Origin of the sequence: Ruminococcus sp. J1101004sp1_RTP21198st1_B9_RTP21198_201120, from assembly GCF_040924245.1 — a bacterium.
Taxonomy (GTDB): Bacteria; Bacillota; Clostridia; order Lachnospirales; family Lachnospiraceae; genus Blautia_A; species Blautia_A faecis.
In genome coordinates this window covers 1-44,487 of the sequence record NZ_JBCOMI010000031.1, presented here as the reverse complement: position 1 = coordinate 44,487, position 44,487 = coordinate 1, and the positions used below count along the sequence as shown (strand labels likewise).

Sequence of the window (44,487 nt, the reverse complement as noted above, 5' to 3'; positions counted from 1 at the left end):
AAACGAAAGGGCAGTTAATGAAAAGTCTCCATACTGCTTTTTCGTTTGCACCACCTTCGATTCTTTCCTTAACGATTTACCTTCACTTTATTTTACCATAGTGCTTTCTAAAGTGCTATTCTAATATATACAAAAGTGTAAAAGAACGATCTCACACATATACCATGTTTTTCAATATAATCTCTTCTGCACTGGCTTTTATATTATTCATTAACCTAACCCACTTCATCTGATCCTGTGCCTTTAATTCTTCAGTTACACCCTGTTTTTCTGTCATCTGTTCCATAAGCGTTTCCACCTGTTCTCTGACTTCCTGATCGATCTGATTCAGATGTTCATTCAATTTTCCGGTCAATAACATGTATTGATATCTTGCTGATCTGTGTTCTTTTAAGAACTGCTTTCGTAACATTCCATATTTTCCATATGTAGGTTCTTCTTCTCTTAAAACCAGATCCGGCAAATAGTAATCTCCATGCAACGTATAGCTCATTCCATTTTTCTCATCATAAATCTGTTTTTTCATAGTCTAAATCTCCAATCCTTTGTATTTTGTTTTATTTTTCTTACGTTGTTGGTTTTCAATCTGGCTCTTTTGAGTTGCCCATTCCAACTGTTTCAGAACGCTTCCCTTTGGCATTTGCTCCATTCGCCGTTTTTCTTCCAGTGCCCTTTGTTCTTTAATGTCCTGCTGCACCACATCCTCTACAGTTTCCATTCCCAGAATACGCACCACTCTGTCATATCTGTCCGAAATCTCTTGTAAACGTTGATTATCATTTGATAATTTTCCATTTTCTTTACGCACATCATCTAACTGCGTTTGGATATCATCACATTTCTCCGTAGATTTTTGATATTTGTTTTTCCAGCTTTCTATCGTTTTGTTAAGTTCTACAACCTTTCCAGCTAATGCAGCAATCTGATTCTTCATCTTGATAAACAATGGCTTGATTTTATTTTCTCTGTAAGGTACTGCACGTTCAAATGTTCCTGCCTCCGGTAAAAACGTCTTAATCATTCCATATTCTTTTATTTCTTTACTGGCATTATCCATAATCGGCTGCAGCACATCTCGACGCTCTTCCAGACTTTTTACTTCTTTTTCTGCGTCCTCTGCCCTTTGTTCTGCTTCTTGTTTCTCCCTGCTTGCCTGTTCCTTATCGTCTTTTAAAATCTGGATATCTGCTCTGAATTCCGCAATTTGTGCTGTCAGTTCTTCGTTTTCTGCAGTTAGATACTCTTTCTCCTGCTCCAGCTCCTGTACTTCCTTTTTTCGCTCTTTCTTCTTGAAGTTATAAACATCCAAATGTTCCTCATGAGTACCTTTCTGTTCCCATTCAATGCCATGCTGTTTTGCAATCTCTGCCAGGACCTTTTTTTCATGGTTCATCCACTGGTTCAACTCTGTATCATGCTTATTTCCACCTTGAAATCCAAGACTTTTTAATGCCTGTTTCAACGAAACTCTGGTGTCCATTCCTTTTCCTTTCCAATCATTCACATAAGGAATAAAATCAATATGTAAATGTGGAGTAGACTCATCCTGATGTAGATAACACCCAAATACCCGTAACGTTGCATTCCGCTTCTGGAAGTCCTTTACATATTCATCCAGTATTTTTACAGCCAGATCTCCTTCTGCTGTTCCGACAGCCATATCTTCTCGATTTCCAATTTGAAAAATTACTTCGTGGAACAACTTCTCTTGTTTTCCCTGCCGGATTTTTTCATAGTAATTTGTAATCTGTCTATCTTTTCTTTTCCCGATATTATATCGTTCTACAGCTTCATCAAACAGTTCTTTATAAACTTCTTTTAAATTCTCATTCTGATAGCAAATATTTAGTTGCACTCTGTCTGAATCAACATTTTCTGCTATAAATTCCCTTCTGTTATGAGCCAGAGAACCTGTCCCGATCATACCACTAATTGTTCGTTTCAGCGTCATGTTCGTCACCCCACTTTCTAAAACCAGTGCCAGACATGGCACATAAATTTGTATCTTTACCAGCTATAGTATAAAAAGAAATCTTCGCCGGATACGGCGGTTTTGTTACTTTTGTCAAAAGTAACGCAAAAGCACTTTCGACAGCCGTTCCGTCCATCAAAAGTACCCTTGCGCCCTGCCGGGGGCTATTTTATCTCTTTCGTTACTCTCTCGACTAAATTATTCCGGTATTCTTGCCTGCACATATTCCAGATCTCCACAGTATGGCATTCCAACCAGATACCATTCTCTTGCTGGATTCATCTCCATTCTTGTCCTTACCCACTTATCATCGACCAGCACCTCAAGACCTTCTCCACAGTGAAATCCCGTATCAATCCATAAGTCCGAGGCTAATAACCCATATTTGTCATTGCTACTGTTATATCCTAATCTTCCCTGCTTCATCGAATCGTTCTCCCTTCTTCACAACTATCAAATTTACAGCAACCTCACCGTCCAGCCTCAGCTTTCCGTATGCGCCTTACCAACTTTCTTCTTGTTTACTTCTCACAGGGGCGTGACACGCTCCTGTAAAAAGGTAATCAACACGAACTGTTACCATCGAAAGCTCTCTTGCATTCCTTTTCTGTCCAGATACTCCTGCCGGAACTTTTCCCGTTCTTCTTCTGTTGGCGCAGTTTTGAATTTACTGTATGCCTCACGATTTACCATTGCATCCAGCTTTTTTTCCAGACCTTTTCTTATATCATCTGCTTCCTGTTCCTGATCCAGTAAATGATATTTTATAATCTTTCCAAATAACTCCTCTGGAATCATAACGTTTTTCAAGTTCTCACCTTCTTACAATTTATGTAAGGACGCAACACTGCAATGTCTTTACAGATTGCAACCTTGCATTTTAATTCCGCATTTTCTATATACTCTGCAATGTTGCACCCTTAATTTATTCCGGCTTAACTTTATTTAAATCCCAATACCAGGAATTACCGATTCGTCTTGCCTTAATTCCAAGTTCCTTTTTTGCATTTTCCAGTGTTCTTTTAGAAATATTCAAATCTTCTGCCATATCAAAGATTTCACTGCTTTGCACAGAAGTTGATGTTTCTGCCAGTTCCCTCAGCATCTTTTTTGCCTGTTCCAGTTTATTTACCTTTGGAGCAATTCCACCAAGCACCTCATCTGCTGTGATTTCATAGTCACCTATCCACTCAAATCCGGTTTCTGTCAGGCGAAATGCTTTGGAATGTCCAAATGCAGCCAGATTATTTTTAATCTGAACCACTGCTCTTAAGTCCGGTTCTCCCTCTATTCTTCCTACCAGTAATACGCTTCTGGCTACTGCAAAAAAGTCAATCGAACCCATTCCTCTATATGCAGCTTTATTTCCACCAGCTTTATTCATATGTCCGATTAATAAAATTGCACATTTATACTTTTCTGCCAGCAAGCTCAATCTTTTTGTCATATCCCTTGCTTCATTTGCCCGGTTCATATCCATTGTTCCTCCAAGGTATGCCTGAATCGGATCTAAAATAAGCACTCTCGCACCAGTCCGTTTGATAGCAGTTTCCAGTCTCTCATCTATCATGGAAAGTGATTTTTCTGTTTCATCTATAACCATGATTCTTTCACAGACCGCTTCTGCCAGCTCCAGTCTGGGTTTTACCGTATCTGCCAGCCCATCTTCCGCTGTCTGATAAATAATCTTTACTGGTTCTGTTACTTTCATATCGTTATCCAGACCTTCTCCTTTAGACAATCTCGCTGCAATATTTAATATCAGCGTAGTTTTTCCATCGCCCGGATCACCCTGAATGATCGTTAATTTCCCATAAGGGATAAATGGATACCAGAGCCAGTCCACTGTCTGGGACTGGACATCTGACATCTTTATCATTTTCAATTCTGTTTTATTCTCATTTCTCTGTTCCATAAATTCCTCCATTTTTCAAACTATTCTCGCCAATTATCTGTTGTTCTCTGGAAGAATCCCTGATATAATCAACTTGTCTAGGGTTGACATTTGTGGATTCGTCCCCATTTGTCACATTGCTCCGGTTGTTCGTACTTCCGGAGCTTTTTATATTTTCATCATCCAGCATATCTGCCACCACTTTCTGCTGATCTGGATATAAGTGCCCATAAGTATTCAATGTAATGCGAATGTCCGTATGTCCAAACCTTTCTTTAATCATCAATGGTTGCACTCCCTTATTGATCAGAAATGCCGCATGACTGTGACGAATGTCGTGTACTCTTATCTTTTTTACTCCGGTCTTTTGAACCACCTGTTTTAACTTATGCTGTACCGCTTCATGAACCATTGGAAAAATCCGTTCATCTTCGGGCAACTCATACAGTCTGCTAATATAGTCCTGAATCTCTTTTTTCAGAAATTCCGGTATGGAAATCGTACGGTTCGATTCTTCTGTTTTGGGAGATGTAATCACGTCCTCTCCATGCATACGGTAGTAAGTTTTATTGATATGAAGTAGATTCTTTTCAAAATCAATGTCAGCAGGTGTAATGCTGAGTGCTTCGCCTTCTCTCGCTCCTGTCCAGAATAATAATTCAAACAGCACATAATATTTGCTTCCCGGTTCTATTCCGGTCATAAACTGCCGATATTCTTCAATTGTCCAAAACTTCATTTTCTTTTTTGAAGTCTTTCCCATACGTTTTACTTTGTCACAAGGATTATCTGCCAGATTGTAGATATTCTTCGCATGATTAAACAATGCCGTCATCTGATTCTGTATTGTTTTCAGATAATCATCTGAATATCCTTTTTCAATAATCGTATTCTGCCACTGGATAATCTCTGCTGGTGTGATACTGTTCATCGGTCTGTCCTTAAAATACGGTAACAGTTGAGCATTCATCGTATCTCTTTTGTTCTTGATACTCCTGTCCTTCAATGACTGAGACTTGTCTCGGAAGTAGACTTCTACAAACTCTCCCATTGTCATATCCATGTCTGCTTTCGCTGTTCTTTTATACTCCGCTTCAAAATTTAATGCTTCTTTCTTAGTACGGAATCCTCTTTTTACTTTTCGCTTTTTGGCTCCTGTCCAGTCCTCATAATAAAATGAAACATACCAGGTTCCTCTTTCTTCATCTTTGTATGCTGCCATACTTTCTCACCCCCTTACATTGCAATCTGGGAATATCCATAAAATTTCTTTTCCCAGAATGCCCTCGGTATCTTGCCCGCAACGGTTACATATCCCTGATCTGCAAGCTCTTTGTTCAGTTTGCGAAGCAGCTTGTAAGCATATCCAAGTGAAATCCCCATGCTCTCTGCAACTTCTTCCGCTGTAATCATATAGTTCTGTCTCTGCATATCATTTCCTCCTTGTCTATAATTATCATTTTCACTGATACTATATCATTTTAAATAATCATTGTCAATAATTTTTATCATCATGAATGATATTTTTCTATATTGTTGATTTTTATCATTTGTGATATACTAATCATAGCTTTTAAGGAGGTGGATAATATGCAGGAATCATCTATTTCAGAAAAAATAAAAGAGCTGCGAACTGATCTGAAGATGAATCAAAAAAACTTTTCCGCAGCTATTGGTATACGTCAGTCAACTTTATCCAGTTATGAAAATGGTGTGGTTACTCCCTCCAATGATGTGTTATTGACTATTGCTCAGAAATTTCATGTCTCACTGGACTGGTTATTTGGATTATCTGAAAATAAAGTACAGATTTCTACTCTCAGCGATATTCTTTGGGTTTTACTGCAGATGAATGAATCCAATGAACTCCGGTATGAACTGGATATAAATAATAAACTTCCCGGTGATATAGAAACAGAAACACAGAAATGGTATGCCGGACTTCGCTTTTATGGAAATGATCCTGAACATTCTTTAAACGCAGATATGTGTAATTTTCTTGCTGATCTGCAGGAGAACAGAGAAAGCCTGGAATCTTATTTCACAGGCAAAGATATGTTTGATATGTGGAAAAAGCAGACGTTGGAATACTACACTTCCAAACCTGTCACCCATAAAGAAATTGAAGAACTGGATTTTGAGACACGAATCCGTAAACGAGATGAACTTTTAACACAGAAATTTTCCAATAACGAACAGAAATAGTATCATAACAGTATCACAGGCAGATATGCGAAGATTTTCATTTTCTTCCCATACCTGCCTGTTTTCAATTTATTCGCTATTCTTTACAGCCTTATTTTAAACTTTTTACTCAACAGAAAAACCCCGGAAACCTTACGGTTCCGGGGTATCTTACGTTTGGACACATGTACCTTGCGGTACTCAATATATATTAGTCAGTGATTACTCGATGATTGTAGCAACACGTCCTGATCCTACAGTACGTCCACCTTCACGATACTTTAATCCCGTTTTATCTCATATTTTTTATGGTTTTCTCTCCAAAATACAGTGAAAAACAGCTGAATTGCACCACCTATTTTGATTTGCCTGATTTCTTGGCACCGTTTTGGCACCGGAGAATACTCAAACCGATTCTCTTCTGTAGATACTAGATACTTCTCTACCAACTTTATATTGCACCGGTAATTTTTAACTGTTATAATCGAAACATGGGTGCTACCATAACGGTAGGCGGTTAGTCCTTCTCCAGAGGGACTGTGACCCTCTGATTACATAGAAACCTGTAAAGGAATCCAGTGGAAAGGAGGGCTAAGCCAATGAGTATTGTGGACTTCATAGCAGTAGTGAGCTTCGGCTTAACCTGCTTTAGTATCGGATATACATTAGGCAAAGATAATCATAAACCACAAAAATAACCGCCCCAGCCTGCAAACTGAACGGTTATTTTTGTAATCAATAAGTATGTGGACTAACCGTCTATCGGTAGCACTCTTTTTCTATAATCATATTAGCACGCATCTGTGGAAATGTCAAAAATTTTCTTCTTTCTCAACTACATCTATTTCCATACATTTTTACAACCTATTTCAAGTGTTCCTCAAAAATTGATTCGAGTTCCTTATTCCCCCTCAAGAATTCATACTCTTTCTTATTTTCAATTTCCGAATACAATTCACGAACAAAATTTTTTCCAAGTCCCGAAAAAGCTTTTCCCTGTGCAGTATCTTCATACCTGTAATACAAAGGGGATTGTGTCATATTCCAAGGCTTCTGTGATTCACTTAATAATCGCTTAATTAACTGGATACATTTTTCTACATCTTTTCGATATCCAGCAATCAGCAGATATGGAACTGTGTTGCCATAATTCCATAGTCCAAACAATGATATCATGTGATCTGTAATCTCAGCAATTTTCTCTGCTTTATCATGATTTCCTGTCTCTTCTTCCATTTCTATTAACTTATACAAGTAGCTTTGGATATTGATAACTGCCTGTAGCAATTTCCCTTCTAAGAATAATGCAGCAGTATCTGTTCCTTCCTGATGTGCTAATACACTTGTTTTCATAATCGTTGCATCAATTACAGTATCAGGAATTTTTTTCAAAAGGGCATTTGCTTCTTCATATTTCTCCATTTGGACATATTTTGTTGCAAGTATAAAAACGCTTGAATTTCTCACTCTTTCATCCTGACTATCTGCTGTTCGTTCCAGCCACTCAATAATAGCTGTATTATATTCCATTCGTTCTTCGTCATTAAGATCTGACAAAGTCAAAGATCCGTTCAGAACGGTTGCGATCGTATATATTAATAAGTCGCAATGAGGATACTCCTGTATTTTACGAGATGCCATCTCGAAAGCCTCTGTAAAGCTGTCCAATGAAACTTCCGAAAGTTCATTCACAAATTGTCCAATCTCTTTTTCTGTCAATTCTTCATGAAACGAAAACAATTCATTCATATCAATTTTCAATAGTCGTGCCAAAGCTGGAAGTAATGAGATACGGATATATGGTAACGCTGTATCAGCTCAAAGAATATCTGTAAACTTGGGTGCTGCCCCTTGTTCTCAATGTTCGCAAGGTAGCGCGGCGAGATAAACATTTCGTCGCCTACTTTCTTGCGGCTTTCCTTGCGTCCTTCACGCGCTGCCTTTATCGCTGCCCCAAAAGCCTTGAAGTCGTATTTTGGTACTGGTCTTTTTGCCATAGTTATTCACCCTCTTACATTTTACTGTTCCCCTTTCTTCTTGGATATGTCTACATAGTTCTATCAGTTAGCCAAAATAATTCATATATATATATGTTGACAACAAGCTGCTTTTGTATATAATATTATATAAAAGGGGGGGAATGTTTATGTTACATAGCATGCGTATTCGATAAGCATTGAAATCAAAAAAGATTTTTCCCATTTTCAATATGGGCTTTTTTGTCATGCTTATTTTGCGTATGCTATACAACAAAACTAACGACGTATAGACATAGTATAAAAACTATGCCTTAATTTTGTTGTAGTATTATATGTATAAATGCAGGTCAATGCTCATGTTGAGAATTGACCTGCATTTTTTTGCGCAAAAGGAGAAATATTATGCTTGAAAAATATTGGATAAAATGTCCAATTTGTAACGGAAAGACGAGGGTTCAAGTATTTTATAATACGGTATTAAGAAATTTTCCTCTTTTCTGCCCTAAATGTAAATTAACGCATATCGTTGATGTTGAAAAACTAGAAATCATAATCAAAAACTCTGAAAAACAAACTTTTTAATTTTGAAAAGGAAGGATATTTAAATGAAACACTTACCTAAAAGTACACCTACGGAAATATTGAATGACCCATACGGATTTACTTACAAAGAAATGTCGGAAGTAATTGGAGAGGATAAAGCAAGAGCCTTATATACGGAATTGTATAAACAGCCATTTCACAAAGAAAATCTATCAATATCAACAAAAAAAGTCTATAAAAGTAGCGATACTGAAAAGTATGTTTATGAATTGAAAGATAACAGGTATATTGAAACGGTTTTTATTAAACGGCGAGATGGTGGGACTGTTTGCGTAAGTACGCAAGTTGGTTGTTCTGTTGGCTGTATTTTTTGTGAGTCCGGACGCAATGGTTTTGTTCGTAATCTAACACCGTCTGAAATTGTGCAGCAGGTTGTATTGATACGTCAAAAAGTAAATCGTATCGTTTTTATGGGAATGGGAGAACCTTTATTCAATTACGACAACTTGATTGCAGCAATCCATATTCTTCGAGATAGAAATGGACTTAACTTTCCAACCGACGGCATTACCGTATCAACAGTTGGTCCAGTTAATCAATTAAAAAAATTGCGCGAAGAACATCTAAAAATTCAGTTGACAATATCTTTACATGCAGCAACACAGGCTGCGAGAAACTGTATCATTCCTCATATGCACATGTACGCTATTGAAGATGTTGTTAAGCAAGCATTGTCCTATTCTCAAAGGCATAATCGAAAAGTGGTATTTGCGTATTTGCTTTTACCAGGTATAAATGACCGTTCCTCAGATATAAGGCAACTTGCAAAATGGTTTAAGGGCAAAAATGTTATGATTAACGTGCTGCAATACAACCCGACGAGTAATTCAAAAATTAGAACACCACAAAAACAAGAAATGGTTGCGTTCAAACATCAATTAGAGCAAACAGGACTTGAAGTTACCATGAGAGTTTCTCATGGTAGAGAGATTAAAGCAGCTTGTGGACAGTTAGCTAATACATATAATAAAGCCAAAAAACAACAGAAATAATTTAATTAAAAGAGCCAGACGCACAGACGCAGAGCCGATAATATGCAGTTTGAAATACTGCTGTTATCGGCTCTTTTTTGATTTTAATTTGTGCCCCTAATAACCATATTGGAGCAAAATCAGAACTGTTGCTTGTCGTTCTTTGATTTCCGCAGCAGCTTTGAAAAATCAAAGCCGCCGTTTCTTTTTATCTTCTAATGAAATGACGCGGTATCACTGTTAAAAGCGGCGGCTAAAGGAGGTAGCCGCCATGAAGCACATACCCTATCGACAAAATCCGACGGTCATTGACATATCAAAAAAAGCCCGACCACCGCCGGGAACCTCTCTACCCTTGACTATGAACTGTCTAATCATCTAAATACTGCTTACAATACCTATACGCCTGTCCGGGCTTTTCGGACAGGCGTATTTTGCTGCTCAAAAAATTTTTTGAAAAAATTTCAAAAAATCTTCGGCGTTTTTCAAAAACGCCGTATTGCCCCGCGAAAAGGGGGAAGCACCACCAACTTTCCAACGAGAAAGGAGGTGAGAATGTGGAACCTAATAGCAGGGAGTTTTACAAACAATGTGCTTTTCAGAAGTTTCAACACCATTTCTTCTGCACTAGCTTTTATATTATTCATCAGTCTAACCCACTTCGTCCGATTCTGTACCTTTAATTCTTCAGTTACGCCCTGTTTTTCTGCCATCTGTTCCATAAGCATTTCCACCTGCTCTCTGCTCTCCTGATCAATTTGATTCAGGTGTTCCGTCAGCTTTCCAGTCAACAACAAATATTGATATTTTGCTAATCTGTGTTCCTTCAGAAACTGTTTCCTCAGCATTCCATATTTCCCATATATCGGTTCTTCTTCATTCAATACCAAATCCGGCAAATAATAATCTCCATGCAAAGTATAGCTTAATCCGTTCTTTTCATCATAAATGTGTGTTTCCATAATCTTATCTCTCCATTTCTCTGTTTTTTGATTTAGTTTTCTTACGCTGCTGATTCTCCATCTCGCTTTTTTTCATTCCCCATGCCAATCTTTCATGAATATTTCCCTTCGGCATTTGTTCCATCCGTCGCTTTTCTTCCAGGACTTTCTCGTTTTGAATATCCTGCTGTACTGCTGTATCTACAGTTTCTATTCCAAGAACACGCACAACACGATCATACCTATCAGAAACACCTTGTAATATATCTTTTTCTTCTGACAATTTCTGATTATCTTTACGTATATCATCCAGTTCTCTCTGAATAGCATTATATTTTTGTTTCACCTTTTGATATTTTCTCTTCCAACCTTCCACCTCTTTCGTAAGTTCTTTAACCTGAGCCGCCATTACAGCAACCTTATTCTTTATTTGAAGAAACAGTGGTTTAATTTTTTTATCTCGATAGGTTACTGCCCGTTCTAGCGTGCCCGCCTCCGGCAGTAACATTTTAACCGTTCCATATTCTTTGATTTCTTTGCTCACACTATCCATAATCGGTTGTAGCTGTTCTCTGCGATCTTCCAGGCTTTTTAGTTCTTTTTCTGCGCTCCCTGCCTTTTGTTCTGCTTCTTGCTTCGCCTTGATTGCCTGTTCCTTATCGTCTTTTAAATTCTGGATATCTGCTCTGGATTCTGCAATTTGTGCTGTTAATTCTTCTTTTTCAGCAGTTAGATGCTCTTTCTCCTGCTCCAATTCCTGTACTTCCTTTTTCCGTTCTTTTTTCTTGAAGTTATAGACATCCAGATGTTCCTCATGAGTACCTTTCTGTTCCCATTCAATTCCATACTGCTTTGCAGTCTCTGCCAGAACTTCTTTTTCATGATTTATCCACTGATTCAGTTCCGTATCATGCTTATTTCCACCTTGAAATCCAAGACTTTTTAATGCCTGTTTCAGTGAAACTCTGGTATCCATTCCTTTTCCTTTCCAGTCCGTCACATAAGGAATAAAATCAATATGGAGATGTGGAGTAGCCTCATCCTGATGCAGATAGCAACTAAATACCCGAAGTGTCGGATTCCGTTTCTGGAAATCTTTTACATACTCATCCAGTACGTTTACAGCCAGATCTCCTGCTTCTGTTCCAACAGCCATATCTTCTCGGTTTCCAATCTGGAAAATCACTTCATGGAACAACTTTTCCTGTTTTCCTTGGCGAATCTTTTCATAATAATTTGTAATCTGCCGATCTTTTCTTTTCCCGACATTATACCGTTCTACAGCTTCATCAAACAGCTCTTTATAGACTTCTTTCAGATTCTCATTCCGGTAACAAATATTTAATTGCACTCTGTCTGGATCAACATTTTCTGCTATAAAATCTCGTCTGTTATGAGCCAGAGACCCTGTCCCGATCATACCACTGATTGTTCGTTTCATCGTCATATTCCTCACCCCGCTTTCTAAAACCAGTGCCAGACATGGCACATAAATTTGTATCTTTGCCAGCTATAGTATAAAAAGAAATATTCGCCGGATACGGCGGTTTTGTTACTTTTGTCAAAAGTAACGCAAAAGCACTTTCGACAGCCGTACCGTCCATCAAAAGTACCCTTGCGCCCTCCGGGGGTACAGAGACCTTTACTCCGGTATCCTTGCCCGAATATATTCCAAATCACCACAATACGGTGTCCCTACAAGATACCATTCTCTTGCAGGATTCATTTCCATTCTGGTCTGAACCCATTCATCATCAAGCAACACTTCCAGGCATTCTCCACAGTGAAATCCTGTATCAATCCATAGATCTGATGATAATAATCCATATCTTTTGTTATAACTGTTATATCCTAATCTTCCTTCTCTCATTGTGCCAATCTCCTTTCATCTACCGTTTCCGCAGGGGCGCCCTGAATCAGGGCTCCCTTTTGAAAATTCTCTTCTACGCCAGTCAACTCCCGACTACACCTTACCAACATTCTCCTTGTCTGCTATCTACAGGTGCGTGACACGCTCCTGTAATAAAGTGTTCAGAAAGAACCTTTACCATCGAAAGTTCTCCGGTATTCCCCGTCTGTCCAGATATTCCTTCCGGAACTTTTCTCTTTCTTCTTCCGTTGGTGCTGTTTTGGATTTGCTGTATACTTCACGATTCACCATTGCATCCAGTTTTTTCTCCAATCCCAACCGTATTATTTCTTCACCATCGTAGTTATCCATCAAAAAATATTGCAAGAGCTGAAAGAATAACTCGTATGGAATCTGTACACTTTTATTTTGCATCTATTCTCCTTTCAAGGTAGCAAGATCCCCTCTTCTTAAGAAATGGTAATCTTGCCATCTTCCATTTTTATTCTGGCAACATCCAATACCATTGCTTTCCACGTTTTACGGAATCAATTTCAAGTTCCCGTTTGGCGTTCCATAGCGTTTTACTTTTGATTCCTCTGGCTTCTGCTTCTTCTGCAATTTTCTTCTGAGTCATTCCTCCATTTGCCAGTATCTCAAGGAGAAATTCTTTTGCTTTCCGACTTTTCTGTCCTCTTCCGTCTCCATTAAGAAGTTCATCGGCACTGATATCATATTCTCCAATCCATTCAAACCCATTATTCTTATCCAGTCTGAATGCAATGGACGTTCCTTCCGGTGCAAGAGAACTCTTCGTATGACATACCACTCTTACTTCCGGTTCATCTTTCACTCGCCCGACAATCAGAACACTTCTTGCAGCAGCCTGAAAATCAATGGAGCCAAGTCCTCGATAAGAAGATTTGCCGTTGCTGTTTTTGTTCATATGACCGATTAAAATAACTGCACAGTGATATTTTTCTGACAGCACTGCGATACGCTTCATCAGTGGTCTGATCTCATTTGCCCTGTGCATATCTACGTCCGCTCCCAGAAAGCCCTGTATCGGATCAAGAACAACCATTTTTGCTTTTGTCTGCACGATTGCTTCTTCCAATCTGACATCTGCCATTGTCAGTGGCTGGTCACTGTCATCAATCACCAGCACCTTTGAACAATCTGCACCTGCAGCAAGTAATCTGGGTTTGATAGTATCTCCAAGTCCATCTTCTGCTGTCTGATAGATTACATTTACAGGTGACACAGAAGACTGTTCCTGCATATTATCTTCAGCATCTAAATCTTCATTCTCACTATCGACTTCATCACTTCGTTTTTCTTTTGTTTTCGTTTTATCAGTAACAGGAAGAATCGGCTCTCCTCTGGTCAGTTTTGCAATAATCTGAAGTACCATCGTTGTCTTGCCTTCTCCTGGATCTCCCTGTATAATGGTCACTTTTCCATAAGGAATAAACGGATAAAGCAGCCATTCTACCTGTTCCACCTCTACTGAATCCATATTGATCAGTTTCAGTTTTGGTTCTATTCTACAATTCTCAATTTTATTTTTTTCATTCATATTCATTCCATCATCTCCTCCTGCCCTTCCGGGCAAGTCTCTGATGAACAGATATTCGGGAATTGTCGTATTTCCCGATTCGTGATATACTGAATCTGCCAAGATGGTATATCAGTGAATCTGATTATCAGAGAACTTGCTCAGATTATTTATCTGGGCTTTTTCTTTTGCCTTTTCAACATTCATCTCTTTCTTCTCCCAATCCGGTAACAGCATTTCCATTTTCATTATCCAGAAGATTTGCAATCTTTCTCTGCTGATTTGGATAAAGATGTCCATAAGTGTTCAATGTGATACGAATATCTTTATGACCTAATCTGTCCCGAATCAATAACGGTTCCACACCTTTCTCAATAAGATAAGCCACATGGCTGTGCCTGATATCATGCACTCGAATTTTCTTCACTCCTGCCAGCTCAATCTGCCGTTTCATCTTATGCTGTACCGCTTCCTGAACAACCGGAAATAATCTTTCTGTATCCGGCATTCCGTAATGACCATCTACAAATTCCTTAATTTCCTCTTTCAGAAATTCCGGAATTTCGATTGTCCGAAAGGACTGTTTTGTTTTCGGTTCTGTGATAATATCCTGCATTCCTGTCCGGTAATAAGTCTTATTGATACTAAGCTGATTCTTTTCAAAATTGATATCAGCTTTTGTAATCGCAAGCAGCTCCCCGATCCTGCATCCAGTCCAGAACAGCATCTCAAACATAAGATAATATCTTGTTCCCGGCTCCATTGTCTGTATAAACTGTTTGTACTCGTCCAGTGTCCAGAAGTTCAAACTTCTTGAATCTGAATTTCCCATTCGTTTCACTTTCTTGCATGGATTAACCGGCAAGTCATAGATTTTAGCTGCATGTGTAAACAGACTGGTCAACTGATTCTGAATCATTCTCAGATAAGAATCTGAATAGCCTTTTTTCTGAATTTCATTCTGCCACTGAATAATCTGTGAAGCCTTGATTTCACTCATCATCTGATTTCCGAAGTATGGAACGATATGCTGTTGCATCATATATCTTTTATTTTTGATTGTTCGATCTTTCAGATCATTTTGTTTGTCTGAAAAATAAATCTCAATAAAATCGCTCAGCTTCATATCCATACTTCGCTCATTGCTCAACTTTTTGCTTCGTTCAAACTCCAATGCTTCTCGCTTTGTTTCAAATCCACGCTTTCTGCGTTTTTTCTTCTCACCCATGACATTTGTCTCAAACCACTGGGCTGTCCATTTTTTTGTGTCTTTTTCTCTGTAAGCCATATTGATCCTCCCTAATTTTCTGCTATTTCATAGCCATACATCTTTTTTGCCCAAAACGCCTTTGGTATTCTTCCAGCCATCGTAATATATCCCTGTGCAGATAATTCTTTATTCATAGCTTTCACCAGTTTATAGGCATGAGATTTTGAGCAGTTTAATTCCTGTGCCACTTCATCAGCACTCATCATATAATTGTAACTTGCCATATTGCCTCCTCCTTTCCTCTCCAGATATAGAATACGTTTACTGTATTTCTATATCTGTACGATTTTCGTAAATTGATAATATCATGTATTTCTATCGTTGTCAATATTTCGTAAACACATTTTTACGAACTTCGTACACTATTTTTTCTTTATTTTATTCCACGTCTGTGTTATGATATTTTATAGATTTATGTTTTTCGTAATTTTCTAATATATGAAAAAGGAGGATTCTATGGGTGACGGTAAAAATTTAAAGAAATATCTTGATGAAAAAGGCACAAATGTCCGCAAAATTGCAAAGGCAACCGGAATCAGTGCTACAACCTTATATTCAATTATTCAAAAAGATTCCAATATTCGATTTGATTTTGCATTAAGACTTGCGAATGAATTGCAAATTGATGTGAATGAGATATGTTCTGCCAGTCCATTTTCTGGCACAATTAAGGAAGAAGAGATTTATCCTACACTTCCAGACGGTTTGAACGGAGCATTAGACGCAAGTCGTGTAAAGACTTACTTAAAAAATTCTATGTATCCGCTGATGTACCTTTTCGGTAAGAACAGTATGCCTGATGTAGATAATCTGCTTACATCGTTCTATCAGCTTGATGATGAATCCAGACAGGAAGTTGTGGAAACTATCCGTCTGAAATTACAATATCATCGTGATCCAGAACGTGCTGAACAAATCAAACAGATCAAAGGCTGGTAAAAAAATACTCCTGTGAATAGCAAACATTCGCAGGAGTTTCTTTTTGGCACCGTTTTGGCACCGCTGGTCTTATTTTTTAATTATAAATTTATCTGTATTTCATCTTGCTGATAAATGTTTCACTATTACTAACCTGATAAATTTACGAATAATTCTTTTCTTAGAGTACAGAAAAACCCCGGAAACCTTACGGTTCCGGGGTATCTTACGTTTGGACACAATGTACCTTGCGGTACTCAATATATATTAGTCAGTGATTACTCGATGATTGTAGCAACACGTCCTGATCCTACAGTACGTCCACCTTCACGGATAGCGAAAGTAAGACCCTGGCTCATAGCGATTGGGTGGATCAGTTCGATTGTCATCTCGATGTTATCTCCAGGCATGCACATCTCTGTTCCTTCTGGAAGGTTGATAACACCTGTAACGTCTGTTGTTCTGAAGTAGAACTGTGGACGATAGTTGTTGAAGAATGGTGTATGACGGCCACCCTCGTCTTTAGTCAGAACGTAAACCTGAGCTGTGAATTTTGTATGGCATGTGATTGTTCCTGGTTTAGCAAGAACCTGTCCACGCTCGATCTCGTTTCTCTGAACACCACGAAGAAGTGCACCGATGTTATCACCAGCCTGAGCCTCATCAAGAAGTTTACGGAACATCTCGATACCAGTTACAACAACTTTACGAGTCTCTTCTTTGATACCAACGATCTCAACCTCATCAGATACGTGAAGAACACCAGCCTCTACTCTACCAGTAGCAACTGTTCCACGTCCTGTGATGGAGAATACGTCCTCTACAGGCATAACGAATGGTTTATCTGTGTCACGCTGTGGGTCTGGAATGTAGCTATCTACTGCATCCATAAGCTCCATGATCTTATCGCCCCACTCGCTGCTCGGATCCTCAAGAGCTTTAAGAGCAGATCCTCTGATTACCGGGATATCATCTCCTGGGAAGTCATACTCGGAAAGAAGCTCACGGATCTCCATCTCAACCAGCTCAAGAAGCTCGTCATCGTCAACCATATCACATTTGTTCATGAATACAACGATGTAAGGAACACCTACCTGACGGGAAAGAAGGATGTGCTCTTTTGTCTGAGCCATAACACCATCTGTAGCAGCAACAACAAGGATAGCACCATCCATCTGAGCTGCACCAGTGATCATGTTCTTAACGTAGTCAGCATGGCCTGGGCAGTCAACATGTGCATAGTGTCTATGCTCTGTCTCATACTCAACGTGTGCTGTAGAGATTGTGATACCACGCTCTCTTTCCTCTGGAGCTTTATCAATGTTAGCGAAATCTGTAGCTACGTTACCAGCAACTCTCTCAGAAAGTACTTTTGTGATAGCTGCAGTTAAAGTTGTTTTACCATGGTCAACGTGTCCGATGGTACCAATGTTACAATGCGGTTTTGTTCTCTCAAACTTAGCCTTTGCCATTTTAAAATGTCCTCCTTGAATAGTTGGCTCATTCTCTATTAAAATAGAGCGCCATATCGATTTTAAACTTGCTATCCTTGATTATATTGCAAACCAAGGATATTTGCAAGCTTTTTATTGTTTTATATGAAATCCTGATTCAGCCTGTAGTTAAATCAGTCTTTCTTTGCCAGAACTTTCTCCTGAACACTCTTTGGAACTGGCTCATATTTCTCAAAGAACATGGAGTAGTTACCACGTCCCTGAGTTCTGGAACGAAGATCTGTTGCATATCCGAACATTTCGGAAAGCGGAACAAATCCACGGATCATCTTACCGCCGCCGATATCATCCATACCTTCGATACGACCACGACGGGAGTTGATATCACCGATAACATCACCCATGTAATCTTCTGGTGTGGTTACCTCAACCTTCATGATAGGCTCCAGAAGAATTGGGGAAGCCTTCTGCATAGCATCCTTGAATGCAAGGGAACCTGCGATGTGGAATGCCATCTCAGAAGAATCGACTTCATGATAAGATCCATCGTATACATTTGCATGTACACCAACAACCGGATATCCACCAAGGATACCAGCCTTCATAGCCTCTTCGATACCTTCTCCTACAGCCGGGATATATTCCTTCGGAATAGCACCGCCGACAACAGTAGACTCGAACTTGTACAGTTCTTCGCCGTTGGCATCCATAGGCTCGAATTTAACTTTACAGTGACCATACTGTCCACGACCACCGGACTGTTTAGCATACTTGCTGTCTACATCAACAGCCTTGGTGATTGTCTCTTTGTAAGCAACCTGAGGAGCACCTACGTTAGCCTCTACGTGGAACTCACGAAGAAGACGGTCAACGATGATCTCAAGGTGAAGCTCACCCATACCAGCGATAATGGTCTGTCCTGTTTCCTGATCTGTATGTGCACGGAAGGTCGGATCCTCTTCTGCAAGTTTTGCAAGAGCCTCACCAAGTTTGCCCTGTCCTGCTTTTGTCTTAGGCTCGATAGCCAGCTCGATAACTGGTTCCGGGAACTCCATGGACTCGAGGATTACTGGATGCTGCTCATCACAGATTGTATCACCAGTTGTGGTGAATTTGAATCCGATAGCTGCAGCAATATCACCGGAGTAAACCTTATCAAGCTCCATACGCTTGTTAGCATGCATCTGAAGGATACGGCCAACACGCTCTTTTTTGCCCTTTGTAGAGTTATATACATAGGATCCGGAATTCATTGTTCCTGAATATACACGGAAATATGCAAGTTTTCCAACGAATGGGTCTGTCATGATCTTGAATGCCAGAGCGGAGAACGGCTCTTCATCAGAAGAATGTCTCACGGTCGGGTTTCCATCCATGTCAACACCATCAATTGGTGGAATATCTGTTGGAGCAGGCATGTACTCCAGGATAGCGTCCAGAAGTTTCTGAACACCTTTGTTTCTATATGCAGAACCGCAGCATACCGGAACAGCTGTACACTCGCATGTACCTTTTCTCAGAGCTGCTTTCAGTCTGTCTGTGCTTGGCTCTTCGCCCTCAAGATATTCCATCATGAGATCGTCATCCAGCTCACAGATCTTCTCGATCAGTTCTGTATGATAAAGCTCAGCATCCTCTTTCATGTCTTCCGGGATATCGGTGATAGTAATATCATCGCCCTTCTCGTCATTGTAGATGTAAGCTTTCATTTCGAATAAGTCAATGATTCCCTTGAAGTCATCTTCTTTTCCGATTGGCAGCTGCAGGCAGATTGCATTTTTACCAAGACGAGTCTTGATCTGCTCTACTGCGCCGTAGAAGTTTGCACCAAGGATGTCCATCTTATTGATGAATGCCATACGTGGTACATTGTAGGTATCAGCCTGACGCCAAACGTTCTCAGACTGTGGCTCAACACCACCCTTTGCACAGAATACGCCGACAGCGCCATCCAGTACACGAAGGGAACGCTCAACCTCAACAGTAAAGTCTACGTGACCTGGGGTATCAATGATGTTGATACGATGCTCCAAAGCGCCTGGCTTCGGTTTACAGTTCTCTTCCAGTGTCCAGTGACATGTTGTTGCAGCGGATGTGATTGTGATACCACGCTCCTGCTCCTGCTCCATCCAGTCCATGGTAGCAGTACCTTCATGAGTATCACCAATCTTGTAGTTGACACCTGTATAGTACAGAATTCGTTCTGTAAGAGTTGTCTTACCTGCATCGATATGAGCCATAATACCAATGTTTCTGGTTCTCTCGAGCGGATATTCTCTACCTTCTTTTCCAGCCAATGGATTTTCCTCCTTGATTAGAAGCGATAGTGAGCAAATGCTTTATTTGCTTCAGCCATCTTGTGCATGTCTTCTTTCCTCTTTACAGATGCTCCGGTGTTATTGGCTGCATCCATAAGCTCGTTAGCCAGTTTCTCTTCCATGGTCTTCTCGCCTCTCTTACGGGAGAACATGGTGATCCAGCGAAGAGCCAGAGCCTGACGTCTGTCAGCTCTTACCTCGATCGGAACCTGATAAGTAGCTCCACCGATACGTCTTGCTTTAACTTCAAGCTGAGGCATTACGTTGTTCATTGCCTCTTCAAATACTTCAATTGCTGGCTTGCCAGATTTTTCTTCCATTCTGGCGAATGCTCCGTAAACAATTTTCTGTGCAACACCTTTCTTACCGTCTAACATGATGTTATTGATAAGCTTTGTAACAACTTTATTGTTGTACATCGGGTCTGCCAGAACGTCTCTTTTCTGAGTATGTCCTTTACGTGGCACGTTACTTCCCTCCTTAATCATCCTGATTATCTCATCGGTACTCACGCAGTAAACTATTGCATGTTCGCACTGGTAATGGTCCTATATTTAACCCGCAACCGACAGGGTATATGGAATACCGTACAAATCTCTATAGTCTCCGCAGCAATACGGATGGATTATTTTTTAACTTTCGGTCTCTTAGCGCCGTATTTGGAACGGGCCTGTTTTCTGTTAGCAACACCTGCGGTATCAAGAGTACCTCTGATGATGTGGTATCTTGTACCAGGTAAGTCCTTAACCCTTCCTCCACGGATCAGAACAACGCTATGCTCCTGAAGGTTGTGACCTTCTCCTGGGATGTAGCTTGTTACTTCGATTCCGTTGGAAAGACGAACTCTGGCGATTTTTCTAAGAGCTGAGTTAGGCTTCTTAGGAGTAGCTGTTTTAACAGCTGTGCAAACGCCACGTTTCTGTGGTGCAGACTGCTCAACTGCTTTCTTTCTTAAAGAGTTATAAGTTCTCTGCAGAGCCGGAGCTGTAGATTTCTTAACAGCTGTCTGGCGTCCTTTTCTTACTAACTGGTTGAATGTTGGCATTCCATTTCACCTCCCGATTTATTTCTCCATAGATTGTTCTATGGGGTTTCCTTGCGGTTGCTATTATCTTAGTAAGCGCGGAAAAAAATGCCTTATTTCGCACGCTTTTTGATTATATCCTGTCTGCATATCTCTGTCAAGGTGTTTTTCATCAATTTTTCCTTATTTTTCAAGGTTTTTACAATTTATCACGGTGAATTATAAATAGGTTTCTTCTTATTATAATGTATTTTTTACTGCTGTTCTGGAGCGTGTAAAAAAATCATTCCCGTGATCTGCATCACAATTTGTGGGAGATTTCGCTCGGATGAGGGCGCCTTAGCGGGCTACGGTAACCGAATTCGGGTAAAATATACCGCAAATTGTGACGCACATCTTGCAGAAAGCCTTTTTCAAACACGCTCTAGGAAAACTTAACTTTACATTGCATTCACAGCTTCACATTATTATAATAAGAAACAAGAACTTTTCAGCACCTCTACAGTACCTGCTTTTCGAAATACAATCTGCTGAATAGTCGAAAAAAAAATTAACATGAACAGGAGTATACATATGTGTTTCAAAAAAGCAGTGGCTAAATCCAGTAGATTCTCCCGGATTTTTGCATTTGGCCTCATGATTTTTTCCGGAGCAGGACTTATAAATCTGTGCACTGTCTGTGCTGAGACCACTGACGATCTTCAGGGACCGCCTGTAGCCCAGTCACATATAATCGGTATTGATCCCGGTCATCAGGGTCCAAATGTGGATATGAGTGACCTTGAACCTCTTGGTCCAGGTTCCACAGAAATGAAAGCCAAAGCCTCAACAGGAACCCAGGGAACTTTTTCAGGTCTGCCTGAATACCAGCTAAATCTGGATGTTTCTTTAAAGCTGCAGCAGATTCTGGAAGACCGTGGCTATCAGACAGTTCTCACCAGAACGGATAATGATACTGCCATCAGCAATAAAGAGCGAGCTGAATATGTAGCCGGTCAGGGGGCTGATATTTGCGTGCGCATCCACGCCAATGGTGCTGAGTCTTCCTCTGCTGCCGGTGCACTTACCATTTCCCCCTCCTCTTCCAATCCTTATGTATCCCAGCTCTATGATGATTCCAACATCCTTTCCCAGTTCATTCTGGATGCCTATTGTGACGCAACCGGATTTGAAAACCGCGGCGTAACATATGCCGACAATATGACTGGAATTAATTGGAGCACCATTCCGGTAACTATTGTGGAAATGGGATTTATGACCAATGAATCTGACGATCTGAAAATGAGCGATCCGGATTTTCAGGACACAATGGCATCCGGAATCGCAGATGGGATTGATGCATATTTTGCGGAAAAATAAATCTGGATTTATTGCCATAAAATAATGTCTCTTCCAGATATTTCATTGATTCGAAAGGAGAACTTATGAAAAATAATAGAAAGAAACAAACCTCTTCTTATCTGCTGATTTTTCTTGGCATTGTCGCTGCTTTACTGATTCTTATCATTCTTTACCTTACTTTCTTCAGAAAGGACAGCCAGAGCAGTATTAATCTGGCAAAAAATGATTCAGCAACAGATCAGACTGAAGATTTCACTGACAGTGAAACTTTCAGTTTTACCTCTGGTGATGAGACTTCTGATGACGCCGACCAGAGCGGCTTTGTTTCTGATGATGGAAGTTCCGACAGCGAAGCTTCTACTGATGCTTCTTCTGTCCAGGGACCTTCCCGGAAAGAAAGTGCAGGTCCTGTGCAGTCTTCTCCAGCTCCGGAGGAAGTAACTGTTCCTTATCAGACTCCTGCTGCCAATGCAGAACCAGTAGGTCCTTCCCAGTCATCCGGTTCCGACTCCGCGCAAACAACAGATGGCACTTCCCAGGAAAAAGAAGATTCTTCCATGACTGCTATTACCCCCGAACTTTCTGACGATGACGGCACCATCTCTCCCTCTCACGGAAGTTCTGCTTTTGACAACAAATCCGATGAAAAGATGGATACTCTGGTCACTCAGATCCAATCCCAGCTTCCTGGGGCAAACGGTTCCTGGAGTGTTTATATTTGTGACCTTGCAGGCGGCTCAGAGGCTACGATCAATGATTCTCCAATGCAGGCAGCCAGCCTGATCAAGCTTTTCATTATGGGTGCAGTATATGAGAATTATGATTCTTTGTCCCAGCAGTATGGTTCTGCCACCCTGGATTCCTATCTGACACCAATGATCACCGTCAGTGACAATGACGCGGCAAACAGTCTGGTTTCCTGCCTGGGAGGTGGCGACAGCACTGCAGGTATGCAGAAAGTAAACAGTTTCTGTCAGTCTCACGGCTACACAAATACTTCCATGGGACGACTGCTTCTTGCCAGCAACGAATTCGGAGATAATTACACTTCTGCCTATGACTGTGGAAAATTCCTAAAAGAAATTTACCAGATCTGCTCTGGTACTACTCAGACGCCAAGCCTTTTACATGCAGAAGAAATGTATTCCCTTCTGAAACAGCAGCAACGTACCAACAAGATTCCTGCTGCCCTGCCAGAGGGCGTCAGCGTTGCCAACAAAACCGGCGAGCTTTCCGATGTAGAAAATGATGCCGGAATCCTGTACAACGCACAGGGCGGAAATGATCTGGTCATCGTCTTCCTTTCCCAGAACCTCTCCAGCCCGGGAGAAGCCCAGAATACAATTGCACAGCTTAGCCGCAGTATTTATCTCTACTATAATGATTAACCTTAATTGCTATTAAAAATGCGCAGTGCCTCCAAACAACACTGCGCATTTCTATATTAAGAAACTGCTTACTCCTCGTCCCCATTCTCTTCATATGACATTTCCCATATCTCCGAAAAAACAGCCAGCGGACAATCCGTCAAAAGACACATCAGCAGGAAACATTCGTATGGGTTCACAATATAAATCTCGCTCATTCCACACTTCTTCAGAATTCTCTGCGCTTCCTCTATGAAATGATGGTATCTGTCATAGGGATCATCATCCTCCATCTCCTGAGACACAATAAAGAACTCCAGCGTAAGAAGATCAAACCGCTCTACCGGGAACTTGTGATTCAGAATATTGGTAATTCTCTGTCTGCTGAACCTCTTCTGGCTGAAATGTTTCGCCAGGATAGAGGCTGACATTTTTTTCAGATTTCCCATTTTATTGATAGGAATACCATTGCAGATTACCTTCTCCAGATCAGAAGGAGTAATATTCTCCGGTTTCCAGACCTTAGCCCGGCCTTTCTCCTCCTCATCCTTCTGATACATGGCCGCAATGATCTGCTTCGCATGTTCCAGAAGGCGCAGGAACTCCTGAAATGCCTGGCTCTTCTCATTCATTGGATCATCCCAGCCAGCTTTCAGGCATGCCAGATATTTCAGCAATTTTTCCTCTGTATCTATGGTAAAATCGCCGCTGATTACTTCCGCCACTTTGCCTTTATCTGCTGCAGGTTCCGTGGATTTGTAATTCTCTTTATATTCCTCTGCCTTGCTGTAAGGAAGCTGCTTACTATAACAATACCAGTAGATCACTTCCTCTGGATTATGGAAATCAAAATCCTGCTCCTTCAGCACCCTTGTCAGAAAGTCTGAAACATCCTCCGCGCTCATGCGAAGCCCGAAGCCCAGCAGAAATACAGTCTCGCGTTTTACTGAGGCCTGTGTAAGCCAGTTGTTCACCAACGCAGGAAGCTTAGTTGAAGTAGGATTCATAGACTTGGGTGTATAGGTTTCCCGGAAAGAATCAACTGCAATATCTCTGTATACCTCCTGAGGCACTTCCCCAAACGGTTCCTCAATCCCGGCTCTTTCATAGATATATCTCTTCAAATGATCTCCGAACGAAACCAGCTCCATCTCTTTATATAAATAATGAAAAATAACGTCCGCATCTTCATCCTCAAATCCGTCCAGACTGACTACCTGACGAAATCTCTGGGCGGCCCTTCTGGTAAATTCAAAATCCTTTACGGAATCAAATGCCACTGTCTGTTCAAAATCAAGATCCTGCATACGATTTTTCATCATAAATCACCTTCATTTTCCTATAATCAACTACTTAAATTGTGAAAAATTTTGCCCTCTGATTTATCCCTTCTTCTGCAAAAGCCAGGTTTTGAACGGCCGATTCTCTGCTCTTACCTCGCAGAGAATGATCGTAGTATTATCTCTGGCCCCTTTATCCAGTACCCTTGTTAAAAGAGCATGGGCAATATCACGAATTGAGTCCTCCAGCTTCATAATTTCTTCAATCTCGCGATCAGATAACATATCTGTTACCCCGTCTGAGCAAAGCAGATAACGGTCCCTATCCTGATAAGGAACTGCCGCAATGGCAGGTTCCAGCTTCATCTCGGTCTCCTCCACTCCCAGAAACTGAGTCAGTGGTGCTTTCCCAAATCTGCAGCTTTTCAACACATGATCTCTGGAAATCTGTGAAAAATTCCCCTTGGAAAACCGATAAATCCTGCTGTCTCCCAGATTACAGATATACGCTTCTTTTTTTCCAAAAGCAATCATCGCCATAGTAGTTCCCATGGCACTGATCCGTTGTTCCCGACCATAATCACATACAGCCTGATTCATATTCTTACAGGCTTCCGTAAGAAAAAGTTCTGGTGCTTTACGAAGCATCCCCTTATTTTCCCTATAAAAATGCTCCAGGCTGTCAGAAGCAAGCCAGGCAGCCATTTCCCCCTGGCTCTCCCCTCCCATGCCGTCAAAAACAGCCATTACCGGAAGGCTCTCCCGAAGCCTGATACCTGTACGGATTTCTTCTGTTCCATGATTACTCACTGGAAGGTGCTCTCCGCAGCACCAGAAATTGTCCTCGTTATTTGGTCGCACTTTCCCTGCATGGCAGGTATATGCATAATCAATATGATATGTCATTCTATTCCTCTTCGTCTGTCTGTCGATATTCCAAAGAATCACAGCCACTTCTTATATGACCGGTATCATCATTCATCTAACTGCTCCAGCGCATTTTTCCAGTATTTCTCGCCACGCTTGGTGTACTCAGTACTGTCATTCTCCTTATTGTGGACAGTTCCGTCTGTATCGATCCAGCGGATCAGTTTGCCACGCTTGTCATAATAATATAATTCCTTCTTATTACCAGTCCATACATATGCAAAAAACAGACGTTCATCCCAGTAATAATACTCCTCATAAACTCCATCTTCGGATGTCTCCGGATAAATCAGCGCTTTCACCAGTTTCCCATTGCTGTCATAGTAGCGAAGCCGATCGCCTTCCTTGCCAACTTCCTTGCAGTCCGGAAGTTCGCTTACAATTGTATTCGCCTGCTCCTTAATTGTCTGAATTGAAGTAGAAAATTCATCAATTTGAGCAGTACTGTTATCATTAGCTTCCAGAACTTCCATAACGTTCTCCGTATTTTGAGCCTTGCGATTCTCATCATGGATTAATTTCATATAAACACCAATAATAATGCATGCCGCAAGCGCCACTACAATAAGGGAAACTGTCCATGGTGAAATCTGTCTTTCCTGGTCCCACCCGCTTCTCTGCTGCTTCTTTTGCTTAGTGGAAGAGACATTTACTGACTGTTTCTCATAATTTTTCACTGCATTTTTCGCAGGCTTTCTGAGCTGTGCCTCTTCTTCCCGGACAGCTTTCTCAATCTGAGGGTCTTCTGCCACATGGGTGCGCTCCATACAGTCTTCCGGCTTCTGAGGGGCATATCTTCTCTGATCCCGCTCAAGTTCTGCCGAATTTGTCAGCTCCCACTGGGACTTCTCCCACTCTTTCTCTGCATTTACCGGTGCCAGACGAAGCTTCTCCAAATCCCGCAGCATATCTTCTGGTTTCCTGTAACGTTTCCCTGGCTCATATGCACACGCTTTTAGTATAATGTGGGAAAAAGAAGCACTGGCATTAACTGGTGCCGGCATTTTCTCCCCTGCCATTCTCCGTGCAAGGGCAGTCTCTTTATCTCTGTATGTAATCAGCTGCTTATCCAGCGAAAGAAAAGGCAGCCTGTTCTGATTCATCAGTTTATATAATACAATTCCAAGGGAATAGATATCAATACTGCTGTCGTACTTCTCTCCCTTGTAAATCTCCGGTGCCATGTAGGAATAGGTACCTTTCTTGGACATATTGCTCATGGTATGTGCCTGTTCCCTGGCAATTCCAAAATCGCCCAGCTTAAAATCACCGAATCTGGACACAAAAATATTCTCCGGTTTCACATCACGGTGAATAATATTCAATTTCCTGCAATAAATCAATGCCATAGCCAGGTCACAGCCAAGTTTGATCACTTCCTTCTCAGTAAGCTCCTTGCCTGTGCAGTAATCCATAAAGCTGGTAAGATATTCCATTCTTATGGAAATGTCCCAGCCGATCTCATCCAAATATTCCACCACTTTGAAATCTTCAAATGAAACCACATGGGAATTTCCGCAAAAATGCTCCATAGTATATATTTCCTGAATACAGTCTTCTACCAGATTTCGAAAATATTCCCTGGTAGACTGCTCATTATTCATCTCTGAGCGTACGCTATCAAGTTCTCCCTTACTTGCCGGTATGGATATGATCTTGATTGCGGAGTAAAAAGAGCGGCCTCGTTCTGTCCGCTTTGCTTTATACACTTTCCCAAAGGATCCTTCGCCTATTTTCTCTATAAGTTCCCATTCTGGCCAGACGGAAACCGGAACATCTTTATCCATGTATGTTCTCCCTCCTCGAACGGGTAATGATTTTTTTAATGGACTGGCAAGTCTTCCCCGTCACGATGCACAGAAATCATGGTTTACGTGATTTCGCACCGCTATTCTCGGGTTTTCTGTGAACTACTTTTCCCCCAGAACACCTCGCGGAATACTGCCTTCTGAATAGTTACATAAAACATTATACAGGAATCTTACCACAAATGATAGACCAGGTTGTATTTTCCTCTATCCATATTTTTCCTTACCCTCGCCTACGGCGGATTGTCTCAAGCAGCATTTCCCTTGCTGCTGCAGTGTGTTCCTGCCGGGCTGCACTTTTTTGTGTAACTGTAAGTTCCATAGAATTCTCTGTTACACAAAAATCCCCCAAAGCAACATTTCTGTCACCCTGGGGGATTTCATATTTTATCGTTTATTCTTCACTGTCTTCAGAAGAATCCTCATCCTCAAATGTATCCTCATCCTCATCCACTGCAAGATCTGCCTCATCAGCAGTCTCCAGCTCTTCTGAGTCTTCCGCTACATCCAGCACATCCTGATCCTCGTCGTCCATTTCATCAAATTCGATTTCTTCTGGCTCTTCCGGCATTCCTGTATCAAGCTCTACATCGCTGTAGCACTTCATACCTGTACCAGCTGGAATCAGTTTACCGATGATTACATTCTCTTTCAGACCGATCAGATGGTCAACCTTACCCTTGATGGCAGCTTCGGTCAGAACCTTGGTAGTCTCCTGGAAAGAAGCAGCTGATAAGAAGGAATCAGTTGCCAGAGATGCCTTGGTAATACCAAGCATTCCCTGTTTTCCAATTGCAGGACGTAATCCCTCAGCTTCCAGTTTCTCATTTACTTCCTCATACTCGAGGAAGTCAACAAGTGTACCTGGCAGGAACTCAGAATCTCCGTTATCCTCGATACGGATTTTCTTCAGCATCTGATGAACGATAACCTCGATATGTTTATCGTTGATCTCAACACCCTGAAGACGGTATACACGCTGAACCTCACGGATCATGTAATCCTGAACTGCACGAACACCCTTGATTCGAAGGATATCATGCGGGTTTACACTACCTTCTGTAAGCTCATCACCAGCCTCCATAACCTGTCCGTCCATAATCTTGATACGGGAACCGTATGGAATCAGGTAAGTCTTGGAATCACCAGTCTCCGGATCTGTTACGATGATCTCTCTCTTCTTCTTGGTGTCATTGATTGTAGCAACACCCTTGATTTCAGTGATAACAGCAAGTCCTTTCGGCTTTCTTGCCTCAAAAAGCTCCTCGACACGAGGAAGACCCTGTGTGATATCTCCACCGGCAACACCACCTGTATGGAAAGTACGCATGGTCAGCTGTGTACCTGGCTCACCGATAGACTGTGCAGCGATGATACCGATGGACTCACCAACCTGTACCGGCTCACCGGTAGCCATGTTTGCGCCATAGCACTTCGCACACACACCAACCTTACACTTACAGCTCAGGATGGTACGGATCTTAACCTGCTCAACAGCACCTCCGGTAATGTTGTCTACACCCTCTTTCATGATACGTGCAGCACGCTTCGGAGTGATCATGTGGTTTGCTTTTACAAGGACTTCGCCCTCTTTATTCTTAATGGTCTCGCAGGAGAAACGACCTGTAATACGATCCTGAAGGCTCTCGATCTCCTCCTTGCCATCCATGAAACCTTTTACATACATACCGGAAATCTCTGCTCTGTTCTCACAGCAGTCCATCTCACGTACGATCAGATCCTGAGATACGTCAACAAGACGTCTTGTCAGGTAACCGGAATCGGCTGTACGAAGAGCGGTATCAGAAAGTCCTTTACGAGCTCCATGAGCGGACATGAAATATTCCAGTACGTCCAGACCCTCACGGAAGTTTGACTTGATAGGAAGCTCGATTGTATGTCCGGTTGTATCGGCCATCAATCCACGCATACCTGCAAGCTGTTTGATCTGTTTATCAGATCCACGGGCACCAGAGTCAGCCATCATGAAGATGTTGTTGTACTTATCAAGTCCGGAAAGAAGTGCATGAGTAAGCTCATCGTCAGTCTTCTTCCAGGTATCCACAACCTCTTTATAACGCTCTTCCTCAGTAATAAGACCACGTTTATAGTTCTTTGTGATCTTATCTACAGTATCCTGTGCAGCCTTGATCATCTCAGGCTTCTGCGGCGGCACGGTCATATCAGAAATAGATACAGTCATGGCAGCTCTTGTAGAATACTTGTAACCCATAGCTTTGATAGAGTCCAGAACCTCAGCAGTCTTGGTTGCTCCGTGAGTATTAATAACTTTTTCAAGGATCTGTTTCAGCTGTTTCTTACCAACCAGGAAGTCAACCTCAAGAAGAAGTTCATTTCCCGGAATGCTTCTGTCAACAAATCCAAGATCCTGTGGCAGGATCTCATTGAACAGGAAACGTCCCAGTGTAGACTGCACGTTGCCTGTGAAAGTGCTTCCATCCGGCATTACCTTGCTGCAGCGGACAAGAATCTTGGACTGCAGAGTAATTACCTGATTCTCATATGCCAGAATTGCCTCATTTACGCTCTTGAAGAACTTTCCTTCTCCCTTATTTCCAGGTCTTTCCTGTGTCAGATAGTAAATACCAAGGACCATATCCTGTGAAGGAACGGCTACCGGTCCACCATCAGAAGGTTTCAGAAGGTTGTTCGGAGACAGAAGCAGGAAACGGCACTCTGCCTGTGCTTCCTGGGACAGTGGAAGATGGACAGCCATCTGGTCACCATCGAAGTCAGCGTTGAAAGCGGTACAAACAAGCGGATGAAGCTTAATAGCCTTACCTTCTACAAGGATCGGCTCAAACGCCTGGATACCCAGACGATGCAGTGTAGGTGCACGGTTCAGCATAACCGGATGTTCTTTGATAACATCTTCCAGAACGTCCCATACAGCTGGCTCAAGCTTCTCTACCATCTTCTTGGCATTCTTAATATTGTGAGAGGTACCGTTTGCTACCAGTTCTTTCATAACGAAAGGCTTAAACAGCTCGATTGCCATCTCTTTTGGCAGACCGCACTGATAAATCTTCAGCTCTGGTCCAACAACAATAACGGAACGTCCGGAGTAGTCAACACGCTTACCAAGAAGGTTCTGACGGAAACGTCCGGATTTACCTTTCAGCATATCAGAAAGGGATTTCAGGGCTCTGTTTCCAGGACCTGTAACCGGACGTCCACGACGACCATTGTCGATCAGGGCATCAACTGCTTCCTGAAGCATACGTTTCTCATTGCGGACAATGATATCCGGAGCACCAAGCTCCAGCAGTCTTTTCAGACGATTATTACGATTAATGATTCTTCTGTACAAATCATTCAGGTCAGATGTCGCAAAACGTCCACCATCCAGCTGTACCATAGGACGAAGATCTGGCGGGATTACAGGAACAACATCAAGAATCATCCACTCAGGACGGTTTCCTGACTCGCGGAAGGATTCAACAACCTCAAGACGTTTGATGATCCTTGCACGCTTCTGGCCTGTTGCCTTAACCAGCTCTGCCTTTAATTCAGCGGAATCCTTCTCAAGATCGATAGCCATAAGGAGCTCTTTGATAGCCTCAGCACCCATGCCTACGCGGAAGTTATTTCCGTAAGACTCACGGGCATCCTGATATTCTCTCTCTGTAAGGATCTGCTTGTACTGAAGTCCGGAATCTGCCGGATCCAGTACAATATAATTTGCAAAGTAAAGAACTTTCTCCAGTGTTCTTGGAGTCAGATCCAGGATAAGTCCCATACGGGACGGAATACCCTTGAAATACCAGATATGGGAAACAGGAGCAGCAAGCTCAATGTGACCCATACGCTCTCTACGAACGGAAGCCTTGGTAACCTCAACGCCGCATCGGTCGCAGACAACACCTTTATAACGGATTTTCTTATATTTACCGCAGTGGCACTCCCAGTCCTTGCTTGGTCCGAAAATTCTTTCACAGAAAAGTCCGTCTTTCTCCGGTTTCAAGGTACGGTAGTTGATGGTTTCCGGTTTTGTAACCTCACCTCTTGACCACTCTCTGATCTTTTCCGGGGACGCCAGTCCGATTTTAATGGCATCAAAAGTCATTGGCTGATATGTTTCATTGGTATTGGTTGATTCTGCCATGTATTCTTTTCCCCTTTCTACTCTTCGATATCATCGTAGGAATCGTCGATTTCGGATTCATAATCCTCTTCTTCGTCCTCGTCCACATCAACAAGTTCCTCTCCGTCAAACTCCTGCTTGGTATAGCCATGTTTGCTGAAGGATTCCTCTCCTCTGTGGCCGCGGGAATCTCCCTCGATAACTGCACGAAGATCGGTTTCGCCGTAATCTACATTCTCCATGATCTGAACTTCTGTCTGATCATCTTTGAGCACACGTACATCCAATGCCAGGGACTGGAGCTCTTTAAGAAGAACCTTAAAGGATTCCGGAATACCAGGCTCAGGGATGTTATCACCCTTGATGATTGCTTCATAAGTCTTCACACGACCGACTACATCATCGGATTTAACTGTCAGGATTTCCTGGAGTGTATAGGATGCACCGTATGCCTCCAGAGCCCAAACCTCCATCTCTCCGAAACGCTGTCCACCGAACTGAGCTTTACCACCCAGTGGCTGCTGTGTAACCAGAGAGTAAGGACCTGTGGAACGGGCATGGATCTTATCATCAACCAGATGATGCAGTTTCAGGTAATGCATGTGTCCGATTGTGGTCGGACCGTCGAAGAACTCTCCGGTACGTCCGTCACGAAGCTGTACTTTACCATCTCTGGAAATCGGAACACCTTTCCACAATGCTCTGTGGGCTTTGTTCTCATCCAGATACTGCATTACATCAGGTGCCAGAATGTCTTTGTATTTCTCACGGAACTCTTCAAAATCTTCTGTATTTACATAGTCATTTGCAAGTTCCAGTGTATCTTGGATATCATTCTCGTTTGCACCATCGAATACCGGTGTGGAAATATTAAAGCCAAGTGCTTTGGCAGCAAGACTTAAATGAATTTCCAGGACCTGTCCAATGTTCATACGGGAAGGTACACCCAGCGGGTTCAGCACGATATCCAGTGGACGTCCGTTCGGAAGGAATGGCATATCCTCAACCGGAAGTACACGGGAAACGACACCCTTGTTACCATGACGACCAGCCATCTTATCACCAACGGAGATTTTTCTCTTCTGTGCGATATAGATACGTACAGACTGATTAACTCCTGGAGACAGCTCATCACCATTTTCTCTTGTGAATACCTTGGCGTCTACAACGATACCATACTCACCGTGTGGTACCTTAAGGGAAGTATCACGAACCTCACGTGCTTTCTCACCGAAGATTGCACGAAGAAGTCTCTCCTCTGCTGTAAGCTCAGTCTCTCCCTTAGGAGTAACCTTACCAACAAGGATATCACCAGCACGAACCTCTGCACCGATACGAATGATTCCGCGCTCATCAAGATCCTTGAGTGCATCATCACCTACGCCTGGAACATCACGAGTGATCTCTTCCGGTCCAAGCTTTGTATCACGAGATTCTGCTTCATATTCTTCAATGTGAACAGATGTATAAACATCGTTCTGTACAAGTTTCTCACTTAACAGTACGGCATCCTCGTAGTTATAACCTTCCCAGGTCATAAATCCGATCAGAGGGTTCTTGCCAAGAGCAAGCTCTCCCTGAGAAGTAGACGGACCATCGGCAATAACATCACCTGCTTCAACGTGCTCGCCCTGATTAACGATCGGACGCTGGTTGTAACAGTTGCTCTGGTTACTGCGCATGAATTTGGTAAGATGATAATCATCTTTTGTTCCATCATCATTCTTGATGCTGATATCGGTAGATGTGGAGCGAAGTACAGTACCAGACTTTCTTGCAACCACACAAACACCGGAGTCAACAGCTGTCTTTGCTTCCATTCCTGTACCAACAACTGGTGCTTCTGTAGTAAGAAGCGGAACGGCCTGACGCTGCATGTTTGATCCCATCAGCGCACGGTTCGCATCATCGTTCTGAAGGAATGGGATCAGGGCTGTAGCTACAGAGAATACCATCTTAGGAGATACGTCCATGTAATCAAACATCTGACGCTCATACTCCTGAGTCTCTTCACGATAACGACCGGAAACGTTCTTACGAACGAAATGTCCTTCTGCGTCAAGTGCCTCATTCGCCTGTGCTACATGGTAGTTATCCTCTTCATCAGCGGTCATGTAAACAACTTCGTCAGTTACACGCGGATTCATAGGATCCGTTTTATCAATCTTACGGTAAGGTGCCTCAACAAATCCGTACTGATTCAGCTTTGCATAAGATGCAAGGGAGTTGATCAGACCGATGTTCGGACCCTCAGGAGTCTCGATCGGGCACATTCTTCCGTAATGGGAATAGTGAACGTCTCGAACCTCGAATCCGGCTCTGTCTCGTGACAAACCGCCAGGTCCAAGTGCGGAAAGACGTCTCTTATGGGTCAGCTCACCAAGAGGGTTGTTCTGATCCATGAACTGTGACAGCTGGGAAGATCCGAAGAACTCTTTTACAGCAGCTGTTACAGGTTTGATATTGATCAAGGACTGCGGGGAAATGCTCTCCACATCCTGTGTTGTCATTCTCTCACGAACCACACGCTCAAGTCTGGAAAGACCGATACGGTACTGATTCTGAAGCAGTTCACCAACCGCACGGATACGACGGTTTCCTAAGTGGTCGATATCGTCGTCATTTCCAATGCCGTATTCCAGATGCATATTGTAATTAATAGAAGCAAAAATATCTTCTCTTGTAATATGTTTCGGAATCAGGTCATGGATATCTCTGCGGATAGCAGCAATTCTATCCTCAAGTGTGTCATTTTCTTCCAGAATTTTTTCGAGTACAGGGTAATATACTAACTCTGTAACCCCAAGCTCTTCCAGGTTCTCAATTTCTGGCAGATAGTGATGCATGTCTACCATTAAGTTAGAAAGGACTTTAATTCTGCGGTCTTCTTCACCCTGGATCCATACAAATGGAACTGCAGCGTTCTGAATGGCATCAGCCAGTTCTCTGGTTACGATAGTACCAGCCTCTGCAAGAATTTCTCCTGTAGAGCCCTCAACCACATCGTCAGCCAGCTTATGACCAACAATTCGTTTATTGAAATGAAGTTTCTTATTAAATTTATAACGTCCGACCTTGGCAAGATCATATCTTCTCGGATCAAAGAACATCGCATTGATCAGGCTCTCTGCGCTCTCAACTGCAAGCGGCTCGCCTGGACGGATTTTCTTATACAGTTCAAGAAGACCTTCTTCATAATTTGTAGAAGTATCCTTTGTGAAACTTGCAAGGATCTTCGGCTCTTCGCCAAACAGATCAATGATCTCTGCATTGGAACCAACACCAAGTGCACGGATCAGTACAGTGATCGGAACCTTACGGGTTCTGTCCACACGCACATAGAATACATCGTTGGAGTCAGTCTCATATTCCAGCCATGCTCCTCTGTTAGGAATTACTGTACAGGAAAACAGTCTCTTACCGATTTTATCGTGTGCAATGGCATAATAGATTCCAGGGGAACGTACTAACTGGCTGACAATAACACGCTCAGCACCGTTAATGACGAAAGTTCCTGTCGCGGTCATAATCGGCAGGTCTCCCATGAAAATCTCGTGTTCGTTGATCTCATCTGTTTCCTTGTTAATCAGTCTCACTCGAACCTTCAAAGGTGCGGCATAAGTTACGTCACGTTCTTTACACTGCTCGATGGTGTATTTAGCCTCTTTTTCATCAAATGTGAAGCCGATGAATTCAAGACTGAGCTTTCCGCCGTAGTCTGCGATTGGAGAAATATCGTCGAATACTTCATTCAATCCTTCGTCGAGAAACCACTGGTAAGAATCCTTCTGGACCTCGATCAAGTTCGGCATTTCCAGGACTTCTTTTTGTCTCTGGTAGCTCATTCGCATGCTTTTTCCAGTTTTTACAGAACGAATTCTGTTTTTTTCCATTGACGTTTCACCCCTGTTTTATTTTATTTATTACAACATCAGCCCGCTCTGCTGCATAAGCATAGTAGGCATATCTTGCCATAATATAGCATTCTTCACTATAGCACAACAAAAAAAGCCTGTCAAGCACTTTTCTGTTGTTTTTTCATTTGTTTTTTATTTGTAATTGCTGAATAGTTATAATTTATTTTACTTTTCTCTTGCTATAAGAAAGGTTTCCATATTTATCCGATAATACAAAGAGAAGCGTCGTTCCTTTTTTCTGTTTTTTGATAGAAATATTATATTTCTTTTTGGAATTGATGCTTCCTCTGCCGATTTTTTTATTCTTGTTTCTGCTTACTGCATAAATTGTAAGCTTCTTTCCACCCGCCGCTTTGCCTGTGATCTTCACTGACTTTCTGGTGATCTTAGACGCAGTAGGCATTTTCACGGAAATGATTCCAGTGCTGTTTTCCGCATAAATTGCATAAGTACTGCCATTATTCTCCAGACGGTTCTTTTTGTTTCCGGAAATCTTTGACCTGCTTACATATAAACCGCATTTTCTGCTGCCAGTAACCGCATTTCCATAAAGTTTTCCAGTCTGACTTGCGATCACTTGGATTCCTCTGCCGTTCACATTCGTAATCCTGTTAGATTTTATAACAGCATTTCCAATATTTTCCACATATATTCCGTCCAGCATACAGCCTTTCACCTGATTCGCTGTGATCTGACACTCCTCGCTGCCCCAGAGAACAATTCCGTTCTTTTTTCCGGAGGATATACGGTTCCGGCTTACTTCACACCCGTCAGAGCCATTTTCCATAAGAATTCCATCACCGCCGATACCTGAAATCACATTATCCAGGACTTGATTCTCTGTGGATGGAGTCCCCAGCTTTCCGCCGTCATAAGCGTAGATTCCTACATTTTTACAACCTGATACCTGATTATCTTTTATCACATTTTTGGAAGAAGCAGACAGGTAAATTCCCATATTGGAAAAGGATGCAGTTTTTTGCAGTTTCAACTGATTATTTTCCACTGTACAGCCATCAGCTAGATAAAGGCGAATTCCATTTCCATTCCCTGTGATCATATTTCCCTTTACCTCAACACCGGTTTCCTTATAAATACCTGTCGGAATTCCCTTAGCCTGTGCCTTTGAGCTGTCACTTACCCAGGCTCCCTGGACTTCAATTCCATATCCTCTCCATGTGTTTCCATTGATCTGGCTCACTGAAGAAATAGAAATCTGATTGTTTTTCACGGAAATGCCCGCATTCTGGTGGTTTCCTGCCATTCCCGCAGCAGTTCCTGGCATAAGATGGGTATTCGGGAAATACATGCAGCTCACAAGCACTCCGCCGCCTGCATTCTCTATTATATTGTCCTCCACAGCAGAATCCACGTAATTCAGGCACCAGACAGCTCTCTTTTTCACATTTCGAAAGGTATTCCCCTGAATCACGATGTTCCGGTATGGTCTGTCGTAAATCATGCTGTGACTGCCCACTCCTGCAAACACATTCTCAAAAATGTTATCCGTAATCCTGACATTCTCACAAACTGCTCCATCAAAGGGCTGATATCCTGGAAAAATATAGTCCAGACATGCATCCAGCTGAATGCATTCCTGTCCGCCGCCTTCATATTCCTGCCAATATCCCCGGAATGTACAGCCAGTCACAGTTACATCTTCCGTACCTGCCAGCTCAAGAAAATGAGATTTCAAATTGTTTAGAAATGTTACGTTCTTCACAGTTACGTGTCTGGCATGTCCAATCCTGAAGCCTACAAAACCGCCTGTGCCTTCCTTATCTTCGACAACCGGGTAATTCAGATCCCAGGTTCCGCCTTCAATGGTGATATTGTGATATCCATCATAACCTCCGGCAGAAAGTATGTCATCTCCCAGTCTGAGGACCACATGCTTATCTGTACAGGATTTCGTCAGTACAGCTCCTTCTGCATAAAGAGTAAGATTGCTGTACATATGGATAGTTCCGGAAATCAGATAGCTTCCCTGAGGAATGATTACCGTACAAGGAGTTTCATCTGTAGCTCTCTGCCCCATAAAGTGAAGCACTGTATTCAAAGTTTCGGTAATATCACTTCCATCAGCCACATCTAAAGTCACCACTGCAGCGCCTTCTGGAATAGTCGCCAGAATCTGCTGTTCATTATCAGAAGGTACAGGTGTAAGCAGAGCTTCTTCTGGCTCCTCTTCAAAATCATTATCAGACTCATCTGCTGAAAAAAATCCCACCTCAGCTGTTCCGCCATAGAAGCCAGTCTCATCCTCTTCCATTTCTGGCTCAAGATCGCAATCTGAAAAGCTGTCTTTAAAATTCTCCGTCACATTTTCTGCTGATTCAGCATATATAACAGAACTGCCTCCCAGATATAAAGATACTCCCAGTAATGTTACAGTCAAAAACATTTTTATATTCATTCAGAATCTCCTTGCACAAAAAGAATCCTGATTGCAGGAAATTCCAACAGAATTTCCTGTTACACAAAAAAATCCCCGCAGTGGCCTGCACGACAGACTTCTGCGGGGAGCATGGTTCGCTTAAATACACCTAAATTATTTAAGAGTAACTTTAGCGCCTTCAGCCTCAAGTTTAGTTTTGATATCCTCAGCCTCTGCTTTGGAAGCGCCCTCTTTAACCATTTTCGGAGCACCATCAACAACTTCTTTAGCTTCTTTAAGACCTAAGCCTGTGATCTCACGAACAACTTTGATAACTTTAACTTTGTTAGGACCTACTTCTGTAAGCTCTACGTCAAACTCATCTTTCTCCTCAGCTGCTTCACCAGCACCTGCTGCTGCTACAACAACGCCTGCTGCTGCGGATACACCGAACTCTTCCTCGCAAGCTTTTACTAAATCATTTAACTCTAATACAGATAACTCTTTGATTGCTTCGATAAACTCAGCTGTTGTTAACTTTGCCATTATAATTTTCCTCCATTTTTAAATTTTTTGTGGAATCAATGATTCGATTCAGCGACAGAAGCTTAAATTATTCTGCTGCTGGTGCCTCAGCCTCTCCGCCCTTCTGCTCTGCGATCTGATTAAGCACACGAGCAAAGTTGGTAATAGGAGACTGGATACTTCCAAGCAGTTTGCCAAGAAGTTCTTCTCTGGACGGGATCTGGGACAGTGCCTGGATTCCTGCCTGATCGTTGTAGTTACCCTCAACAATACCAGCTACTAACTCAAGTGCCGGATACTGTTTTGCAAATTTAGCAAGGATTCTTGCAGGAGCAGTAGCGTCTGTTGCAGAAATTGCAATAGCGTTTGTTCCATGTAAGTGCTTGTCAAGATCTGCACATGGAGTACCTTCAAATGCACGACGCATTAAAGTGTTTTTGTAAACCTTGTACTGTACGCCGGACTCTCTTAACTCTTTACGTAAAATAGTATCCTGCTCAACTGTAAGACCACTGTAGTCAACAAGAACAACAGCCTGTGCGTCTTTAATATTGTTAGCGATTTCTTCTACGATTGGTTGTTTCAGTTCTACTTTTGCCATGAAATGGTACACCTCCTTATAGAATTTGATATACCGCCAAAAAAAGCCTTACTGTAAGACAGCAAGGCTTAACGTAATTCTTACGAAAGAATACTTAGTCCTCGGTAGGCGTTTTAATCCTTATGCCTTACGGCACCTACTGTCTTCGGCAGCGTTCTGTAATAAAATACCACGTTCGATTTTATTTGTCAATAGTAATTTTAATTTTTTTACATCTGTTTTCTTACTACTCTGTACTCGTCCCCCATGCGGAAATAAGGGCAATCGTGATAGGTTCCTGTAATAAAACGATACATCTCATCTTCGTCAAGGTTCATATCACAAGTATAGCACTCGTAATCATCGTCATAAGAATAGTTTACACAATATTCGCAGTTCGCCCCCTGCTTCTTTTTCATATTACATACCCTGCCTTCCTTGCGAGTATTTAAAAAACATTCCCACAATCTGCACGTTCTAGAACGTGTTTGAAAAATCATTCCCGCAATCTGCACGCCCCACTTTGCGGGAGATTTTGCCTGAATTCGGTTACCGTAGCCCGCTACGGCGCCCTCATCCAGACAAAATCTCCCACAAATTGTGACGCACATCTTGCAGAAAGCCTTTTTCAGACACGCTCTAGAGAATTTCCATGGTCCAGGAAATCTGGCACTCCCTGCCAGCTTCCAGTGAAATAAGATTCTTCTGTTCCTCCAGATTTTCTGTAATTCCCTGTCTGGATGGAAGGGAACACCACGGCTCAATGCAAACATAAGGAGCATCCATGCAGGGCATATGCCAGAAACCGACATAAGGCATATCCACATAAGATACCTTCACTGCCTTTTTGCCCTTCGTACTGTGAAGCAGAACCTCTCCAGAGGTTTTCTCCAGCACAATAGCATCTTCATCAAAAAGATTATGACGAAGAGGAATCCGTCTGCCCTCCAAAAGTTCATAGGACTCCTTCCCCTCCACAAAACACTCCTGTGAAAAAAGAATGCGCTGCGGCTCACATGCCCTGGAAAATTCCAATTCATAATCCTCAAAGGAAAGTCCCTCTTCCATCGGAATATTAAATCCCGGGTGACCGCCGATTCCAAAATACATCGTTTTCTCATCCTTATTTTTTACCGAATAGAAAACTTTTAAAGTATTTTTCTCAAGCAGATATCGGATCTCAAAACGAAAATGAAATGGATACTGTTCCAAAGTTTCCCTGGTATCTTCCATTGCAAACACCAGTTCATTCTCCCCTGCTTTCTCACAGGAGAAAACAGAATCCTTGGCAAAACCGTGAATATCCATATGATACGTCTTCCCCTGAAATATGTAGGATTTCTCCCATAATCTGGCAATATAGGGAAAAAGATTGGCACCATGCTCGTTCCAGTATCTGTCATCTCCCTGCCAGATATACTCAAATCCGTCCTTATCTGTCACGGACCACAAAATAGCACCTTCTGTGTCGGCCTTCACTTTAAGATATTCATTGCTGATCTCGTATTTCATCCCATTCCTCAACTTCCTGGCATCATATCGGGCCATGATAAAATCTCTCTGGCAATGACCTCTTCATAGTTGCCCTCAATATCCTGACTGCGTCCTGCTTCATAAATATTTGTCTCTGCCCCCCAGACACGGTCCTCATACTCCCACACATGGAATTTCAATCCTCGAAACAGAAAATCAAGACTTCCGCAGCCATCAATCTCTGTATATTCGTATTTGATATTCTTCTTTTTTAATGCATCCTGTACAATCTGTAACCGCATTTTTGTCACCTTCCTTTAGTCTCAAAGCGATACCTTTTTATGGTCATTCTTTTTTCTGCTGACCATTATCTACATAAATTCTGTTCTTACCGGATTTCTTTGAAGCATACATTGCGTTATCCGCCGCCAGATACAGGCTTTCATAGTCGTTTCCAGCTGCAGGATAAGCCGCCGCTCCTATACTCACGGTAAAATGTGGTGTAGTCTCTGACTTTGCCAGAATATCAAGAATTTCCGCACCTTTTGCTTCAACAGCCGAAGCAAGCTCTGTATTTGTCATAAACACAATAAATTCATCACCGCCAAGACGACCGACAATATCCTCCCTACGGAAATGTTCCTTCAAAAGTTTTACCAAAGTAATCAATGCAAGGTCACCTATTGCATGCCCCATTGTATCATTTACCGTCTTAAAATCATCAATATCGAGCATAAGCAGGTAACCTTTACACTCTTTATCCTGCATAAGCGTATTGATTTTCTGCTCTGCAGCCTTGCGGTTCAGAGCACCTGTAAGACCATCAACAGAGGCTTTTTCACGAAGATCCTGTTCTCTGGTCATCTCATCCTGAACGTCAGAAATCTTGCCCAGAAATGCCTGTGGTGTACCAAGACGGCCTCGTATCAGACGGCCCATCCATCGCACCCAACGATAATTATCGTTCTTATCCTTAAAACGGATTACAAAATCATCAATCTCATCAGAATTATCACCAATTGAGGAAAGAAGTGCCTTTACCTTCGCCACATCATCTGGATGAACCATTGTGAAATCTGTGTCACTGTCAAAAGGCCTGATCGGACCGATTTCCTTCAGTCCAAATAAAGTCGTTATATTTGGCGTAAATACCAATGTTTTTTCCAGGCAGTCATATTCAAAAAGAACCGTGTCCGAAAACTCCGACAAAATGTCGTACCTTGCCTGACCTTTCATCACTTTCTTCTGCTGTTTCATATAGAATCGTACTGTAAAAAGCAGCATAATCAACGCGCATCCAAGAAGCGTAAAAATAATCATGCGGTTTCCATTGATGAGCACTGCTTTATAATTCTTCATTTTGGCGGAACGATATTCTGAAAACAGAATACAGTCTCTGCCTTCCAACTTGGATGCCACCAGATAGATATCCGTTTTCTCAAGCTCCGTGAAAATATGGGGTGCTCCATAGGTCAGCTTTTTAAGGGACTTTTCCACCTGGGAAATACTGTTATCTTTCACATGCTGCGAATGAAGCACTGTCGCCACCGTATATTCAATGTCAAAAATCCGCATATCTCCTGCCAGGATTTTCCCATCTGAATTGCACGCATAGTGAAGCACATTCCCCTCGTCCTCGTTCAGAGCCTCCCAGGCTTCCTCCACCTTATCTGCTCCAGCTGAACCAGCCAGGAAATTCTCCATTTCTGTCAGTGCTTCCGAATGGGTGGATAAAAGTGATTCCTCCATAAGCTCTGTAAAAATCTTCTCTGTTCTTTGACGATATCTGCTCATAAGAAAAATCGTCAGAAACACCATCACAGCAAGACAGACCAGTCCGATGATCATTCCCTGCCGTTTCATTTTGTATTCAGGATTGTCTTTCACGCTTTTTTCCATATTAACGTCATCCATTCCAAGCCGTGACGGCTTTTATTCGTTATTTTTCAGTATAAAGCCTATATATTCTGCTGTCAAGCTTGTGATTTTTGGTCACTTTTTACAAGTCTTGTATTGGAAGGATACTTTTGTTTTATTCATAGGGTTCCATCTGCCGCTGAAATAATGTAAAGTGAATAAAACAAAAAGAAGCATATTGTGACCTATCATGCATCCCCAGGCAGACACAAGTCCCAGTCCAAGAAGATGGATGCAGATAAAAGTCCCCAGAATTCTTACACCCCACATTCCCGCTACATTGAAAATAAAGGGAGTTACTGTTTTCCCCACACCTTGCATCATGCCCTCGATCACAATAGGTACACCATAAAACGGTTCGGAAACAGCAACCATACGAAGTACCGTACTTCCCAGACGGATAACCTGCGCATCTGATGAAAACAGCCTAATCAATATCGGCGCAAAAATAAACAGCAGACTTCCGGAAATAACCATCAGTCCCACTTCCAACGGCACAATTGCCTTGGCAAGGCTGTTGAGTTTTTTATTGTCATTGGCCCCAAGAGCATTTCCTGCAAGAGTAGCCGCTGCTGTCTGCATTCCATATCCTGGAATATAAAAAGCAGATTCTACTGTATTGGCAATAGTATGGGCTGCCGTTGCAGTCTCGCCCAAAGAATTGATCATGGATGCAAATGCCACATATCCAAGGGACGTGGCAAATCGCTGAAACATATTTGGAACAGCCACCTTCAGACAAGGGCGCAGAACTGCAGAATCCGGCAGGAAGCTCTGACCCTTTGGAGATATATCAGTATGCTTCCATAATTTAACCGTAATTGCAATACCTCCAATGGTATAAGCTATAGCACTCGCAGCTGCTGCACCTTGAACGCCCCATCCCGCGCCTGGGATCACCAGTTCTTTTCCACCAATCAGCACAGTTCTGGTGGAATATATAAGAAAAAAGTTCAGTACAATGTTAATAACATTAAAGGCAACTCCTACCTGCATAGGGGTTTTGGTATCGCCCACTGCTCTCAGGACAGTTCCAAAAATAATGTTCGCAGTTCGAAAAAGCATCGGTGCATAGAGGATCAGGAAATAGCTGGATGCCAGTTTCTGAATAGAAGGATCTACCTGCATCCAAACAGGGACTTTACGGCTCAGTCCCATTGTCAGAATTGTAAAAAATATTCCTACGATCACAACTGTCAGCACAGCCTGTCCTGAAGCTTTTTTTGCCTGTTCTTTTTTTCCTGCTCCGATTGACTGGGATATGTATGCCAAAAATCCTATGCTGATCGCAGAAATCGTACTTCCAATCAGCCAGTTTACTGTACTGGTAGCTCCAACAGCGGCCGTTGCACTTGTTCCCAGGACGCCTACCATACCAGTGTCCATATATTGTACTGCAGTCTGCATCAGTTGTTCCAGCATAGTTGGCCACGCAAGAGAAAAAATAACTGGCAGCATTTCTTTTGTTCCCTGATCTGCCAGTCTGGATCTGTTTCTAGTTGATTTCATCTTATTTCTTCCTATTCTGTTACCTGTTATTTTATGATACCAGTGTCAAAAGGTCAAAAAGCCGTTCGTGCTTGCACGATAAGGTGTTTGAACTTGGGACATGCCAAATATGAGAAAGTAGCGATTTACGCAGTAAATCAGCAGATTTCGAATATTTGGAGGATTGCGGGAGCAGCGTAGCTGGATCGCAATCCGAGGTATCAAATGAGTGGCAAAAGACCTTTTGACACTCATATCATTTTATGAATTGATTTAAAAAATATTTTAACAGAATATAAAGAAAAAAAATAGGGTAAAAGTAAAGAAAAGGCAACAAAAAAACGATAACCAACCGGCTACCGTTTTCGTTCTGTACCTTCAAAACTACATACATGTTACATCCTAATGGAATCATTTTTCAACCTTGCGATTGTTGGTCAAGCCCTC

Annotated in this window: 39 protein-coding genes, 2 pseudogenes and 1 other annotated feature; of the genes and pseudogenes, 8 read left to right on the top strand and 33 right to left on the bottom strand. The window is 42.0% G+C overall.

The features are described 5' to 3' along the window. Positions 1-151: 151 nt before the first annotated feature. From AB5618_RS17465 to AB5618_RS17435, 7 genes are all read right to left on the bottom strand, one after another. Positions 152-526, bottom strand: a complete 375-nt coding sequence (locus tag AB5618_RS17465; RefSeq protein WP_117754057.1) for a TnpV protein — start codon at positions 524-526, stop codon at positions 152-154. Positions 527-529: 3 nt separating this feature from the next. Then, positions 530-1,951 carry a plasmid recombination protein gene (locus AB5618_RS17460; protein ID WP_148463542.1) on the bottom strand — a complete coding sequence of 474 codons (1,422 nt, stop codon included), beginning with the start codon at positions 1,949-1,951 and terminating at the stop codon, positions 530-532. Positions 1,952-2,170: 219 nt separating this feature from the next. After that, the gene (locus AB5618_RS17455) at positions 2,171-2,398 is read right to left on the bottom strand and encodes a DUF5348 domain-containing protein (RefSeq protein WP_148463543.1); all 228 of its coding nucleotides are present in this window, start codon (positions 2,396-2,398) and stop codon (positions 2,171-2,173) included. 150 nt (positions 2,399-2,548) lie between these two features. Beyond that, positions 2,549-2,782 (bottom strand): complexin-2, encoded by a 234-nt coding sequence (locus tag AB5618_RS17450; protein WP_330384890.1) that lies wholly within the window; start codon positions 2,780-2,782, stop codon positions 2,549-2,551. A gap of 115 nt (positions 2,783-2,897) precedes the next feature. Then, positions 2,898-3,887, bottom strand: coding sequence for an AAA family ATPase (locus tag AB5618_RS17445; protein WP_117468399.1), 990 nt, complete (start codon positions 3,885-3,887; stop codon positions 2,898-2,900). Then, positions 3,871-5,088, bottom strand: a complete 1,218-nt coding sequence (locus tag AB5618_RS17440) for a site-specific integrase (RefSeq protein WP_117468400.1) — start codon at positions 5,086-5,088, stop codon at positions 3,871-3,873. Before AB5618_RS17440 ends, AB5618_RS17445 begins: the two co-directional genes overlap by 17 nt. Positions 5,089-5,102: 14 nt before the next feature. Beyond that, on the bottom strand, positions 5,103-5,297 hold the full coding sequence (locus AB5618_RS17435) for a hypothetical protein (protein ID WP_055053915.1): 195 nt from the start codon (positions 5,295-5,297) through the stop codon (positions 5,103-5,105). A gap of 159 nt (positions 5,298-5,456) precedes the next feature. On the opposite strand from AB5618_RS17435, the gene AB5618_RS17430 reads away from it, so the two are divergent. Next, positions 5,457-6,071 (top strand): helix-turn-helix domain-containing protein, encoded by a 615-nt coding sequence (locus AB5618_RS17430; protein ID WP_070100139.1) that lies wholly within the window; start codon positions 5,457-5,459, stop codon positions 6,069-6,071. An 843-nt stretch (positions 6,072-6,914) separates the two neighbouring features. Here the strand turns inward: AB5618_RS17430 and AB5618_RS17425 are convergent. Together AB5618_RS17425 and AB5618_RS17420 are read right to left on the bottom strand one after the other, a co-directional pair. After that, entirely contained in the window at positions 6,915-7,799 is an 885-nt protein-coding gene (locus AB5618_RS17425) for an XRE family transcriptional regulator (RefSeq protein WP_226799365.1), read from the bottom strand. Between the two features lie 41 nt (positions 7,800-7,840). Then, positions 7,841-8,047, bottom strand: a pseudogene (locus tag AB5618_RS17420) (helix-turn-helix domain-containing protein); the annotation flags it as partial. Between the two features lie 384 nt (positions 8,048-8,431). Between AB5618_RS17420 and AB5618_RS17415 the strand changes: the two are divergent. Together AB5618_RS17415 and rlmN are read left to right on the top strand one after the other, a co-directional pair. After that, the gene (locus AB5618_RS17415) at positions 8,432-8,611 is read left to right on the top strand and encodes a cysteine-rich KTR domain-containing protein (protein ID WP_002588768.1); all 180 of its coding nucleotides are present in this window, start codon (positions 8,432-8,434) and stop codon (positions 8,609-8,611) included. A 23-nt stretch (positions 8,612-8,634) separates the two neighbouring features. Then, the gene (gene rlmN / locus AB5618_RS17410; RefSeq protein ID WP_368366931.1) at positions 8,635-9,624 is read left to right on the top strand and encodes a 23S rRNA (adenine(2503)-C(2))-methyltransferase RlmN; all 990 of its coding nucleotides are present in this window, start codon (positions 8,635-8,637) and stop codon (positions 9,622-9,624) included. Positions 9,625-10,202: 578 nt separating this feature from the next. Here rlmN and AB5618_RS17405 read toward each other — a convergent pair. The 7 genes and pseudogenes from AB5618_RS17405 to AB5618_RS17375 all read right to left on the bottom strand — a co-directional run. Continuing rightward, positions 10,203-10,565: pseudogene (locus AB5618_RS17405) on the bottom strand (TnpV protein); the annotation flags it as partial. 4 nt (positions 10,566-10,569) lie between these two features. Beyond that, positions 10,570-11,985 (bottom strand): plasmid recombination protein, encoded by a 1,416-nt coding sequence (locus AB5618_RS17400; protein ID WP_015541741.1) that lies wholly within the window; start codon positions 11,983-11,985, stop codon positions 10,570-10,572. Between the two features lie 201 nt (positions 11,986-12,186). Beyond that, a complete protein-coding gene (locus tag AB5618_RS17395; protein WP_008373546.1) occupies positions 12,187-12,414 on the bottom strand; it encodes a DUF5348 domain-containing protein in 228 nt (75 codons plus the stop codon). A gap of 174 nt (positions 12,415-12,588) precedes the next feature. Further along, positions 12,589-12,828, bottom strand: a complete 240-nt coding sequence (locus AB5618_RS17390; RefSeq protein ID WP_008793133.1) for a hypothetical protein — start codon at positions 12,826-12,828, stop codon at positions 12,589-12,591. A gap of 67 nt (positions 12,829-12,895) precedes the next feature. Further along, on the bottom strand, positions 12,896-13,972 hold the full coding sequence (locus AB5618_RS17385) for an AAA family ATPase (RefSeq protein ID WP_082419249.1): 1,077 nt from the start codon (positions 13,970-13,972) through the stop codon (positions 12,896-12,898). A gap of 175 nt (positions 13,973-14,147) precedes the next feature. Further along, positions 14,148-15,239, bottom strand: coding sequence for a site-specific integrase (locus tag AB5618_RS17380; RefSeq protein WP_004850597.1), 1,092 nt, complete (start codon positions 15,237-15,239; stop codon positions 14,148-14,150). Between the two features lie 11 nt (positions 15,240-15,250). Beyond that, the gene (locus AB5618_RS17375; RefSeq protein ID WP_008373537.1) at positions 15,251-15,445 is read right to left on the bottom strand and encodes a hypothetical protein; all 195 of its coding nucleotides are present in this window, start codon (positions 15,443-15,445) and stop codon (positions 15,251-15,253) included. A gap of 232 nt (positions 15,446-15,677) precedes the next feature. Between AB5618_RS17375 and AB5618_RS17370 the strand changes: the two genes are divergently transcribed. Continuing rightward, complete coding sequence (locus AB5618_RS17370; RefSeq protein ID WP_008790928.1) at positions 15,678-16,160, top strand: helix-turn-helix transcriptional regulator; 483 nt, start codon at positions 15,678-15,680, stop codon at positions 16,158-16,160. Between the two features lie 257 nt (positions 16,161-16,417). Here the strand turns inward: AB5618_RS17370 and tuf are convergent, their stop codons facing one another. The 4 genes from tuf to rpsL all read right to left on the bottom strand — a co-directional run bounded on the left by tuf (position 16,418) and on the right by rpsL (position 20,956). Beyond that, positions 16,418-17,611 (bottom strand): elongation factor Tu, encoded by a 1,194-nt coding sequence (tuf, locus tag AB5618_RS17365; protein ID WP_117854831.1) that lies wholly within the window; start codon positions 17,609-17,611, stop codon positions 16,418-16,420. Between the two features lie 155 nt (positions 17,612-17,766). Next, complete coding sequence (gene fusA, locus AB5618_RS17360) at positions 17,767-19,890, bottom strand: elongation factor G (protein ID WP_226837870.1); 2,124 nt, start codon at positions 19,888-19,890, stop codon at positions 17,767-17,769. A gap of 17 nt (positions 19,891-19,907) precedes the next feature. Beyond that, positions 19,908-20,378 (bottom strand): 30S ribosomal protein S7, encoded by a 471-nt coding sequence (rpsG, locus tag AB5618_RS17355; protein WP_207664929.1) that lies wholly within the window; start codon positions 20,376-20,378, stop codon positions 19,908-19,910. Between the two features lie 158 nt (positions 20,379-20,536). Beyond that, positions 20,537-20,956, bottom strand: a complete 420-nt coding sequence (gene rpsL / locus AB5618_RS17350; RefSeq protein WP_117854826.1) for a 30S ribosomal protein S12 — start codon at positions 20,954-20,956, stop codon at positions 20,537-20,539. A gap of 270 nt (positions 20,957-21,226) precedes the next feature. On the opposite strand from rpsL, the gene AB5618_RS17345 reads away from it, so the two are divergent. From AB5618_RS17345 to AB5618_RS17335, 3 genes are all read left to right on the top strand, one after another. Then, on the top strand, positions 21,227-21,373 hold the full coding sequence (locus AB5618_RS17345; protein WP_308768448.1) for a DUF6783 domain-containing protein: 147 nt from the start codon (positions 21,227-21,229) through the stop codon (positions 21,371-21,373). 135 nt (positions 21,374-21,508) lie between these two features. After that, positions 21,509-22,294: an N-acetylmuramoyl-L-alanine amidase gene (locus tag AB5618_RS17340; protein ID WP_243880126.1), complete on the top strand. Its 786-nt coding sequence runs from the start codon at positions 21,509-21,511 to the stop codon at positions 22,292-22,294. 65 nt (positions 22,295-22,359) lie between these two features. Next, complete coding sequence (locus AB5618_RS17335; protein ID WP_243880128.1) at positions 22,360-23,664, top strand: serine hydrolase; 1,305 nt, start codon at positions 22,360-22,362, stop codon at positions 23,662-23,664. Positions 23,665-23,732: 68 nt separating this feature from the next. Here AB5618_RS17335 and AB5618_RS17330 read toward each other — a convergent pair whose 3' ends face one another. From AB5618_RS17330 to AB5618_RS17290, 9 genes are all read right to left on the bottom strand, one after another. After that, complete coding sequence (locus tag AB5618_RS17330) at positions 23,733-24,965, bottom strand: hypothetical protein (protein WP_331479153.1); 1,233 nt, start codon at positions 24,963-24,965, stop codon at positions 23,733-23,735. 60 nt (positions 24,966-25,025) lie between these two features. Next, positions 25,026-25,829, bottom strand: coding sequence for a PP2C family serine/threonine-protein phosphatase (locus tag AB5618_RS17325; protein WP_148463545.1), 804 nt, complete (start codon positions 25,827-25,829; stop codon positions 25,026-25,028). Positions 25,830-25,897: 68 nt separating this feature from the next. Beyond that, entirely contained in the window at positions 25,898-27,637 is a 1,740-nt protein-coding gene (locus tag AB5618_RS17320) for a serine/threonine-protein kinase (protein ID WP_148463546.1), read from the bottom strand. A 415-nt stretch (positions 27,638-28,052) separates the two neighbouring features. Then, positions 28,053-31,784 (bottom strand): DNA-directed RNA polymerase subunit beta', encoded by a 3,732-nt coding sequence (gene rpoC / locus AB5618_RS17315; protein ID WP_148463547.1) that lies wholly within the window; start codon positions 31,782-31,784, stop codon positions 28,053-28,055. 17 nt (positions 31,785-31,801) lie between these two features. Next, positions 31,802-35,656, bottom strand: a complete 3,855-nt coding sequence (locus tag AB5618_RS17310; RefSeq protein ID WP_118583310.1) for a DNA-directed RNA polymerase subunit beta — start codon at positions 35,654-35,656, stop codon at positions 31,802-31,804. Positions 35,657-35,840: 184 nt separating this feature from the next. Continuing rightward, positions 35,841-38,096, bottom strand: a complete 2,256-nt coding sequence (locus AB5618_RS17305) for a right-handed parallel beta-helix repeat-containing protein (protein ID WP_148463548.1) — start codon at positions 38,094-38,096, stop codon at positions 35,841-35,843. A gap of 135 nt (positions 38,097-38,231) precedes the next feature. Next, complete coding sequence (gene rplL, locus AB5618_RS17300; RefSeq protein ID WP_118583314.1) at positions 38,232-38,603, bottom strand: 50S ribosomal protein L7/L12; 372 nt, start codon at positions 38,601-38,603, stop codon at positions 38,232-38,234. A 67-nt stretch (positions 38,604-38,670) separates the two neighbouring features. Further along, positions 38,671-39,183, bottom strand: coding sequence for a 50S ribosomal protein L10 (gene rplJ, locus AB5618_RS17295; protein WP_118583316.1), 513 nt, complete (start codon positions 39,181-39,183; stop codon positions 38,671-38,673). Positions 39,184-39,213: 30 nt separating this feature from the next. Then, positions 39,214-39,350, bottom strand: a sequence feature (ribosomal protein L10 leader region). A gap of 42 nt (positions 39,351-39,392) precedes the next feature. Further along, positions 39,393-39,773 (bottom strand): DUF6472 family protein, encoded by a 381-nt coding sequence (locus AB5618_RS17290; protein WP_334285141.1) that lies wholly within the window; start codon positions 39,771-39,773, stop codon positions 39,393-39,395. On the opposite strand from AB5618_RS17290, the gene AB5618_RS17285 reads away from it, so the two are divergent. After that, positions 39,702-39,860, top strand: coding sequence for a DUF6783 domain-containing protein (locus tag AB5618_RS17285; RefSeq protein WP_319017168.1), 159 nt, complete (start codon positions 39,702-39,704; stop codon positions 39,858-39,860). The two genes, AB5618_RS17290 and AB5618_RS17285, sit on opposite strands and share 72 nt — an antisense overlap. On the opposite strand, the gene AB5618_RS17280 is transcribed toward AB5618_RS17285, so the two are convergent. From AB5618_RS17280 to AB5618_RS17265, 4 genes are all read right to left on the bottom strand, one after another. Beyond that, the gene (locus AB5618_RS17280) at positions 39,802-40,674 is read right to left on the bottom strand and encodes an aldose 1-epimerase family protein (protein WP_226815292.1); all 873 of its coding nucleotides are present in this window, start codon (positions 40,672-40,674) and stop codon (positions 39,802-39,804) included. The two genes, AB5618_RS17285 and AB5618_RS17280, sit on opposite strands and share 59 nt — an antisense overlap. Positions 40,675-40,682: 8 nt before the next feature. Beyond that, a complete protein-coding gene (locus AB5618_RS17275) occupies positions 40,683-40,937 on the bottom strand; it encodes a kinase (RefSeq protein ID WP_118583324.1) in 255 nt (84 codons plus the stop codon). A 43-nt stretch (positions 40,938-40,980) separates the two neighbouring features. Beyond that, on the bottom strand, positions 40,981-42,534 hold the full coding sequence (locus AB5618_RS17270) for a sensor domain-containing diguanylate cyclase (RefSeq protein ID WP_178090755.1): 1,554 nt from the start codon (positions 42,532-42,534) through the stop codon (positions 40,981-40,983). Positions 42,535-42,627: 93 nt separating this feature from the next. Continuing rightward, positions 42,628-44,061: an MATE family efflux transporter gene (locus AB5618_RS17265; RefSeq protein WP_226855250.1), complete on the bottom strand. Its 1,434-nt coding sequence runs from the start codon at positions 44,059-44,061 to the stop codon at positions 42,628-42,630. Positions 44,062-44,487: the final 426 nt, after the last annotated feature.

Excerpts from the sequence above, each read along its gene's own strand:
- AB5618_RS17465 (WP_117754057.1), bottom strand. The coding sequence starts at position 526 with ATGAAAAAACAGATTTATGATGAGAAAAATGGAATGAGCTATACGTTG.
- AB5618_RS17460 (WP_148463542.1), bottom strand. The coding sequence starts at position 1,951 with ATGACGCTGAAACGAACAATTAGTGGTATGATCGGGACAGGTTCTCTG.
- AB5618_RS17455 (WP_148463543.1), bottom strand. The coding sequence starts at position 2,398 with ATGAAGCAGGGAAGATTAGGATATAACAGTAGCAATGACAAATATGGG.
- AB5618_RS17445 (WP_117468399.1), bottom strand. The coding sequence starts at position 3,887 with ATGGAACAGAGAAATGAGAATAAAACAGAATTGAAAATGATAAAGATG.
- AB5618_RS17440 (WP_117468400.1), bottom strand. The coding sequence starts at position 5,088 with ATGGCAGCATACAAAGATGAAGAAAGAGGAACCTGGTATGTTTCATTT.
- AB5618_RS17435 (WP_055053915.1), bottom strand. The coding sequence starts at position 5,297 with ATGCAGAGACAGAACTATATGATTACAGCGGAAGAAGTTGCAGAGAGC.
- AB5618_RS17430 (WP_070100139.1), top strand. The coding sequence starts at position 5,457 with ATGCAGGAATCATCTATTTCAGAAAAAATAAAAGAGCTGCGAACTGAT.
- AB5618_RS17425 (WP_226799365.1), bottom strand. The coding sequence starts at position 7,799 with ATGAATGAATTGTTTTCGTTTCATGAAGAATTGACAGAAAAAGAGATT.
- AB5618_RS17415 (WP_002588768.1), top strand. The coding sequence starts at position 8,432 with ATGCTTGAAAAATATTGGATAAAATGTCCAATTTGTAACGGAAAGACG.
- rlmN (WP_368366931.1), top strand. The coding sequence starts at position 8,635 with ATGAAACACTTACCTAAAAGTACACCTACGGAAATATTGAATGACCCA.
- AB5618_RS17400 (WP_015541741.1), bottom strand. The coding sequence starts at position 11,985 with ATGAAACGAACAATCAGTGGTATGATCGGGACAGGGTCTCTGGCTCAT.
- AB5618_RS17395 (WP_008373546.1), bottom strand. The coding sequence starts at position 12,414 with ATGAGAGAAGGAAGATTAGGATATAACAGTTATAACAAAAGATATGGA.
- AB5618_RS17390 (WP_008793133.1), bottom strand. The coding sequence starts at position 12,828 with ATGCAAAATAAAAGTGTACAGATTCCATACGAGTTATTCTTTCAGCTC.
- AB5618_RS17385 (WP_082419249.1), bottom strand. The coding sequence starts at position 13,972 with ATGAATGAAAAAAATAAAATTGAGAATTGTAGAATAGAACCAAAACTG.
- AB5618_RS17380 (WP_004850597.1), bottom strand. The coding sequence starts at position 15,239 with ATGGCTTACAGAGAAAAAGACACAAAAAAATGGACAGCCCAGTGGTTT.
- AB5618_RS17375 (WP_008373537.1), bottom strand. The coding sequence starts at position 15,445 with ATGGCAAGTTACAATTATATGATGAGTGCTGATGAAGTGGCACAGGAA.
- AB5618_RS17370 (WP_008790928.1), top strand. The coding sequence starts at position 15,678 with ATGGGTGACGGTAAAAATTTAAAGAAATATCTTGATGAAAAAGGCACA.
- tuf (WP_117854831.1), bottom strand. The coding sequence starts at position 17,611 with ATGGCAAAGGCTAAGTTTGAGAGAACAAAACCGCATTGTAACATTGGT.
- rpsL (WP_117854826.1), bottom strand. The coding sequence starts at position 20,956 with ATGCCAACATTCAACCAGTTAGTAAGAAAAGGACGCCAGACAGCTGTT.
- AB5618_RS17340 (WP_243880126.1), top strand. The coding sequence starts at position 21,509 with ATGTGTTTCAAAAAAGCAGTGGCTAAATCCAGTAGATTCTCCCGGATT.
- AB5618_RS17335 (WP_243880128.1), top strand. The coding sequence starts at position 22,360 with ATGAAAAATAATAGAAAGAAACAAACCTCTTCTTATCTGCTGATTTTT.
- AB5618_RS17330 (WP_331479153.1), bottom strand. The coding sequence starts at position 24,965 with ATGATGAAAAATCGTATGCAGGATCTTGATTTTGAACAGACAGTGGCA.
- AB5618_RS17325 (WP_148463545.1), bottom strand. The coding sequence starts at position 25,829 with ATGACATATCATATTGATTATGCATATACCTGCCATGCAGGGAAAGTG.
- AB5618_RS17320 (WP_148463546.1), bottom strand. The coding sequence starts at position 27,637 with ATGGATAAAGATGTTCCGGTTTCCGTCTGGCCAGAATGGGAACTTATA.
- rpoC (WP_148463547.1), bottom strand. The coding sequence starts at position 31,784 with ATGGCAGAATCAACCAATACCAATGAAACATATCAGCCAATGACTTTT.
- AB5618_RS17310 (WP_118583310.1), bottom strand. The coding sequence starts at position 35,656 with ATGGAAAAAAACAGAATTCGTTCTGTAAAAACTGGAAAAAGCATGCGA.
- AB5618_RS17305 (WP_148463548.1), bottom strand. The coding sequence starts at position 38,096 with ATGAATATAAAAATGTTTTTGACTGTAACATTACTGGGAGTATCTTTA.
- rplL (WP_118583314.1), bottom strand. The coding sequence starts at position 38,603 with ATGGCAAAGTTAACAACAGCTGAGTTTATCGAAGCAATCAAAGAGTTA.
- rplJ (WP_118583316.1), bottom strand. The coding sequence starts at position 39,183 with ATGGCAAAAGTAGAACTGAAACAACCAATCGTAGAAGAAATCGCTAAC.
- AB5618_RS17290 (WP_334285141.1), bottom strand. The coding sequence starts at position 39,773 with ATGTGCGTCACAATTTGTGGGAGATTTTGTCTGGATGAGGGCGCCGTA.
- AB5618_RS17280 (WP_226815292.1), bottom strand. The coding sequence starts at position 40,674 with ATGAAATACGAGATCAGCAATGAATATCTTAAAGTGAAGGCCGACACA.
- AB5618_RS17275 (WP_118583324.1), bottom strand. The coding sequence starts at position 40,937 with ATGCGGTTACAGATTGTACAGGATGCATTAAAAAAGAAGAATATCAAA.
- AB5618_RS17270 (WP_178090755.1), bottom strand. The coding sequence starts at position 42,534 with ATGGAAAAAAGCGTGAAAGACAATCCTGAATACAAAATGAAACGGCAG.
- AB5618_RS17265 (WP_226855250.1), bottom strand. The coding sequence starts at position 44,061 with ATGAAATCAACTAGAAACAGATCCAGACTGGCAGATCAGGGAACAAAA.